The 57,529-nt window shown below is 55.9% G+C and carries 44 protein-coding genes and 1 pseudogene; 10 read left to right on the top strand and 35 right to left on the bottom strand.

Annotated features, from left to right (window positions below):
- Window positions 1–66: 66 nt before the first annotated feature.
- Window positions 67–1,095 (bottom strand): alpha/beta hydrolase family protein, encoded by a 1,029-nt coding sequence (locus tag PKO02S_RS15245; protein ID WP_127584287.1) that lies wholly within the window; start codon window positions 1,093–1,095, stop codon window positions 67–69.
- Between the two features lie 28 nt (window positions 1,096–1,123).
- Window positions 1,124–2,098 (bottom strand): aldo/keto reductase, encoded by a 975-nt coding sequence (locus PKO02S_RS15240; RefSeq protein WP_127584284.1) that lies wholly within the window; start codon window positions 2,096–2,098, stop codon window positions 1,124–1,126.
- A gap of 233 nt (window positions 2,099–2,331) precedes the next feature.
- Between PKO02S_RS15240 and PKO02S_RS15235 the strand changes: the two genes are divergently transcribed.
- A complete protein-coding gene (locus PKO02S_RS15235) occupies window positions 2,332–3,153 on the top strand; it encodes a M15 family metallopeptidase (RefSeq protein ID WP_127584282.1) in 822 nt (273 codons plus the stop codon).
- Here the strand turns inward: PKO02S_RS15235 and PKO02S_RS15230 are convergent.
- On the bottom strand, window positions 3,143–3,646 hold the full coding sequence (locus PKO02S_RS15230) for an SRPBCC family protein (RefSeq protein WP_127584280.1): 504 nt from the start codon (window positions 3,644–3,646) through the stop codon (window positions 3,143–3,145). The genes PKO02S_RS15235 and PKO02S_RS15230 overlap by 11 nt on opposite strands.
- 100 nt (window positions 3,647–3,746) lie before the next feature.
- Here PKO02S_RS15230 and PKO02S_RS15225 point away from each other — a divergent pair, with 100 nt between their 5' ends.
- Window positions 3,747–4,052 carry a Rieske (2Fe-2S) protein gene (locus tag PKO02S_RS15225; RefSeq protein WP_127584278.1) on the top strand — a complete coding sequence of 102 codons (306 nt, stop codon included), beginning with the start codon at window positions 3,747–3,749 and terminating at the stop codon, window positions 4,050–4,052.
- 386 nt (window positions 4,053–4,438) lie between these two features.
- Complete coding sequence (locus tag PKO02S_RS15220) at window positions 4,439–6,577, top strand: AMP-binding protein (protein WP_127584291.1); 2,139 nt, start codon at window positions 4,439–4,441, stop codon at window positions 6,575–6,577.
- On the opposite strand, the gene PKO02S_RS15215 is transcribed toward PKO02S_RS15220, so the two are convergent.
- From PKO02S_RS15215 to PKO02S_RS15195, 5 genes are all read right to left on the bottom strand, one after another.
- Window positions 6,572–7,759, bottom strand: coding sequence for an MFS transporter (locus PKO02S_RS15215; RefSeq protein ID WP_164821474.1), 1,188 nt, complete (start codon window positions 7,757–7,759; stop codon window positions 6,572–6,574). The two genes, PKO02S_RS15220 and PKO02S_RS15215, sit on opposite strands and share 6 nt — an antisense overlap.
- 101 nt (window positions 7,760–7,860) lie before the next feature.
- Window positions 7,861–8,976, bottom strand: a complete 1,116-nt coding sequence (locus PKO02S_RS15210; protein ID WP_127584274.1) for an aminotransferase class V-fold PLP-dependent enzyme — start codon at window positions 8,974–8,976, stop codon at window positions 7,861–7,863.
- 18 nt (window positions 8,977–8,994) lie between these two features.
- A complete protein-coding gene (locus tag PKO02S_RS15205) occupies window positions 8,995–9,780 on the bottom strand; it encodes a PIG-L deacetylase family protein (protein WP_127584272.1) in 786 nt (261 codons plus the stop codon).
- A 169-nt stretch (window positions 9,781–9,949) separates the two neighbouring features.
- Window positions 9,950–12,364, bottom strand: coding sequence for a carbohydrate binding domain-containing protein (locus tag PKO02S_RS15200; RefSeq protein ID WP_164821473.1), 2,415 nt, complete (start codon window positions 12,362–12,364; stop codon window positions 9,950–9,952).
- A 407-nt stretch (window positions 12,365–12,771) separates the two neighbouring features.
- Window positions 12,772–13,506, bottom strand: coding sequence for a phytanoyl-CoA dioxygenase family protein (locus PKO02S_RS15195; RefSeq protein WP_127584268.1), 735 nt, complete (start codon window positions 13,504–13,506; stop codon window positions 12,772–12,774).
- A 193-nt stretch (window positions 13,507–13,699) separates the two neighbouring features.
- Between PKO02S_RS15195 and PKO02S_RS15190 the strand changes: the two genes are divergently transcribed.
- Complete coding sequence (locus tag PKO02S_RS15190) at window positions 13,700–14,179, top strand: CBO0543 family protein (protein ID WP_127584266.1); 480 nt, start codon at window positions 13,700–13,702, stop codon at window positions 14,177–14,179.
- A gap of 51 nt (window positions 14,180–14,230) precedes the next feature.
- Here PKO02S_RS15190 and PKO02S_RS15185 read toward each other — a convergent pair whose 3' ends face one another.
- The 20 genes from PKO02S_RS15185 to PKO02S_RS15090 all read right to left on the bottom strand — a co-directional run bounded on the left by PKO02S_RS15185 (window position 14,231) and on the right by PKO02S_RS15090 (window position 44,805).
- Window positions 14,231–15,718 (bottom strand): sulfatase family protein, encoded by a 1,488-nt coding sequence (locus PKO02S_RS15185; RefSeq protein WP_164821472.1) that lies wholly within the window; start codon window positions 15,716–15,718, stop codon window positions 14,231–14,233.
- A 27-nt stretch (window positions 15,719–15,745) separates the two neighbouring features.
- The gene (locus tag PKO02S_RS15180) at window positions 15,746–18,343 is read right to left on the bottom strand and encodes a beta-mannosidase (protein WP_127584262.1); all 2,598 of its coding nucleotides are present in this window, start codon (window positions 18,341–18,343) and stop codon (window positions 15,746–15,748) included.
- Window positions 18,344–18,373: 30 nt separating this feature from the next.
- A complete protein-coding gene (locus PKO02S_RS15175; RefSeq protein WP_127584260.1) occupies window positions 18,374–19,384 on the bottom strand; it encodes a LacI family DNA-binding transcriptional regulator in 1,011 nt (336 codons plus the stop codon).
- 293 nt (window positions 19,385–19,677) lie between these two features.
- Entirely contained in the window at window positions 19,678–20,673 is a 996-nt protein-coding gene (locus tag PKO02S_RS15170) for a Gfo/Idh/MocA family protein (protein WP_127584258.1), read from the bottom strand.
- Between the two features lie 94 nt (window positions 20,674–20,767).
- A complete protein-coding gene (locus PKO02S_RS15165; RefSeq protein ID WP_127584256.1) occupies window positions 20,768–21,541 on the bottom strand; it encodes a creatininase family protein in 774 nt (257 codons plus the stop codon).
- Window positions 21,538–22,986: a sulfatase family protein gene (locus PKO02S_RS15160; protein ID WP_127584254.1), complete on the bottom strand. Its 1,449-nt coding sequence runs from the start codon at window positions 22,984–22,986 to the stop codon at window positions 21,538–21,540. Before PKO02S_RS15160 ends, PKO02S_RS15165 begins: the two co-directional genes overlap by 4 nt.
- The gene (nagA, locus tag PKO02S_RS15155) at window positions 22,973–24,154 is read right to left on the bottom strand and encodes an N-acetylglucosamine-6-phosphate deacetylase (protein WP_127584252.1); all 1,182 of its coding nucleotides are present in this window, start codon (window positions 24,152–24,154) and stop codon (window positions 22,973–22,975) included. Before nagA ends, PKO02S_RS15160 begins: the two co-directional genes overlap by 14 nt.
- Window positions 24,155–24,172: 18 nt before the next feature.
- Window positions 24,173–25,006, bottom strand: coding sequence for an HpcH/HpaI aldolase family protein (locus PKO02S_RS15150; protein WP_164821471.1), 834 nt, complete (start codon window positions 25,004–25,006; stop codon window positions 24,173–24,175).
- 35 nt (window positions 25,007–25,041) lie between these two features.
- Window positions 25,042–26,181: an exo-alpha-sialidase gene (locus tag PKO02S_RS15145; protein WP_127584247.1), complete on the bottom strand. Its 1,140-nt coding sequence runs from the start codon at window positions 26,179–26,181 to the stop codon at window positions 25,042–25,044.
- A 55-nt stretch (window positions 26,182–26,236) separates the two neighbouring features.
- Entirely contained in the window at window positions 26,237–29,107 is a 2,871-nt protein-coding gene (locus tag PKO02S_RS33665) for a fibronectin type III domain-containing protein (protein ID WP_164821470.1), read from the bottom strand.
- 49 nt (window positions 29,108–29,156) lie between these two features.
- A complete protein-coding gene (locus PKO02S_RS33660; RefSeq protein ID WP_127584243.1) occupies window positions 29,157–32,540 on the bottom strand; it encodes a DUF4838 domain-containing protein in 3,384 nt (1,127 codons plus the stop codon).
- Between the two features lie 40 nt (window positions 32,541–32,580).
- On the bottom strand, window positions 32,581–33,492 hold the full coding sequence (locus PKO02S_RS15130) for a carbohydrate ABC transporter permease (RefSeq protein WP_127584241.1): 912 nt from the start codon (window positions 33,490–33,492) through the stop codon (window positions 32,581–32,583).
- A gap of 2 nt (window positions 33,493–33,494) precedes the next feature.
- The gene (locus PKO02S_RS15125; protein ID WP_246067036.1) at window positions 33,495–34,370 is read right to left on the bottom strand and encodes an ABC transporter permease; all 876 of its coding nucleotides are present in this window, start codon (window positions 34,368–34,370) and stop codon (window positions 33,495–33,497) included.
- 79 nt (window positions 34,371–34,449) lie between these two features.
- Window positions 34,450–36,168: a type 2 periplasmic-binding domain-containing protein gene (locus PKO02S_RS15120; RefSeq protein ID WP_127584237.1), complete on the bottom strand. Its 1,719-nt coding sequence runs from the start codon at window positions 36,166–36,168 to the stop codon at window positions 34,450–34,452.
- 132 nt (window positions 36,169–36,300) lie between these two features.
- Window positions 36,301–39,066, bottom strand: a complete 2,766-nt coding sequence (locus tag PKO02S_RS15115; protein ID WP_127584235.1) for a cache domain-containing sensor histidine kinase — start codon at window positions 39,064–39,066, stop codon at window positions 36,301–36,303.
- Entirely contained in the window at window positions 39,041–40,666 is a 1,626-nt protein-coding gene (locus PKO02S_RS15110; protein WP_127584233.1) for a response regulator, read from the bottom strand. The genes PKO02S_RS15115 and PKO02S_RS15110 overlap by 26 nt, the downstream gene beginning before the upstream one ends.
- A gap of 6 nt (window positions 40,667–40,672) precedes the next feature.
- Window positions 40,673–41,914 carry an MGH1-like glycoside hydrolase domain-containing protein gene (locus PKO02S_RS15105; RefSeq protein ID WP_164821469.1) on the bottom strand — a complete coding sequence of 414 codons (1,242 nt, stop codon included), beginning with the start codon at window positions 41,912–41,914 and terminating at the stop codon, window positions 40,673–40,675.
- Window positions 41,915–42,006: 92 nt separating this feature from the next.
- Entirely contained in the window at window positions 42,007–42,771 is a 765-nt protein-coding gene (locus PKO02S_RS15100; protein ID WP_246067035.1) for an IclR family transcriptional regulator, read from the bottom strand.
- Between the two features lie 66 nt (window positions 42,772–42,837).
- Entirely contained in the window at window positions 42,838–43,590 is a 753-nt protein-coding gene (locus tag PKO02S_RS15095; protein WP_127584227.1) for an SDR family NAD(P)-dependent oxidoreductase, read from the bottom strand.
- 18 nt (window positions 43,591–43,608) lie between these two features.
- Window positions 43,609–44,805: a hypothetical protein gene (locus PKO02S_RS15090; RefSeq protein ID WP_127584225.1), complete on the bottom strand. Its 1,197-nt coding sequence runs from the start codon at window positions 44,803–44,805 to the stop codon at window positions 43,609–43,611.
- Window positions 44,806–45,019: 214 nt separating this feature from the next.
- Between PKO02S_RS15090 and PKO02S_RS15085 the strand changes: the two genes are divergently transcribed.
- The 4 genes from PKO02S_RS15085 to PKO02S_RS15070 all read left to right on the top strand — a co-directional run bounded on the left by PKO02S_RS15085 (window position 45,020) and on the right by PKO02S_RS15070 (window position 48,975).
- Window positions 45,020–46,105 carry a threonine synthase gene (locus PKO02S_RS15085; protein WP_127584223.1) on the top strand — a complete coding sequence of 362 codons (1,086 nt, stop codon included), beginning with the start codon at window positions 45,020–45,022 and terminating at the stop codon, window positions 46,103–46,105.
- A gap of 69 nt (window positions 46,106–46,174) precedes the next feature.
- Window positions 46,175–47,179 (top strand): Gfo/Idh/MocA family protein, encoded by a 1,005-nt coding sequence (locus tag PKO02S_RS15080; RefSeq protein WP_127584221.1) that lies wholly within the window; start codon window positions 46,175–46,177, stop codon window positions 47,177–47,179.
- Window positions 47,134–47,907 carry an MBL fold metallo-hydrolase gene (locus PKO02S_RS15075; protein ID WP_164821468.1) on the top strand — a complete coding sequence of 258 codons (774 nt, stop codon included), beginning with the start codon at window positions 47,134–47,136 and terminating at the stop codon, window positions 47,905–47,907. The genes PKO02S_RS15080 and PKO02S_RS15075 overlap by 46 nt, the downstream gene beginning before the upstream one ends.
- Before the next feature lie 36 nt (window positions 47,908–47,943).
- A complete protein-coding gene (locus PKO02S_RS15070) occupies window positions 47,944–48,975 on the top strand; it encodes a succinylglutamate desuccinylase/aspartoacylase family protein (RefSeq protein WP_127584217.1) in 1,032 nt (343 codons plus the stop codon).
- Between the two features lie 484 nt (window positions 48,976–49,459).
- Here PKO02S_RS15070 and PKO02S_RS15065 read toward each other — a convergent pair whose 3' ends face one another.
- A complete protein-coding gene (locus tag PKO02S_RS15065) occupies window positions 49,460–49,750 on the bottom strand; it encodes a hypothetical protein (RefSeq protein ID WP_127584215.1) in 291 nt (96 codons plus the stop codon).
- A gap of 17 nt (window positions 49,751–49,767) precedes the next feature.
- The gene (locus PKO02S_RS15060; protein ID WP_127584289.1) at window positions 49,768–51,009 is read right to left on the bottom strand and encodes an MFS transporter; all 1,242 of its coding nucleotides are present in this window, start codon (window positions 51,007–51,009) and stop codon (window positions 49,768–49,770) included.
- A 185-nt stretch (window positions 51,010–51,194) separates the two neighbouring features.
- Here PKO02S_RS15060 and PKO02S_RS15055 point away from each other — a divergent pair, with 185 nt between their 5' ends.
- On the top strand, window positions 51,195–51,812 hold the full coding sequence (locus tag PKO02S_RS15055; RefSeq protein WP_127584213.1) for a transmembrane-type terpene cyclase: 618 nt from the start codon (window positions 51,195–51,197) through the stop codon (window positions 51,810–51,812).
- 73 nt (window positions 51,813–51,885) lie between these two features.
- Here PKO02S_RS15055 and PKO02S_RS32400 read toward each other — a convergent pair whose 3' ends face one another.
- Complete coding sequence (locus tag PKO02S_RS32400) at window positions 51,886–52,026, bottom strand: hypothetical protein (RefSeq protein WP_164821467.1); 141 nt, start codon at window positions 52,024–52,026, stop codon at window positions 51,886–51,888.
- 232 nt (window positions 52,027–52,258) lie between these two features.
- On the opposite strand from PKO02S_RS32400, the gene PKO02S_RS15050 reads away from it, so the two are divergent.
- Complete coding sequence (locus tag PKO02S_RS15050) at window positions 52,259–53,866, top strand: ribonuclease J (RefSeq protein ID WP_246067038.1); 1,608 nt, start codon at window positions 52,259–52,261, stop codon at window positions 53,864–53,866.
- 58 nt (window positions 53,867–53,924) lie between these two features.
- Here the strand turns inward: PKO02S_RS15050 and PKO02S_RS15045 are convergent, their stop codons facing one another.
- From PKO02S_RS15045 to PKO02S_RS33890, 4 genes and pseudogenes are all read right to left on the bottom strand, one after another.
- Window positions 53,925–54,404 (bottom strand): SRPBCC family protein, encoded by a 480-nt coding sequence (locus PKO02S_RS15045; RefSeq protein ID WP_127584209.1) that lies wholly within the window; start codon window positions 54,402–54,404, stop codon window positions 53,925–53,927.
- Window positions 54,405–54,406: 2 nt separating this feature from the next.
- Window positions 54,407–54,748, bottom strand: coding sequence for an ArsR/SmtB family transcription factor (locus PKO02S_RS15040; protein ID WP_127584207.1), 342 nt, complete (start codon window positions 54,746–54,748; stop codon window positions 54,407–54,409).
- 121 nt (window positions 54,749–54,869) lie between these two features.
- Window positions 54,870–55,646 carry a GerAB/ArcD/ProY family transporter gene (locus PKO02S_RS15035; protein WP_164821466.1) on the bottom strand — a complete coding sequence of 259 codons (777 nt, stop codon included), beginning with the start codon at window positions 55,644–55,646 and terminating at the stop codon, window positions 54,870–54,872.
- Window positions 55,643–57,206: pseudogene (locus tag PKO02S_RS33890) on the bottom strand (spore germination protein). The gene PKO02S_RS15035 and the pseudogene PKO02S_RS33890 overlap by 4 nt, the downstream one beginning before the upstream one ends.
- Window positions 57,207–57,529: the final 323 nt, after the last annotated feature.

The raw sequence follows: 57,529 nt of genomic DNA, 5'->3' as shown, positions 1-57,529 counted from the left end.
TCCCACTCTCCAACCGAACACCTTCGCCAGAGGAACGTCCGCCAGGATGGTTTTTCTTAAAAAGTGTTAGCCAAGCTTTTCAATCAGCCATTCATAGGCACGAACCCCGTGGATCACATGCGGCCCGTCGAATCGGTCGAGCTCCACGGCTTCCGCGACTCCCAGCAGCCGGTAAACCTCGCGAATGCGACCGTATGCTTCCACAGTCGCATGGATCGGGAAAATGTTGTCGCGTTCACCCGACTCGATCAGGAGCGGACGCGGTGCGATCAAGGCGATCAGATCCGGCAGCTCGGCGAGTCGGCCGATGCCTGGAATGTAGTTATCTATACAGTGGTGAATGGCAAGAATACTGTCTTGAAACGTGTTCACGTACCCGCTTACGACGGCAGCCTGCACCCGATCGTCAAGCGCCGCGGTGAATGCGGCGACAAGGCCTCCACCGGAGATGCCCATGATGCCGATCCTTGCGGGGTCGACATCCGGCCTCGTCTGCAAGTAATCGATTGCCCGTATGACCTCGTACACACGGTGACCGGCCATCGTATGACCCATATGCAGCAGCGTTGTCGACAGTGTATGGCAGGAGTTGGAGGCGTTCCCCGCGGCATCGGCAGCCGTCTTCCGATCGCCGAATCCTAGCAGCTCCGGCACGATAACGAGGAAACCCCGCTTCACCAGCTCAATCGCGAAATTGTTATGATAGTCCGGCGCTTCGGTTGGCGTTCGACCGTCCGCTTGCAAGCCGACAACCGCTTTGCCGCCATAACCGTGGCCATGGCAAGCGATTATAGCTGGATGTGCTTCATTTTGTCGGGAAGCGCCGGATGGGATCAATACATAAGCCGGCATCACGAGGCCGGACCAGGTCGTCATCTCCACGCGTTGGCGCACATAGCCGTCGCAAGGCACTTCCTCGAGTAGGACAGGCTGTAAGTCCGCCGAAATTTCCGGGAACTGACCAAGCTGCGCTGCGAATTTTCCCCTTAACGTGTCTCGCCATTCTCGCCATTGCCCTTCACTTTCCGCTTGAAACCGGTATCGGGGAGTTGTGTCTTGGTACAGCTTGGTCAAATAAGAATCGGGATGCCACATCAGATTTATTCCTCCAATTCCGGATTGGTTACTTTCGACGAGGGGCGCTGCCGAACGGGCGATTGTAGATGAACGCTTCACTTGCTTCGTCCAGCGCGCGCAGTAAGTCCTCGCTCAGTTTGAGGTCGACCGCCTTCAAGTTGTCGTCGATCTGCGACTCTCGCGTCGCTCCTGCGATGACGGTGCTGACGGCCGGCTGGTGCATCAGCCAGGCGAGCGAAAGCGCCGTAGCGGTTGTGCCGATCTCGGCCGCGAGCTTCAACACCTTGTCGCCGACTTCCATGCGCATCGCATCCATCCGCGTCGCGAACGTCGGATGTTTCTCAAGCTGTGAGCCGTTCGGGACCGCTCCGCCGGCATATTTGCCGGTCAAGATGCCGCCGGCAAGCGGGAAATACGGGATCAGCCCAATGCCCTGGTCAAGGCAGAACGGCACAAGTTCCCGCTCCACGCCGCGATCTACCAAGGAATAGCCGGGTTGGACGGAGACGTACTTCATCAGCCGCTGGCTCTCGCTGATGCTGAGCGCCTTCATCATCTGCCAGGCGCTATAGTTCGATGCGCCGATGTACCGCACCTTGCCCGATGTGACAAGATCGTCCAACGCGCGCAAGGTCTCCTCAAGCGGCGTATTCGGATCGAACGCATGAATCTGGTACAAGTCAATATAGTCCGTCTGCAGCCGGGTTAAGCTGCCTTCCAGCTCTTTGAAAATATGTTGCCTCGAAGAGCCTTTGGAATTCGGACCCTCTCCGCGTTTCATTCCTGCTTTGGTTGCGAGCAGCACTTCCTGCCGCCGGCCGCGGAACGCCTCGCCGATATATTCCTCCGATTTCGTTCCCGCATATATGTTGGCTGTATCCAGGAAGGTGATGCCGCTCGCCACAGCGTGATGCAGCACTCGAATCGAAGCCTCTTTGTCCACACGCCAGCCGAATGCATTCGTCCCTAGCCCCAAAATCGACACTTCCAGACCGCTTTTGCCTAATCTACGAAATTCCACTCGAATCCCTCCCAGTTTCAATCCTTGCTTCATTATATCATGGAATTGCTAGATTCTTTGTCCGGGTTGTTATGCAGAATCGTGCATCTCTTTACCCTGATTGGATCGTTGAGTTGCAAGCTCGCCGGTGGCGGCAACCTTTGATTCGAACGTATGGAAAATGGTAAGATGGAACTCTGGGAAAAGCCGCAATCTATGCATTGCGCTACCACTAGCCAGGAGGTCTTCCATTCATGAACAAGCTGCTCAAGACGGCTGCAATCTTGCTTGCCGCTGCTGCTATCGGCACAGGCTGCGGCACCAGGTCGAGCCCGACTACACCAACACCCACGCCCACTCCTTCGCCGTCCTCGACGTCGCCTGCGCCAAGCGCGAGCCCTTCGGTGACGCCGACCGCTACCGCTACACCTAGCCCGACGCCGGCGAAAACTCCGGCCGGCACCAAAACCGGGGATGCCATCCAGGTCGTCGCCGCGCCGGAGAGCATAACCGCTTTGGTCAACAAGCAGTTCAAGCTGCCGGACTCGTATGCGCCGAAGGACTTGGTGTATCCGGAAGTGGCGTTCATCTTCAGCGAGAAAATCGAGAAGCGCAAGCTGCGCCAAGAAGCGGCGACCGCCCTGGAGCAGCTGTTCGCCGGAGCGAAGAAGGACAACATCTCGCTAGCCGGAGTGTCCGCTTATCGCTCGCATGCGACACAGAAGTCGCTGTTCGAGAGCTACGTCAAGCGCGACGGCGAAGCCAAAGCCAAGACGTACAGCGCGGTCCCGGGCCATAGCGAGCATGAGACCGGACTCGCGATCGACGTCTCCGGCAGCTCCGGCAAATGTGCCGCGGAGGACTGCTTCGCCGGCACGCCGGAAGCGAAGTGGCTGGAGGCGCATGTGCACGAATACGGGTTTATCATCCGTTACCCGAAGGGTAAGGAGTCCATCACCGGGTATCAGTATGAGCCGTGGCACATTCGCTTCGTAGGCAAGCAAGTGGCCAAGGACATCGCATCCCGCGGCATCACGATGGAAGAGTACTACAACGCTTTGCCGGTCAGTCAGTAGGCTTGTGGTTTGAAGTCGAGTCGCTTGTCGCCTGGGAGGAGACGAGCTGCTCGGCTTTTTGTTTGATGCAGGCGTTCCGACGGTAGAGAAGCCTTTCCATGTACGCCTGTAGGAACAGCTTGTCCGCTAGTCTGCCGATAAGTCCTAGTGGTGACGTATAGTCGAAAACGTCGCTCATCCGGGTCTCTCCATCGCGGGATTCAAATCGATGCTCGTGATAAAATCGGCTGAATGCCCCGCTTACCATCTCGTCTACGAATCGATAAGGCGGCTCGAAAGCGGTTATTCTCGACGTGAGCCGCTGTCGGATTCCGAAATGAATCGCCTCCCATGTAACGGTCTCCCCCAGCTCGATCAACCCGCTCGTCCTCCCGGCGACAGCGCGCTCTTGCGTCTGCGAGGTCGACTCCATATGCAGCTCAATGCTCCTGGACAGATCGAAGCACACTTGGATTGGCGCTTGAATAATCCACTCGGATCGGATAATCGGCATAAAAATCGTACACTCCTTCTTGAAACGTAGTGCTATGCTCTATATGATAAAGCTAAATCCAACGGTTGCATACGATCCATTCCAAAGGAGACTCGCGCGCATGAAGGAACTTGAAATTGGGCCAAAGACGGCCTTTACTCGTTTTCCGGCGGAAGTGGTGCTGGAGCGGGACTATTATTTTCTGTTCGAAGAGGACGGCGCATTCAAGCTGATCTCCCGCACTTGTCCGCACGCGGGCTACACCGTCGAGCTTGAGGACGGCGACCTGGTCTGTCCCCTGCATGGCTGGACGTTCGAGTCGTACACAGGCCGCTGTCACAATGTGCCAGGGGCGAGGCTCGATATGTATGCGGTTGTGGAAAGGGACGGCGTGTTGATCGCGCAGTTGACTTATCCCACCAGGTAACCATTCCCCACGTCGCCCACTCGACGAGCGTATGCTATAAACCTATTTTCCGTCACCAGCGTGTAGCGAGGCGTTGGAGGTTTTCGGAGCCGGGGTGTGAAAAATGGTTCATCAGGAGCGAAGCTTAGTTTATACCGTCGTGACTTCCGACGAAAGTGTTCAGCTGGCGCATAGTTACTGGCCGAGCAAGAGAAGGTTGTGCACCACACGCAGGGGACGAGGAAATGTACGATTCGTCTCTTTTTGACTCCGTTCTCCAGTGACCAAGCTTTACTTGGCCGCCTGTCCCCCACACTCGCCGCCTGAGTTCCTTCCCTCCCCCGCTTGCATATGATAAACCAACAAAGGAACGCACGGGGATCGCCCGTAGGGGAGTGAAATCGACTATGGAGAAGGCGCTTGCGCTATTGTTCCGCCTTATGTTGGAACCGTTTCTAAAACGGGTGCTCCGTCATCTGTTCAGGCTGAAGGTGGAAGGCATCGAGCGGATCGATCGGAGCAAGCCGTTCCTGGTTATGCCAAACCATGTTTCCCTATGGGAAGCGATTCTGCTCGGCATGGTGCTACCCAAGGAAGTTCATTTCGTCGTGAACACGCACATCGCCAGACGGTTTCACTGGATCGTCAGCCAGCGAAATCACATCACGGTCGACCCGCGAAACCCGCTCAGCGTCCGCAAAATGGTGCAAACCGTCAAAAGCGGCAAGCCGCTCGTCATTTTCCCTGAAGGGCGGATTACGGTAACCGGCGGGCTGATGAAAATATACGACGGCTCCGGCTATATCGCCTTGAAAACCGGCGTGCCCGTCTACCCGGTCGCCATCAACGGGCTGGAGCGCTCCAAGCTGAGCTACATCAACCATTTGCACAAAACAACCTGGTTCCCCCGCGTCAGTCTCCATGTAGGAGAACCATTTACCGTAAAAGTGAACGACCGGCTGCCGATGAAAGAAAAGAAACGCGAAGCGTCCTACATGATCCTGCGAAAGCTCCAGGATCTGATCGTGCAGTCCCGCCTCGAACAGGACGTCAATCTGTTCAACCGGCTGCTGCTCGCCGCAAAAAGCAACGGAAGTAAGACCGTCGTAGCCGAAGACTTGAACGGCAAGCTTACTTACAAGCAGCTAGTGCTCGGCAGCCATGTCCTCGGCAACGCCCTTCATAAATCGATCCCCGACCAAGAGCGGGTCGCCATCTTCCTGCCCAATGCCAACGGCTTGCTGGTCACGCTCTTTTCCTTGTTCAAAATTGGCAAAACACCGGCCATGCTTAATTTCTCGGCAGGCCTACCCACGCTCCTCGATGCGATCCAAACTGCAGGCACCCGGACGCTGCTCACTTCCCGTCTATTCGTCGAAAAGGGCAAATTCCACCAGCTGATGCAATCACTAAACGAACACGCAACGATCCTCTACCTGGAAGACTTACGCGCCTCAATCGCCGTCCTGGATAAAATAAAAGGCCTCATCGCCTATAAATACAACCGGCAAACCGCCACAGCATCCCATAGCGAGCTCGTCCTGTTCACCTCCGGCAGCGAAAGCAAACCCAAGGGTGTCGTACTGACACACGCGAACCTGTTCGCCAACATCCAGCAGGTGCGGGCGATGATCGATTTTACGCAACGGGACTACTTTTTCAACGCACTTCCAATGTTTCACAGCTTCGGCCTGACAGTCGGCACTTTGCTGCCGGTGCTCACGGGGGCCAAGGTGTTCCTGTATCCCAGCCCGCTCCACTATAAGGAAATTCCAGAGATGTCCTATGAGAAAAAAGTGACGGCGATATTCGGCACATCGACTTTCCTAAGCCACTATGGCAAACACGCGCATCCGTATGATTTCTTCAATGTCAGGTATGCGGCCGCCGGCGCGGAGAAGCTGCGAGAAGAGGTGCGCGAGCTGTGGCAGAACAAGTTCGGCATCCGAATCATCGAAGGATATGGCATCACGGAGACGTCCCCCGTGCTGGCCCTGAACTCGCCACTGATGTACCGCAAAGGAACGGTCGGCCAATTCGTGCCGGGCATCCGATGGAAAGTGGAGCCTGTCGAGGGGATCGAGCGCGGAGGGAATTTGCTCGTGCAAGGCCCGAATGTGATGAAGGGGTACCTGATCCACCGGAAAGGATTCGTGCCCGCCGAAGCTTGGTATGACACGGGAGACATCGTTGACGTGAGCCCGGACGGCTACGTGACGATCCAAGCGAGACGCAAAATGTTCGCCAAAATCGCAGGCGAGATGGTGTCGCTGATCGATGTAGAGCAACTGGCCGAGCAATGCTTCGGCAATGCGCAATTCGCCGCCATCCAGCTACCCGATGCGAGAAAAGGCGAGAAAATCGTGCTCGTCACCTCGAACAAAGGGATCCAAAAAGAGAAGCTTCGCGAGTTTCTAAGCCTGAACGGCCATTCCTCGCTGAAGCTTCCCTCCGATCTCGTCGAAATCGATGCCATCCCGCTGCTGGGGAGCGGCAAAATGAATTACCCCGCCATCCGCAACATGGTTCAAGAACAGTCCCTATAGAGAAACGGTCTCTTGCCTCTGCCTTTTCATGGCCGGCTCCCGAAACAGCACGGAACGGCGCACCACATACCAGAAACAGAGCGCGGCAGCCAAGCTCACGCCCGAATAAATAACGAACGTCATCTGGAGCCCAAGATGCGACGCTAACGTCCCGCCTGCAAAGCTGCCGACGATTGTAGCGAGCCCTTGCATGACGATCGCGTTCATCATCTGCCCGCTGGCGCGCAGCTCCGGCAGTACAGTGGCGTTCACGTATTCCATCAGGGAAAGGGAAATCATGATGATCGTCCCTCCATGCAGTATCCACAGGAACAGGATCGAAGCCGGGCTGTTGAAATAGGCGAACAACACCATTCGAACCGCTTGGACCAATCCGGCGAACAGCAGGATATTCGTTATGCCGAACTTTTTGTACAGCTTGTCGAACCAAATCATGAAGGGGAATTGGCTGAGCGAGCCGATCATCAGTCCTAAGCCAATCATACCCGTGCTGATGCCGACCTCCGTGCTGTAGATCGCTTGGAACGAGAAATAGAAGCTAATGGTCGCTTGGATGAACATGGCATAGATGAAAATGTAAATCAGCCGCTTGTTCTTGAACACTTCCTTCAGGTTCAGTTTTTTCCCGCCATGCTGATGGCCTTTCACTTTGGGTACGGTTACATTCAAAATGACGGTGAGCAGCATGAGCGACGAATACAACACGAATATATAGATCAGATCCAGCTTGATCATCCAACCGGCCAACACCGACATCAGAGCGAAGCCTACCGAACCCATCGTCCGTACGCTCGAAAACTTGAAGCCGCTGCGGCCCGCGATTTCCAAGGTGACCGTTGTGCTCATCGGAAAAATCGGACATTGGAATATGGTTATGAACAAGGTGGCCACGATCAACAGACCGTAACGATCCCCCGCAAAGGGAACTAGCCAGATGCTTATCGTCGTGACGAACGTGCAGAGAAGGAGCACATTGTTCTTGTACTTGGCGCGATCGGCGAGCAAGCCCCAGTAAGGCTGGACGAGAATGGCCATTACGGCGGCCAGTGTGCTCAGCGTCCCGATCTGGGCTGTGCCGTAGCCGATGTCGGAATAATACAACCCGATGTAAGAACTATATGCGCCGGCGCCCATGAAGATCAACGCATAATAGACGGCAATCTTTACAAAGTTGCGATTCATTCCGATCCCCCCTCCTGAAACCACAAGTTGTCGCCATAATACCATACGATGTCAAAAATGGACACCCATTTATAGGTGTCCATTTATTTAATGCCATTAAATTATCCGCGACCGACAGCCAACATATCCTTAATCGATTGCAGCAAAATCGGCACTTCCTCTTCGGACAAACATTGCGGATTGATGACTGCTTCTTCCCCGGATACACCAATGTAGACCGAAGGATCCGCCTTAGCCAATCGCTCTTGAATGCCAACCGATGTCACTCCTGCCGCCTGGAAATAAACACGCGGAATGATCACCGGCTGCACGCCTGGTTCCGTCGGGAACCCTCTCCTGACTTGGAAACCCGCCACTGCTGACAGCTCGGTGATCATCAAGCTAACCATCCGCTCCCAGACAGCCATCTGTCCCTCGTAATCCTTTTCCACGAACAGCTCGACCGCTCGGACAAAGCCCGCGATCGTCTCCTTGTCCAGCTTCATGCTTCGTCCGATGCTGTAGTTCGGATAGTTGTTGGCGTCGCAGTAGGAGACGAACTGCTTACTGCCAAGAATGACGCCTGACGATTGCGGACCTCGGAACTCTTTGCCCCCGCTGAAGATGACAAGCTCCGCCCCATCGTCCAAATACTTATACAGATTCGATACAGGAGGCAGCTCGGCGGCCGCATCGACGACGATCGGGATGTTATGCTTCTTGAGCACCGGCGCAAGCTCCGCCAGCGGAATCGAGCCGCGAGTCCGCTCCGATTCCACCACATAGAAGAACAAGGCCGTTTTCTCGCTGATAGCCGCTTCGACCTGAGCCAAGCTCGCGAACGAGGTCACGCCGATCTCCTTGACCCGTGCTCCGGCCAAGCCTAACGCTTGATCGTACAGGATCCGATGCGCTTTGAGCATGAGCACCTCGTTCGCGACACCGGCCGTATCCGGCAGCTGCAGCACGACGGAGGCGTTGCCCCGCGAGATGCAGGCAGCGGCTGCGATCGCGATTCCGGCGGACGCGCCGGATGTGATGCTGGCCGCTTCCACCTCCAGCAGCTCGGCCACGCGCGCGCCGGCCTTCCGGTGCAGCGTCCGAATGTCCACATAGTGGCGGGAAGCTTCCTGCATCGCAGCCAGTACCTCCGGATCCATCAGCGATCCGCCGATCACCGTGACCGTTCCTACCCCGTTGATGATTTTTTTAATGCCCAGACGATCGTAGAAATCCATTCTTTAGCCTCCTCTCCCTCAATATTCCGAAGGACCGATATAGTGAAACTTCTCGTTGTATTTCAACCCTTCCAGGGGTGTAGAGAATTCCTCGATAAAAATCGTCTCCATGAATTGCTCTACGGTCTTGAATCGTCCCGTGCCGTTCGGATGTTTCTCCAGGTACACCTTCCACATATTGTCGATCGGAGTAGCATGGATGGCGACCGCTTGACGTTTGATGTCCAGCACCGGCGTAATGTCCACAACCCGATTCGTAAGCTGCGGACCACGCGCCACATAATATTTTTCCGTGACGAAGTGAGGCGTGATGTTCATATCTCTCAGCTCAGGCAAGTCCGATTGCCGCCCCGACATCCAGCAAGCCGCTTCCACCGCTTTCCCCGTCAAGTAATGCTCCGGATTTTCCTCATAATGGCCCCAAGGATCGAACGACAACACCGTATCGACCTTCAGGAAGCGGAACAGCACCATCAATCGGTGCCGAATTTCGGTCAGCTGCGTATAGTCCATGTAGTGGTTTTTGTAGTTGAGGTCGTACACTTTCTTGATCCCGAACAGCTCGGCCAGCTGCTGCGTCTCTCTCTCGATGCGGAATATCGTCTCCCCGATGGACAGATCGTAGGAATCGGCCTCGTCGTTCGTCATGCGGATGAAGTATCCGGTATAGCCTTCTCTAATCATCTTCAGAATCGTACCGCCTGCGAAAAACGTAAAATCGTCGGAATGCGGAAAAACGGCCGCGAACACTTTGCCTTCATGGGGACGGGATTCATCCCACGGCTCAATCGTAATCGGATTCATAAGTCAGCTCCCTTACAGCCCAAATCGAATGACATCATTATACAGGCTCAAGCTCTCACGGATAAGCCATTATCGGTACAAGGAGGGCCAGATTAGAGCTTTCGGCCGACAAAAAAACGATCCGTCCCCCAATTCTGGAGAACGGACCGGTCCATTTGTTCCGATCGTCTTACTTCTTGATCAAGCTATAGTCGTCTACATGCAGATCGGCCTTGGAATTATCGGTTTGGACATAAAGGATCGCGGACGTTATAGCTCCGGTCCAGGTGACATTGGCGCTATGCGACAGCTTGGTGAAGCCGCTAGTGTTGATCGTGGTTCCTGCCGGATTGTACCAATGGCTGCCGGCTCCATCGTCAATCTTGAGAATCACGAACGCGGTGTCCGAACCCGAGGCGAGCTTCGCCCAAGCGCTGAAGTCATAGGTTCCTTTCCCGTACCTATCGAGCAATCCCTTGACGTTGATCGCGACGGACGACCACACTTGGGTCCGGCTCGAGGCTGTCATGCCGTAGCTCCCGCCATGCACATCGGTTTTCTGATGCGTCAAGGTCGCGCCGTTGCCATACCATTGAAGCTCCTCCATCCCCGGGTTGCTGATGAGATTAGGGCCGCCTCCCTTCGTCAAGGAGTAATCGTCGGTGTAGATATCGTTCAGGGAAGAATCCGTCTGCACATAGAGCTGGGCCTTGATCAGCGGCGCGGTCCAGGTAACGTTGGCGGACCCGGTCAATTGCGTGAAGCTTGACGTTCCTACTGAAGTCGAAGAGGCGTTGTACCAGTGCGTGCCTGCGCCGTCTTGCACCCACAAGATAACGAAGGCGGTGCTGCTGCTGCCGGCGAATTTAGCCCAAGCGCTGTAGTTGTATGTGCCCTGACCGTTAGCCAGCAGCTGATCCGTTACGATCTGGGTTGCGGCGCTGAACAGCTGCGTTCTGGAGGACGCCTTCATGCCGCGCTCCCCGCTGTTCTTGTCGGTCGTGACTTGCGTGATCGTAGCTGCACTAGGCGTCCATTGCGGCTTCTCGAAGTCCGGGTTGAACAGCAGGTCGGTACCCGGTCCGTTGTAGGCGCCGCGGTTCGGTGCGGTCGAGCCTGACACCGGGTTGCCCCAATAATCGGAGCCGCTGGCGATCGCGACGCCGGAGCCGAGTGCCGGCGAACCGGTTTTCAGCTTGTAGCCGTCTACCGTATTGCGTCCGATGCCGCCGGTACCCGGCGCGAGGAAGAGCGGATCGGCGGTCGATTTGTGCGCATCGCTCGGCTCGCTCGCCGGATGATTGCCGTAGAAGACATTGTAGTCGAACGTATGTCCCGTTCCAGGCAGCACATACCCGCCGGAGCCCAGATTGTAAATGATGTTGTTCTTGAACGTCCAGGCCGCGCTTGGATTCGTATAGGAGGCCGCGTAGCTCGTGATGACGTTCGTGGACCCTACGGACGAGCCTAAATAGAACGTATTGTTGTAAACATGGAGGTTGGTCGCTTTGGAGTAGCCGGAGAAGGCGAGCGGTCCGTGGCCCAGGTCGTTCTGGGAAATGTTGTAGCGGACCGTGACATTGTCCGTCATGATCGTCTCTCCAGGCACCGCTCCGGCGCAAATGAGATACCCGCCGCCCGTATTATCATGGCTGTAGTTGAATTGCACAACCGCGTTGTTCACGCTTAGGTCGACATCGAACCCTTCTGAATCCCCTGCAGCCGGAATCGGCATCTGCATGCTGTAGTATTCGTTGTACTCGATCACCACATTGTCCGAGCGGGTCACCCAAAAGCCGCCGATCCAGGCCTCCGTCAGTTGGCCGCCATAGCTGCCCGTATTGTGGTCGATCGAGCCGCCATCCACCCCGAACAAAAGAATGCTGTCGGCGCCGGCTCGGGTAACCGTGTTCTGAGTAACCGTCACATCCGTGCTCTTCTGCCCTGCCGTTTGCCAATTCTGATCAATGACAATGATGCCGTCCCGATCCACATCCGTAACCGTGTTGCCGCTGATCAATACGCCATTATACTTGTCGCCTGCGCCCGTAGAGGCATGAACGACGATTCCTCCGGTGCCGCGTCCGTTCGAGCCGTCGACATTGTGAATATTGTTGTTCAGAATCCGGATGTAGTTCAACGTTCCGCCGCCGTTGTTGAGCACCTTAATCCCCGACCGATTCGCTACGGTACCGGATATATTGGTCACTTCCAAATTTTGAATAATCCAGTATTGCTGATTGAACAAGTAGATCGTAGCGGTGACGCCGGCGCCATTGATGATCGGAGCGGCGCCGCTGCCGTACGAATCGATCGTGATCGGACTTCCGCTGCTTCCCGACCCTTGCGGAGCGAGCTGGCCGGTGCAGGATGTTCCCTTTTTCAGCAAGATTTGGTCGCCCGGTTGGAACGCGGCATGACTGTTGACGCTGGACAGCGTGTTCCACGGGCTGCCGATCGTGCCGCTGCCGTTGCTGCCGGCGGAGCAATCCACATAATAATTCGTATTGTTCGCGCTAGCCATTGGCGCGATGCTAAGCGAGGTACCTATCAACATCAGCATAAGCCAGCTTAAAAACCATTTATTGCGTTTGCTCGATCTCATTTTCCCCATCGACTCCTTCATCTCCCTTTGTATAGTCGAATCCTCGAACCGTACCGCTTGAAAGATTAGTTGCTTCACCTCCCAAGGATAGGGAATCGCGCGCATTCATCTATTAACTCAAAGCCATTAATGAAGCGCTTTCATTTCGCTCGCTATTCAACCTCCTTTCCAACCATTCCCTATCGGATTGTGTTCAATGGAACTATATCATGGAAGGAAATCCCTCATGTGTCCAATTTTAATGAGTTTAGTGTGGCCTTTTGTCACATCTCGAACTGCTCCATAGGAGTGAAGGATTTCCTCCCACGCTCGTAATAAATTCCGTCCGTTACTTTGTCAGCTTGATTAATCGGTAAACGCTCGAAATCGAGCGCCAAAACCGATCGGGCTTTTTCATTTAGCAAACCTTAGGCATTGGCGTACACGTTGCCGGCCATGTCGACGCCGCGAGCGAGCCATATCTTGAAGTCGGGTTTCTTCTCGTGGAACACGCGCGTCTCCGTCGACATGTAGCGCATTGTGTAGCCGCAGCGGCGGTAGGGACTCGTATTCGCCTCCGCGCCGTGGATAATGCGCGCGTCGTGCAAGGAGCATTCCCCTTGCTCCAGCTCGAAGTAGACAGCTTTGCTCATGTCCACGTTTCTGATCGCAGACTGGAACGTGTTCTTCGTCGCATCCATATCCTCATATTCGGAGAACCCGAACGTCAGGTGCGTTTCCGGGATAACGCGCATGCAGCCGTTCTCTCGGGTGCTGCGGTCGAGCGCGAGCCAGATCGTCACGATTTTGTCGATGCGGCTGACTCGCGGCTTCCAGTAATGCGAGTCTTCATGCCAAGGCGTGGCGCGGCCGACGAACGGGTCCTTGCAGATGAAGTGGCTCGACCAGAGTGCGATGTTCGGCCCGATCAGCGGCTCGACCGCGTCCAGCGCTACCTTGCTGAGCAGAAACTCCAGCAGCCTTTCGTCGCGGAAATGCGGCGTATCCAGCTCGTCGGACAGCTTTGCTCCTTTATCCGCCAAGTGCTCCTCGAAAATGCTCGTCAACCGGCTCAATTTCTCAGGCGAGAACAGTTGCTTCTTGTGCAAAAGGTACCCTTTTTCTTCATATTGCTTCACTGCGTCCGCGGTAAATACGCTCATTTTGTACCCTCCAGGTCCTTGTCTTCGCTACATATCTAAAGTAGCACGGACCGGCCGCGCATGACTTCTCCTATCCTCCGAACGGGTTTGCATATTTTCAGATTTTGCGCCGCTTCTGCCATGTTTGAGCTAGAACAAGCTCGGCGAGAATAGAACTATGAATGCCCGAGGATGAAGGTGAAGCGGAACTCCAATGAAAGATCATATTATTTCCAGCTCTTGTATTTTGCTATCTGCTCTTCTCGTGTTGGTATTCACCCCGCGCGACCGCATCCGGGATGCGAATGTCGTGTTTCTGTTCAAGCAGGTGATCACTTGGCTATTCGGCCTGATGGTGGTACAATTTCGCCTCATTGAATACCCGATACGTGAATTTCCATATGCCACCAAAGCCAGCTTCGCGTTCGAGTACTTCATCTTTCCATCCATGTGCGTGATCTTCGTGCTTCGGTTTCCGGAAAGGAAAAGCCGGTTGCATAAGCTCGGATGGTACTTGTTCTGGCCCACATGGCTCACGATCGTCGAACAAATCATACGCTTGCACACGAACCTGGTTCAGTACTTGCACTGGAATTGGTTCTTGACCTGGATTACGTTGCTGGCCTCTTTCTTCATCTCGCATCTGTATTACAAATGGTTCGTGCGAAAGGGTGTCCCCAGCAGAAGCTTGTAGGCATCCAGTAAAACAGCCCTCTCGATCGTTTCGAGAGAGCTGTATCCACACTTACATCCCGAAGTCGCGAATCCCCTTTGACTCCTCGAACTGCATGATGCGGATCAACGGGCGCGCCTCAAACTCCAATACCTTCAAGTCGTCCCCATCCAACGCTTGTCGCATCCCAGTGTGAGCCGCAATCTCATTATACGCCACCCGCCTCAACCGCGAGGCAACCTTCGGATGCCGGCCCAGCAGCTGCTCCAGCTCATTCGGATCATCCCCCACATGGAACAATTGCTCACGGCCGCCGTTGGCCATAAAAATATACTTCCACTCGCCAGAGCGAACCATCACTTTGAACTGGCGCGTCCCCGGAACGCCGTAATAGCCGAACAAGTGCTCACGCGGCTCCGCCCGATCGGCCAGTACGCCCAGCACATCGATCCCGTCGCGCACGTCCCCGACTCCCGCCGCATGAGTAGCGATGCTGAACAGATCGGTTAGCCCGACCAGCTCCCGCCGCACTTCACCATCCTGCGACAATTGAGCCGGCCAACTGAGCAGGAAAGGAATGCGGCACGAAGCCTCGAAGAAGCTTTCCTTTTGCCAAGCATGATGGTCCCCCAGATGATCGCCGTGATCGCTGAAGAAACAAATCAAGGTGTTGTCCCCATCGCCTCGCGCTTCCACTTCATCCAGAATGCGGCCGAGACACTGATCGATGTAAGTTAGCTCCCCATAATAGCGCGACTTGATCTTGCGAGCCAACGAATCGTTGATGTCCTCCGCCCATACGGCATAGTTCATCCACGCAATTTGCTCATCCATCAAATCGATCTCCCGCTCCCCTCGAACCGGGTTCGACATCTGGTCCGGATTGTACATGCGGTTGTACGGAATCGGCGGCGCACATGGAGGATGCGGGCCAATAAACGACACGAATCCAAAGTACGGCCGCTCATCTTCCACTCGAAGCTGCTCGATCGCTCGATCCGCCACCCAGGACTCTACGGTCAGCTCGGCGGGCAAAGGACTCATCTGCGGAATGTAGTACATATCCGTCCGTTCGCCATGCAGCTGCTCCAAATACTCGAACGCCGGGTACCGCTCCGCCAAAAAACGGGCATAAGCATCATGGCTCCGCTGATACGGATTCTCGAACAGCTCTTCCGTGTGCAGCTGAACCTCATACCCGATCTCTTCGTTCCAAGGAGAAGTATGGAATTTGCCGATGCCGAAGGTGCGATAACCCGCGTCCGCTAAAGTACGTGCCAAGTAGGGACCGCAACGCTCCTCCATGCCCGCCGGCAGCCCCTCCGGAATCTCAAACGGACCATTCTGAAAAATACCCGTCGTATGCGGCTCCCGCCCCGTCCGAATGATGTATCGCGCCGGCGTGCACACCGGGCAGGACGAATAGGCGTTCGTGAATGCAACACCGCGTTGTGCAAGTCGATCAAGATTCGGCGAATGTACCGTAGAGTTGCCTAATGCCGCAATGGCATCTGCACGAAGCTGGTCGCACATGACGAACAAGAGATTGGGCTGTTTCATTAATGTAGGTCCTCCTTCACGCATCATTTATCTACACTTCACTACTGGCTCTCCGAGCTCGGTCGCCCCGCTCACAACTACCGTCACCACAGCTTTCTCCCCTGCGAACATTGGGAAATGATTGTCCGAATATGTGACGTTCGCCGGGTCCGCTGCCGGAAGGTCGATCTCCACATTACGGATAAACGTCTGAGCTTCGACGGTGATTGTCATTTGACCTTGCACCGTTTGATTCGTCGTGACCAGCGCTTCGCTTTTCGGAAAAGAGTACCGGATAATATCGTCCAAATAGTGCAAGTTCTGCGAAACGATCGACCCTTCGTTGGTCATCCGAGCTCGTAGTACATAGCTATGTTTATCGTAAGGCGCCAAATCGGTTAGCATAATTTCGTTTACAAGAGTTGCGCAGTCCGCTGTGACAGTCGCTTCTTGACTCAAGATCAACACGGCATCCCCAGTCTGATTATGGATCGCCTCCACCGACACAATCCCTTGCACCGGACGCAGCTCGTCGTTGATCACCCACACCTCGAAGCGGTCCTCCGCGTATTTCAGCGAGAGCAGGACAGGCGAGGAAGCGCGTTTCGTATAGTAAAAGCTGATCTTATTCGTCAAATGATAGTCAACCAACGTCATGCATCCGCACGGCCAGGCATCGGTATATTTCCAAATCGCGAATCCGCCGCAATCGTACTTGCGTGAGCGGAAATGCTCGACAAACGCTTTATAACCGTTGCCCTGCGCATACTGGCTGAGCCAGATGTACTCCTCCAGCGTCTCCGGCTTGCCAAAATATTGGCTTATGTAGGAGTCCATCAGCGATTCGAATGCTCGATACGTTCCCGGCACATTGCCCAAATGGTAATACCAGGACTCCGAGCCCATAACCGGCCATCTCTCCCCTTCCGGAATCGACGCCTCGATCGACCTCATGCTAGGCAGCGAATACGAGCCCCCTTCACTGATGAACACACCTTCGTCGCTGCGGATATGCTCATAAAAGTTGTGGGGGTAAAAAGCGCCCCAGTTCCTTTTATCCCCTGCCCAAGGTGCACGCGGATAACCGCCGCCGGATGGACTGCTCGGATGGTAATAGCGGGTCGAGTCGTATTGATGCACCAAGCTCGGAATCAGTTGATGCGTGATTCGGTTCGAAGCGATCGGGTCGTTGCCGCGGTCGAAGTTGGCCATGTCCCCTTCATTGTCGCCGCACCAGATGATGAGGCTCGTACGGTTACGCAGCCTTTTGATGACCGCGATCGTCTCCGCCTCCACTTCGTTCACGAACCAATCGTCCTGAGGGTACAGCGCACAGGCGAAGAAGAAGTCTTGCCAGACGAAGATGCCCAACCGGTCGCACAAATCAAAGAACCGATCATCCTCCGGCACGCCGCCGCCCCATATCCGCACCAGATTCAAATTCGCCTCGCGGACCCTTCGAAGGAGAATTTCGTACTTCTGACCGCTGACATTGGGGAGAAAATTGTCCGCCGGCTGCCAGTTGACCCCTTTGATGAAAATCGGCTGCCCGTTGATCTCGAGGCGGAATGGATGGACGTCGACCTCTTGCGGCGGGTCCAGCGGCACTTTGCCCCATGCCCGGATGAAGCCGCCGTCCATGCCAACCGGACGATTGTCGACGGTGCCGATGCGATAATCGACAATTCGCTTCGTCGCGGGCTCCGTGACCACCCGTACGGAACGAATGCCGTAGGACAGCTGACGCTCATCCAGTACGCGATCGCCATCCCGCAACGTAACCTTCACTTGATGCAGGTGCGGCTTGCCCAGTTGAAAAGGCCACCACAATTTCGCCTCGGCAATGTGGGCTTCCATTCGGAAAACGCCATCGGCATCGGGTGTCAGGTTGGCTTCAGCAACAAGCTTGCCGTCTTCTTCTACCATGTGGAAGTGGGCGGTTAGATGGCTTGCGGTTGCAGCAGGCACATCCGCTTTGAATGAAACGCTAACCGTAGCGTCCCTCTCTTCCACGCGGCTCACCAGATGCAAGTCCTCGATTTTAGCGGCTGCATAAGACCACAGCTGCACCGGACGGAAAATCCCCGTCGTCACCATTCGAGGCACATTGTCCCAGCCGTAGCTCATTTGCATTTTGCGAGAGTACAGGCGCCAAGGCATGTTGAATGTAACTGGAACACGGGAAACATCGATCGGGAGATGCGGGAACTGCACCCCCCGTTTGACGAAGCTGATCGGCCCGGACAATCGGACGGTAATCGTATTGCTGGCGCCGGCTTGCAGGTGTTCGCCGATTTCGAACTCGTACGGGATAAACATGTTGCGCGTTTGCGCTACTTCCGAGCCGTTGACCCAGATCGTTGCGAACGTATCCAGCCCTTCGAACTTCAGCAGCATGCGGGTGTCGACGAAGTCTTCCGGCAAATGGAATGTTTTGCGATACCAGAAGTCGGACTTCTCCATCCATTCGCATTTGAAAAAGTTGGTGCCGAAATAAGGATCCGGGATTACGCCGGCGCGATACAAATCCAAGTGCACCTCACCCGGTACTTGCGCCGGATACCAAGCTGCCGATTCCACCTGGGGTTGAGCTTCCGGCTCTGTCCAAGTCAGCTCCCATTCCCCGTTTAACTCCAAACATTTCATCGATTTTTCCTCCCTATTATTTGTGGATGCTTACTGGGATCGAATATTTCTCGTAGAGCTCCGGATCATCAGTTTCGTTGAGGGAAGCACCTTGTCTGTGTATGCAGCATCCTCTTGTTTCTCAATCATGCGAATGAGCGTCCGGCAAGCTTCTTTGCCGACTTCGTAGACGGGGTGCTGGATCGTGGTGAGCGGCGGCGATGTGTTGGCCGCAAAGTACAAGTCGTCGAAGCCTACTACGGACACATCCTCGGGCACACGCAAACCGATCGTTTGCAACAGCCGCATGATGCGGATCGCTTCTTGATCCATGCCGGCGAAAATCGCGGTCGGCCTCGGCTCCTGTCCCATCACACGCTCTAGGTGCAACTGCAAATCCATATCGCTCATCGCCATCGTGTGGTTCAAGCTGCCCGGGTGTTTGACCAAACCTGATTCTCGGAGCGCTTGTTCGCCGCCTTGAAGCCGCATCTGGTGGTCGTGGTATTTCTGGCTGGGCAGCAGGAGCAAAATCTGCGCGTGTCCATACTCGACCAGATGCCGTACCGCCTGGTAGCCCCCGCCTAAATTGTCCGCCTCCACGTGCCCGATCGGGAACGCGTCGAAAGGCCGGGAGATCGACACCATCGGCAGCTTGTGAGCCAGCTTCGCCATGTAGCTGTCCTCCATCGTCAGCAGGAGGAAAATGCCGCCGTCTATTTTTCTTTGCTGGCAAAACTTCAGAAGCTCCTGCTCCTTGCGCGGAATCCGGTTCGTGGACACTAGAGTGATCGTGTAGTCTTCATCGAAGGCTACCTCTCCAATCCCGGAGAGAACCGATGAGTAATACGGCGTGGACATCGGATGGCTCTCTCCCATCGGAGCGAAAACCGCGATATTTTTGAGCGAAGTGACCGACACCTTGGGTTTGAAGTTGTTGTCCTGGATGATTTTCAACACCTTCTCCCGCGTTGCCTGTCCTACGTCCTGCTTGCCGTTGATCACCTTCGAGACGGTGGCGATCGATACATTCGCTTGTTTGGCGATTTCGTATATGTTCATCTATCGGCTTGCCTCCTTAAGTTTACGAAAGTCTTTCGTTAATGAGAAAAGTATACCAGCAGCGGCTGGCGGCGACAATCGTTATTTTGCGGGGAGCGTCGGTTCCGGCGAGAGCTTTTTTCAACACACTCTCATTCCTCTTAGGTCCTCCTGCGCGTATACATGGTCGCCACCGGTTACCTATCGCCGTTTTGCCGCCCGCTGTTCCATATGAAACGAGCCGCCCCAAACGGCAAACAGGGCAATGCGGCGCCCGTCATCCGGATTGCCGCACTGCCCTGCCGATTGTCCCGCTATTTCCGATCGTTCTCGTACGTCAAGTTCCACTGCTTGCGGATCGCGTCGAGCGTCTGCATGATTGCCTGCGATTCGTCCAGCGGTATCGCCGGGCTTTCCTTGCGCCCTTCGCGCAGCGCGTTCATCGTTTCGATCTGCTGGAAAACGAAACCTCGCGTATCGCGGCTGTCGACGAACGTTTCCGGCTCCGCATCCTTCGCGTACAACGTCGCTTCACGCGACCAGAGAAACTCCTTGATGTGGATTTTCCCTTGCGTGCCGTAGATCCAGGCGTCATTGTTCATCCCGAGCCGCACCGCGCCTTGCAGCGAAGCGATGCTGCCGCCTGCGTATTCGAACAGCAGGGAGAACTGTTCGTCGACGCCAGTTTCGCCGATGACCACCGAGCTTTCGATTCGCGCCGGCTGTTCGCCGCCGAATACCATCGAAGCGAGCGAAACCGGATAAATGCCGGCATCGAGCAGCGCGCCGCCGCCTTTGGCCGGATCGAGCAGCCGTCCGGTCGGGTTCCAGCCCGCGTCGAAGCCGAACTCCGCCTTGAGCAGCTTCGTTTCGCCGATGCGCCCTTCGCGCAGCCACTCGCGCACCTTGGCGATGACCGGCAGGTGGCGGGTCCACATGCCTTCCATCAGGAACAACCCTTTGCGTCGCGCCAGCTCGATCATTTGCGCCGATTCCGCCGCGTTTATCGTCAGCGGTTTTTCGCACAGCACCGCTTTGCCCGCATTCAGCAGCGTCAGCGCGTTTTCGCAGTGGACCGTGTGCAGCGTGCCTATATAAACGATTTGCACATCCGGATCGTTCGCCAGCTCCTCGCAGCTGCCGTATGATCGAGGTACGTTGTATTTGGCGGCAAACTCATCCGCCTTTTCCTTCGACCTGCCGGCTACCGCGACCAGCTCCGCCCCCGGTGCGTGCACCAGCTCGTTCGCAAAATCGCCGGATATACTCCCAGGCCCCATAATGCCCCATTTTATCGTGGATACCGTCATCGTTACTCTCCTTCCGTCATGCCTCTATTGTACCAGACGGGAGGCGCTCCGCGAAAGTACGCGCGTACATTAACTGATCTTGTTGGTTCGGTCCTCAGGTTTCAGCTTCCATGGTGCCGCATACGGCGACGATCCAGTCGGCAACACGATCCACGATCAACTGCAAATATACGGCTCCTCGTTCTGCCGTCGCCTTGGCGGAAGCATCGGTAAACCCGTCCCGACCCGTCAGCCGATCGTGTTTGCCGAGGAACACGCCGGGACCTCCGCTCCCGATCCATGGAACGACCGGATGCTCCGCGGGAATTCGGGACCTGTCGACTAGCTCGGGACGAATCGCCAGCATCAGCGACGTTTCGAACTGTCCGGCGTGGCCGGGAACGATGCCGTCCGCATCGGCTCCGGCCTGATGCAGCGCACCGCCCGCAATGGCCCAATAAGAGGCCGCCGCCACCCACAGCTCGTGACCAACTGCCAGATCGGTCGCCGCCTGCCGCATAATCGCCTCATTGCCGCCGTGGCCGTTCAGAAACAGCAGCCTGCGAAAGCCGTCCGCCGCCAAACTCTCGCCGATTTCTTGCAGCATGCGCAAATAAGTGCCGGATGACCAGGACAACGTGCCTCCATATTGCAGATGATGCTCGGAGCAGCCGATCGCCAGCAGCGGCGCGATCAGGAGCGGGAACGGGCAGTTCGCCTGTCGAACCGCCCTCTCGACAATGTACTCCGTTATCAAGCTGTCGACAGCAACGGGGAGATGGGGTCCGTGCTGCTCCGTTGCCGCCAGCGGCACTACAACCATCGCCCCTTCTTTCGCCAGCCTCGTCAACTGCTCTCGCGTATGCTCACTGTAATATATCGATCTCATTTCAGAAATCCTCCATCGATCGACCGCAAATACTGCGGGTATTCCCACTGAAAATCGTTGCTGGGCCGCAGTTTGTTCGCTTGATAGTATTCCGCGCAAACCGCATCCGCTTCATCCATAAATCCGCCCAGTTTACGCGCATCGGAAGCAAAATCTCCGGTTGCCGCCATCCATTGCTTGAGTGCCGCGCGAAGACAATGCTCCTCATCGGCATAGTCCGGATGCCCGGCCATATTGTGCAGTTCGTTCCCGTCGCGCTCCAGGTCGTAGAGCTCGTATAGCGGCGGCGTCGCCCAGACGCCGAAGGCCGCTTCCGTTTCCGCCGGAAGCTGCGCCGGAATCGGCGGCAGCGTTGGCAAACTTCGATAATAGTCGTAAGTTGGATTGGAGCGATCCTGCATTGGGCTCCAGATCAACTTGCAGCGCCGGTTGCGCACGGCCCGCTGCGGATACGTGATCGGCGGGTGGCTGGAATTCCATTCTGCAAAAATCAGCCGATCGGCATCGCGCGGCTCCTTCGCGACGCGCAACAGCGATCTTCCGGGGAGATCCGCATGCTCCAGACCCGCCGCATCTAGCACGGTGGGCATCATATCGATACCGGAAGCCGGCATGTCGATCACAACCCCTTCCGGCATCCGTCCGGGCCACCGGAGCAGCAGGGGGATGCGCAAACCCGGCTCGTAAAGCGTCGTTTTGCCGCGCGGAAACTGCATGCCGTGATCGGAGGTGAATACGACCAACGTATTGTCGCTCAAACCGCGGCGTTCCAGCAGCCTCATGAGTTCCCCAACGGCCTTGTCTGCCCGGCGTATGCAATTATAGTAATCGGCGACGCATTCCCGCAGATCGGCGCTGTCCACGCCGATCGCCTCCAGCGGACCGATATCGCGGCCGTTTGTCGGATCGTGCGGCTCGCCGCAGTTCTGGCGCATATGCGGCAAGTGGGCATCCGGCAGATTGTACATGAGCCAGAATGGATCTTCACCCGCCTCGTCGATGAACCGTTCGATCACGGAGAGCGCTTCTCCATAGTCGCGCCGCTGGTTCGGCCCGAATCCGAATTGCTGCAGATCGTTCCATTGACAGTCGAATACAAACTGTTCTTCCGGCTCGATGTGCAGCTTGCCTACGATACCGGTGCGATACCCCGCTTTTTTCATACGCTCGGGAAGGTTGACGATTCCGTCAAACAAGCGGAATCGATGCATGGTCAGTCCGATCTGCCCATGTTCGTGAGGATACAGTCCGGTAAGCAGCGAAGCGCGAGCCGGACTGCAGACAGATTGCGTGCACCAGACAGTCGAAAATCGGCAACCCTGGGATGCCAGCTTGTCGATTTCCGGCGTTTGCAGGTCAACAGCGCCATAACAACCCAGCTGCGGCCCCATGTCCTCCGCGACAATCCATACAATATGAGGAAGTTTTACATTACATGCGTCCACCCAGTCGCGCCTCCTCCGATTCGTATACGACCGCACCGGCGGAAATCGTCCGTACAACGGTTAAAGAGCAGTCCTCGTTCCAGTCATACACAATGAAATCGGCAGGCGAACCTGCGCCAAGCTGCCCCACTCCCTGATGTGCCAGCCCGAACAACTCGGCCGGGTGCAAGGAAGCCATATTGATCGCTTCGCCCAAGGAGCAAATGCCGCTTGCCGCGACACGCTGCAGGCCGATATGCAGCGGCGTCGCCGATCCGGCCATAATGTCCGGCTGCTGTGCCAGATGCAGCAACCCGTTCGGCTCCAGGACAACTTCGCCGTTCATGTGGGAGGTATACCGGCCGGGCGGCATCCCGGCCAGATGCACGGCATCGCTTGTCAGAATCGCTTTGCGTCCTTTCACGCGAATCATGGCTTTAAGCGTCGCTACCGGCAGATGATGGCCATCCGCAATGAGCCCCGCCCACAGGCTATCCTCCGCCAGCTGCGACCAGATATAGTTCGGGTGGCGCTTGATATACGGGTGAGCTCCGTTCCCCAGATGGGTGCTCATGCTGGCGCCCGCCTTCACGGCTTGCCGGATGTCTTCCTCCTGCGCGCCCGTATGCCCGATCGCGGCGATGATGCCAAGCTGGCGCAGCCGCCGGATCATCTCGATCGCCCCGGGCCGTTCCGGAGCCAGGGTGACTTTCCGGACTCTCCCCCCGGACGCTTCGAGCCATTGCTCCAGCTCTTCCCAATCGGGATCTCTTACCCAGTCGCGGTTATGCGCGCCGCGCGGTCCGTCCTCCGGGGAAATAAACGGCCCCTCGACATGTATTCCCATAACGGTATAGCGAATTAACGGATCCTGATCGCACGCCGCCGCAATGACCCGAATCGTATGAAGCATCCGTTCTCGCGTACCTGTCACGACGGTAGGGCAGAACCGGGTCACCCCGCCCTTGTGCAGCACCCGAACGATTTGCTTCACCGTGTCGACTGTCACACTCCGGTCATTCAAGTCGAATCCGCCGATGCCGTTCAGTTGAACGTCAATCAGCCCGGGAGCGATCCAATAGTACGGCGCGTGCTCCGCTTCCCTCACGGAAACGATCGTTCCGTCCGCAGTAACCAGGCGGGTCGGCTCGCCGGTAAGCCAATGTTTTCCTGTCCATTCCGCTCGCATCTCGCCGGTTCTCACTTTCTAGTACACGATGGTTTTCCCTTGTTCAGCCGTTTCGCCCGGAAGCTGATACCGGTCGCCGTATTTGTCCCGGAGCTGCTTGAAATCGCCTTTCAGCGTATGGATCATTTTCACCGTATCCGCCTGATTCAGCATAAAATTCATGCCCGCATCGAAGAACGGCTTGCAGCGATCATGCGTCAAATCCATATGAATGCCGACCCCCTTGTTCATTGCCCGGCAGCGCTTCACCACATCGACGATCACAGCGATAAAATCGGGATGGTCGTATTCTTCCGGAATGCCCATGGAGCACGTAATGTCGTGGGGCCCGAGGAAAACCCCATCCACGCCGTCGACCGAAAGAAGCGCCTCCAGGTTGGCGATCGCTTCCTCGCTTTCGATCCCCACGATCACGTACAAGTCCTGATTGAACCGCTCCATGTAGCGGGCCAGCTTGTCGCCCGGCTGGCGCGCTCCGCTTAACAAATCTTGCAGAAACTTGCCTTTGATCGGCCGGTATTTCACTGCGCCGACCAGATCCCGGACTTGCTCGACCGTTTCGACGTAAGGCGCAACGATGCCCTCCGCGCCGCCTTCGATCGCCATGTTCGCCCAGTATTTGTCCGGATATGGAATGCGTACCATCGGCGATATGCCGCGGCTGGCATAAAGCTGGCACATGGCCGCTACTTCGGTCCGGTCGATCGGAATATGCTCGGTACAGATGAACACGAAATCCAATTCAAGATCGGCCGTCCAGCCTGCGGACAATGGATTTCCCAAGCTCACCATATGCGTGCCGTAAATTCTGTCGCCGCGCACCAGGCTTTCTTTAACCTGTTTTCCCTTCATGGCTACCATCCCTTTTCGTCAAATAGTGAGTGCTGTCAAATATCGTTCGGGCGGTCCCAAATAATACGAGCCGCAAACGTGCTGTTGTCACTCCCGTATTGCTCGCAGCCGGCTTTCTGCATCCATTCGCACACGGTTATCCATGTTTCCTCCTCGTTCACATTCACGACGCCGAAATTGCATAGTCTGGCCCCGCGCTCCGGAACGAGAATTTTCTCCGTCGCCCGAATCAGGCACATCCGGTTCGGGTCGACTTCCGCCATGAAGAGCGGAGCGCGATGCCGAAACACATGGCCGTTATTGTCAGCCTTGCGGGTGTAGACCAGAAATAACCCGTTGCTGTGCGTGACCCAATGCTGTTGGGTATTGTAAGTAGGAACCATGCTGCCGTCATCCCAGCTCCACATCTGCGGCTCCGTGAAGTGTTGCCCGTCCTTGCTGCGTGCCACCGCCCCGTGATCGTCGGCGCGCAGCGTAAGGAAATAATCGGAGCCGTATTTCGTCAGGGAAGGCTCGTAATAGCCGCGGCCCCGGGCGATGGTCAGCTCCGGGCCGTGCTCGACGTACCGCAGCTCTTTCCCGTCGAAGGAACACTTCATAATCGTGCTGCAGAAATAAGGACTCGTGCTTTTGAGGCAATAAACGGGCAGCAGTACGTGACCGTCCTGGAGATCCACTCGCTGCGTGCAGCCGGCGGCGGCAACGATGAATTCGGAAGGCGCGTCCATCACCGCCCACTCCGCCCATTGCTGCGTGTCTGCGTCATACGCGGAATAGGCGATCTGATATGGCAAGGGATGATGCTCCTCTCCCTTGTACGCCTTGGCGATGCCGATGCCAAGCAGTTTGCCCGACGCTTCATGCCAAGCCGGAGTGAAGTCACATACCCCGGTCCGCACATCCTCCCGCGTAGACCTGAGCCCAAGGGCGGCCCGTTCGGTCGGACCGGCCCAGCTTCTTCCCAGGTCGGAGGTGCTCATCTCGTGCAAAGAGCCGAATATGTCCATGCCGCTCAGCAGCAGCTCCTGCATGGTCACAATTATCTTCGGCACTTTGCCGGGAACGACCCCCACTCTGGAATGAACCCAGCAGTGCGGCTGTGTAGGAACAAACCCGGAACGAATCGTGTCCAGTTGAATGGTGTAGTCGGTTACGCCGGTTGCGATGGGAGGCAATTCGTACACTTCCTTTGTGTTTGATGGCAGTATGTTGGATGGCGGTACAATTCCATTAATGCCGCACCTGAACGTCATCGAGGTAGGCGCCGGTATCTTTCAAATAAAACCCGAACTTGCCCGCTTCCAGGCCGGTATCGGTTGCCGTTAATTGTTCGATTCCGTCGATGGAAAAGCTGAGTTCGCTCCCGTTCAGAGCCACCCGGAATGTATACCAGTTACCCGTAGCCAGCGTGAACGATTTCTGTGCCAGCACGGTCGTGGCTGCCCCGATTCGTTTCTGAATATATAAATTCCCTAATTTGTTATTGTATTGAAATAAATAATAGTTGTTGTTGTTTTGATACCTGGCCAACAAGCGCAACGATCCGTCGCCTGCGAAGCTGAGCGGTTGAATGCGCACCTCCATCGTATAGTCCGTCCAAGCGCCGTTGCCGGCATATGTCTCCGCATAACTGCCAACGACGCCTGCATCATCAAGCGCTTCATACACCCGATTGCCGTTAACCGTCACCACCGACCAAGTCCCGTGCGGCGCACTCCAACCATCGGCAGAACCATCCTCGAAATCGTCAGCGAACAGCACGAATGCGAGTGTCGTCACAAGGGCCGCATTGCTGGCCGCCGACATATTCCCCGCCGCATCGAAGGCTTTTACGGTGTAGCTGTATGCCGTTGCGGCCGCAAGGCCGCGATCGTGATAGGAAGCGGCAGTCACTGTCGCCACTTCCATGCCATCCCGATACAGCTTGTAACCGGCCACGCCGATATTATCCGTTGATGCCGTCCAACTCAGCTCGGCCTCACTGTCCGATACCGCCACGGCTGTCAAAGCGGTCGGCGCGGACGGCGCTTCCAGATCGAACTGGGTCACGAACACATTGTCGATCTGAACGTCGACGCCTTTCACGTACAAGCCTGTTCTCCCCGCTGCCAGACTGCTGTCGGAAGCAGTCAGTTCGAGCGTTCCGTTCACGTAGAAGCTGAGCCCGCCTCCGTATGTGACCGCTTTGACCGTATAAGGCGTGCCCGCAGACAGCGCAAACGACTTCTGCGCGAGCGCTGTCGCCGTGCCGCCGACCCGCCTGACAATCGACAGCTGGTGCAGCTTGTTGTTGTATTGGAACAAATAATGATTGTTGCTGTTCTGGTAGTCGGCATACAGCCTGATCGCCCCGTCTCCCCTGAACGCAAGCGGGCGAATTTCGGCTTCTACCGCATAATCGGTCCAATCGCTGTCGCCGACCAGCGTCTCGGCGAACGGAATGCCGGCGAGCGGGTCTTCAACGGATTCATATACGTTGCCGGCGCCTGCCGCAGTCACCGTCCAGGCGCCTCGCGTTTCCGTCCATCCATCGGCGCTCCCGTCCTCGAAATCGTCGTGAAACAGCACCCCGGAAGCGAGCGTTGTCACCTCGACGATAGCGCTTGCCGCCGACATATTCCCTGCCGGGTCGCGAGCCTTTATCGTGTACGCATAGGCTGTCAAGGGCGTCAGCTGCGCGTCGCTATAAGTGGTGCCCGAAGTCGCTCCTACCTCAGCTCCATCCCGATAAATCCGGTAGGAGGCCACACGATTGTCATCCGTCGCAGCTGTCCAGACAAGATGTATTTGGCTGGCGGAAACGGCCGTCGCCTTCACATTGCCCGGAACCGTCGGGTTGACCGTATCGGGTGTCGGGCTGCATGGGCCGGAACCGTCCGACGCAGGCGGAACGCCGCCGTAGTTGGTGATGTTGTTGCAATGCACATAATTGGAGCTGGCGCCATCGGCGGAAATGACCGTGACCGGGCCGTATTGCGTCAGACTCGGACTTTCCAGCCGGGCGAACACGTTATCGCGCACCTCCACATCGGTGGAGCCGATCAACTGAACGGCTACGCCGGAGTGAACGCCGGGAAGGGAGCCGCCAACCCGCTGGGAATTCCCGATCACCTCGATACCGTCGATATTATGGAACACCAACGCACCGTGGGGGCTGCCGAAGCCGCCGGTCCCTGTGTTGTAGTTGAATTTGAAATTGCTGCGGCGAGCCTCCGCTATGCCGACCAACGCATTGATGTCGGTTCCCGTCACCTCGTTGTAGCTGATCTCCACATCCGAGATATTGCCGCCGGCCCCCTTGTTGGCGAAGAAGGTGAGCCTATGGGGGCCGATGTCATTATGTGTTACTTTGATATGGTGGATTTCCTGATAAGCAAGCGCCGGTTCCAGATCGATCATGGACCTCCCGGCATTGTAAATGTAATTGCCGCTGACCGTTACATATTGCCCGTAAGTGATCGCAATCCCCATACGGCCGCTTCTGTCGAAATGGTTGCCCTGCACGACGACATTTTTGGCGTTGCCGCCAACGTATACGAAATCGCCGTATACGTCCGACACCGTTGTATTCTCCACCGTCGCGCCGTTGACGCCGTCCAGCTCGAAGCCCGGCTGCTGCTCGAGAGCCGCTACGTAACCGATATGAGCGCCTGCATTGGGATTGGCGCCAATCACGGTCATGTTGCGAAAGGTCAGGCTCGAGCCACCGTCCACAAGCCAATGCGCCCGATTGCGGGGCCACAGATGAGCATATGCCGGCGCAGGCGCGGCGACGCCGCTGCCGTCCGTCAGAGCCTGAAACGTGGCGCCATTGCCGTCGAACACCAGATTGTGGCGATTGCGGATGTAGAGCGAGCCTTCGACCTGATAACAGGCATCGGGGCCGAACTGAAGCGTCGAACCGTCGGGCACGGCGTTAATCCAATCGAGCAGCTCCATTGTCACGTCTGCCGAACAATCGTCAGCAATTGTGGCCGGTACGAGATAGGGAGAACTTTCTTCCGCGTATACGGAAGGCTCGAGCATCGGCGCCAGCGCTAGGACCATCAGCAGCGCGGTGGCGCCAAGCGCCGTTGCAAGCGCGCGAAGAACTATTTTCACGGATGAAGCACATCCTTTCATCGCGTTGATCACAATCGTCCGCCTGCGGTTATTGCGCAACCCGGACATCATCAATATGCACGCCGGTGTCCTTCAGGTAGAAACCGATTTTCCCCGCAGCCAGACTGGTATCGGTCGTTGTCAACTCCTTGACTCCGTCAATATAGAAGTCCAATGTGCTCCCGTTCATGACCAGGCGGAACGTGTAAACCGTACCCGCAGACAAGGTGTAAGCTTTCTGCGCCAGCACGGTCGTCGTGCTGCCGATTCGCTTCTGAATGTATAGCTTGCTCTGCGAATGGTTGTATTGGAACATATAGTAGTTGGTGCTGTTCTGGTATCTGCCGAAGATCCGGAGCGAGCCGTCGCCTGCGAAGCTGAGCGGCTTGATCCGGGCTTCGAGCTCATAATCCGTCCACGCGACGTTGCCCGTGTAAGCTTCCGTGTAACTATTTGCCGCAGGGGCGTCGAGCGCTTCATAAACCAGGCTGCCGCTGTCCGCCACCACCGACCAGGTGCCGTGCGGCATCGTCCAGCCGTTGGCAATCCCGTCCTCGAAATCGTCGAAGAACAACGTTCCCGGGGAATAAGTCGTCGCACCTGCCGCAGCGCTGGCCGCAGACAGATTGCCTGCCGCATCGAACGCCTTGACGGTATAGCTGTAGGTCGTCGATGCCGTCAGGCCGATATCGCTGTAGGTCGTCGTTGTCACTGTCGCCGCTTCGACTCCGTCGCGATATACTTTGTAGCCCGTTGCCCCGACATTGTCCGTTGAAGCCGTCCAACTCAAATCGATTTGGCTGCCCGATACCGGTGTTACGCTCAAGCCGGAAGGGGCACTAGGGGCCAGCGTATCGATCATGGCATTGACCGTATTGCTGCTTGCCGACAAATTCCCCACGGCGTCGAACGCCTTCACCGTATAGCTGTAGGCCGTGTTCGCCGTCGCACCGGCATCGGTGTAGGTCACACCCGTTACGGTTCCGATCATAACTCCATTCCGGTAAACATGGTAGCCTGCGACACCGATATTGTCCGTCGATGCCGTCCAGCTCAAGTCAATTTGGCTGCCCGCCGTCGCGCTCAAACCGGTCGGAGCTGTTGGCGCCGCCATATCCGTCGACGTTACCTCTTCCCAGAGCATGACCGGCCCCATGATGCCTCCCGTGCCCAATTCATCGAGAATTTCGTTCGTTACGTCGACAACGATCACATTCGTTTGGCCGAACAGAATCGCGTCCGTCGCATCGAACTCCCATGGAACGCCCAGCTTTCCTTTGGTCACCAATGGAAGCGCCTGTCCATTCATCCAGACTCGCGCCGATTCGTCGATATTGCTGAACCACAGCTTAATCGGATGGCCTTCATCGTAAGCGTCCGATACGAGGATGGACGTTCGGTACCAAGCATTCCCCTTATAATAGCGGAGCCCCTGATCGGACCATGTTTCCGAATACGTTTTCAGCGGCATCCACGATTGCGTCCCCAGTTCCGGCTTCCACAAGCCGATTTTATCCCCGGCATTGTTAGGAAACAACATGACGCTCCATTCGTCCGGCAGCTCGGCTACGATGCGATTGCCGTTCAAAATGCGCTGGTAGCCTTGTTGCGCCTGGTCCTTCCAGAAACGCCCCAGGTAACTGTACCCGATCGGAGACAAAATGATAGGCGAATGCGCCAGTGCCTCGAGATATAGATTATCGGCATTGTCATAGTGCTGCTTGGCGGCGGCAAAATCAAACTCGTTGATTGCGCTCATCATGGCGAGAAATTCGTCCGCGAAGTCGTAAGCTACGCGGATCATGTTCACCCGTGCGGCGTAGTCCGAGCCGAGCGGCGCCAGACCTTCGGCGTCTTCGAGCGCCGCACCCAGATTCGCCATGACGGCAGGCGTCAATATATGCGGAAAGTCGTACACATTGCCCGTGAAATGATCGACGCCGGTGAACGCCGCTTGCAGCAAATCGAAATATTCCTCCATCGCCGCCCCCGACGGCCCGAAAAATTTCGTGTAGTAATCGTCCAGCGTCGCATCGACGTCCAGCTCCGGATTCCACATCAGCTTGGTGGCCAAATACAGCATCGGTCCTTGCTGCGCCCAGGCCGGCAGCGTTTCGATCCGCAAATATTCGATGTTTTGCTGCTTGTAGTACGGGATTTCATTCCTTACGTGATCCAGCATCGAAAACGGCAGGCCGGGATCGGCCAAATTATACAAATATCCGCGGTACATCGTTTTGACGCCCAGGTCCTTCCAACCAGCGATAAGATCCTTCAGGTAGTTCCGTTCCCACGATATCGGGTCACCGATGCTATGCAGCCGGTCGAACGTGATCGGGGCGAAGATGGGCAGCAGCTTGGAGTTCGGCTCCCAGCGCACCGGCGGCTGCGTGTAGATGCTGTACACGTAGAAAGCAACGCCCACATCGGGGTAACCGGCGCTGGCCAGCCGTTCCTGAACGAGATTGTAAAAGCGAACGTAGCGATCGCTAAGCGACAGCAAGCCGGTAAATGCATCGATGTCGTCCCCGTCCCAGTCCGGGTTCCACGTATAGAACTTCGGATGCCCGTCCTTGGGGCCCATGCTGATGTACTTGAGCGACGGGTTCGCGCTCAGTTTGGCAAGCGAGCCGTTCACGACGCATTCGAGCACGTCGGGCTTCGTTACATCCAAATGACTGGTAGGCGTCCCATCCTCCCTGGCCAGGAACAGATCAGGACGAGTTGCCTGGGTATAACTGGTGCATGGGAATCCGTGTACGCCATAATCCGTCCCGCCAAGACGCAGATGAGACACCCAAGGCTCGCCTTCACGCCTGTCTATCGTGGACGGGGTGTCCGGATTCGTCGGATAGAAGGATACCCCTTGAAGCAGCCGCGTAGCGAAGCCGGGATGTTGAATCGTATCCTGCTCGTCGACGTTGACCGTTGCCGCGGATGGAATCACAGTGCCGATATCGCCGGGCATGAACCAGCGCATCCCGATCTGCTCCAGCAGCTCGTAGGCGGCGTACAGTGTGCCTTGATCGGAGAGGCCCACCAGCTGCAGAACGCCGCTGTTGATCAGCAGCCGAAACGATGCCGGGTCATCGCCGCCCAAGGTAATGGCGGTCTGGCTTGTTGCCGCATCCGGCGCGGCTTGACCGATGTAGATGATAGTGCCGGACACGCCTCCGGCATTCGTCACGATCGGAACGGTGGCGCCTGTGATTTGCTGCAATCCCGTCTGAAGTTCGGTCGCCGCCTTAGATTCGTTCGCAGTTGCTAAGGTTGATTTCACAATGGTCGCTTGCGCCACTCCGCTCTGAACAAGCGTCACTTGCGCAGCGCTTGCATTAGACGTCGGGTACAAGCAAGCGAACAATAGCGACACGACGAGCAGGCCGCATAATCGCACACCCAACTTGAACCAATCTGCTTTTCCTACTTTCATCCACTAGTCACACCCTTCACATGTCAATTTGGTTTTTCCATCAGCCTTTCAGAGAGCCTAACGTAATTCCTTTGACAAAGTATTTCTGGATGTACGGATAGACGAGTACGATCGGTCCAATCGAGAGGAGCACGACCGCTGCCCGAACATTGGTGAGCGAAAGCTGGTAATGAGTCTGACCGCTATATTCCATCACATCGTTGGCTCGCTCGTTGACGGCTGTCAGCATCTCGCGCAGCACAACCTGAATGACCAGCTTGTTCCGGTCGGTGATGTAAATCATCGCATCGAACCAGGCGTTCCAATGCGCCACCGCATCCCACAAAGCAATCGTCACCAGGACGGGCAACGATATCGGCAGCAGGATGCGAATGAGCAAGGTGGTATAGCTGGCACCGTCCATGAAAGCCGATTCTTCGTATGTCTTGTCGATCGTCATAAAATAGTTGCGCATGATCACGACGTTGAAGATGCTGACTGCCGGCGGAATAAGCAGCACGAGAAAATTGTTTTGCAGCCCGATGCTCTTGATCAGCAAATACGTGGGAATCAACCCGCCGCCGAAAAACATCGGTATCAGGAAGTAGATCGTGATCATATTGCGATAGGGCAGCTCGCGCTTCGCCAGCGGATAGGCGGCAATGATAGTAAAGGCCACGCCAATGGCCGTTCCGGCAACGGTTCTGATCACCGTATTGATATAAGGGCCGATAATGTCATCGTAAGTAAACAGAAATTTGTAAGCCTCCAGGCTCCACTCCTGCGACCACAAGTGAAAGCCCAATGTCGTCGCCTCGTCCGAGCCGGTAAAGGAAAGAACGATCGTTTGCCAGAACGGGTACAGAATCGAAACGGTCAGGCCAAGCATCAGCAAGTAGTTGCAGCCGGCAAACAGCCGATCGGACATTGTGCTTCTGCGTATGCTTCTTTTGTTTGCGTATACGGCTTTCATGGTCACCACACCCCGTGCTCGCTGTGCCTACGCACAATTTGATTGGTCACAACCAGCAAGATCACCCCGACTACGTTTTTGAACAATCCGACTGCGGCCGAATAATCGAACTTGAATTGCACGAGGCCAACGCGGTACACATAGGTGTCGATAATATCGCCCACCTCGTACACAAGCGGATTGTACAAATTGAGGACCTGATCGAAACCGCCATTGAGAATATGGCTGATGCGCAAAATAAACATAATGATGATGACGGGCATAATGGAAGGGATCGTAATATACCACGCCTTTTGAAACCGATTCGCGCCGTCCATTTCTCCCGCCTCGTAGAGGTCGGGAGAAATGGATACGATGGATGCGATATAAATGATAGAAGCCCATCCGACTTCCTTCCAAATATCACTGATAATAATTAGCGGTATGAAGTACAGCTTGCTTGCCAGGAAGTGCACCGGATCGCCGCCGAACAGCGTGATGATATAATTCACCACGCCGCGCTCCGGGGAGACGACTTCAATCAGCATGCTGGCGACGACGACCCACGACATGAAATGCGGCAGGAACGAAACGCTTTGCGTCAGCTTCTTGAACCGCAGCCATTTCATTTCATTCAACAACAAAGCGAACAGGATCGGCGCCGGGAACCCGAACAGCAATTTCAACCCGGAAATGATCAACGTATTTCGCAAGGCGCGAATGAATATAAAGTCGTTGAACAGCGTTACGAAATGCTCAAACCGATTCCACGGACTTCCCCAGATCCCCTGGGCGATATTGAAATCCTTGAAAGCGATGATGACGCCGTACATCGGAATGTATTGGAAGATGAACAGATGAATCACCGGAAGCAGCAGCATCGCATACAGCAACTTCATTTGTTTGATTTTCCGCCAGTTCTGACTTCCCCGATTCACGCTTCTCTCATCTGACAACATGTTTATCCCCGATCCCTTGTTATTTGTTGCGGCTTAAAATATCGGACACCTTGGGCGCTTTCTCCAGTTCCGCCATCAGCTCGTTTCCGCCGTTGCTTCTCCATTTCTCCACATAGCTGTTCCAGGTGCTATCGATGTTAATTTCGCCCGTGATCGCCTGCAGCGTGTATTCGGAACGTACGGTCTCGAGCTTCGCCCCGTTTTTCGTGTTCAAATCGCCGTATTTGGTCTCCTTGAACAAATCGAACTTGTAAGGACGGAGCAGCAGCTTCATTCCCTTGTCCTTATTGAAGAAATAATCATTGACCAGCTTCATGACATCCTGCGGCGTCGTATACGTCATGATGTCGATCGTATTCAGCTGATGATTGTAATAGCCAAGTCCGGCTTGCTCCGGGTTTTTCGCCGCTTCGTTGATCGGCGTGATCGCCGACTTGTACGGCGTTCCTTCCCACTGGAAGTCCGTTCCTTCCTTGCCGTAGCGGCTCATCACCAAACCTTCCTTGTCGAAATTGATGTAATCGAATATTTGCAAAATGCGGATCAGTTTTTCATCGGAAACATCCTTTTTGATCACCAGATACGAGCTCGTGTAATCCGAAGCCGGCGTGTAGGCCGCCGCCCCCTGTTGGCCGTTCGGACCGATCGGCGGAGGCGTGAGCAATATTTTCACATTCGGATCTTTCGTGATCAGATTGCCCGGCGGACGCTGCATCGTCGCTCCCGGCTTAAGCCCGGCTTCGGCATATTGCGACAGCGCGCTGCCGATTTTACCGGTCGCGAACTTCTCATAGCCCTTGTTGCGATCCAGCGTCGGGAACTCGGGGTCAATATATCCTTTTTTGTACCAATCCGCCATTTGCTTCAGGAACGCCTTGTACTTCTCGGAAATGTTATATTCCACCAGCTTGCCGTTCTCTTCCAAATTGTTCCCGCTGCCGAGACCGAATGCCCCCAAATAGTTGGCAGCCCACCATAACAGCGAACCGTTGTTGGGACTGAAGGCGTACGTATCCTTTTTGCCGTTGCCGTCGGGATCGCGGTTGACCATCGCCGCAAACAGCTGCTCCTCTTCCTCGAGTGTAAACGCTTCCGTCGTGAAGAAAACGCGCTCGCGGCCGTCGGAAGTGCCAATCGCCACCGGGTTCCCCTTCGGCTTGATCCCGAGCTTCTCCATCCAGTCCAGTCGGTACACCTGCCCCCATAACAACCCGGAAGCGGTAAGCCCGATTCCGTTCAATGCCAGGTACTCGTCCGTCTTGCCGCTAGCCAGCGACAATTTCCATCCCGGCGGATTGTCGTCCAGCATCTTGGCGTAATTCGGCGCATACTTCTGAATCATCGCCTTCGGAATGGTGCGCGTCATGCCGTTCACATGCAATTTGTTGATATCCTGGCTGATCATATACGCCACATCTGTAAGCCCGCCGGATGCCAGCATCAGGTTGACCTGCTCCGTGTTGTTGACATCGATCTGCTTGTTGGTCAGCTTGACGTTAAACTTGCTCTCCAACTGCTTCTGAACGAAGTTGTTGTTCTCGATCTTGCCCCGCGCAAGCGCCCCTACCCAACTGATATTCAGCGATGTCGCCATGCTGTCGGCCGTTGCTGTCGCGGTCGGCTTGACCGTTGGACTTGCCGTCGTCTCTCCCTGCTGCTTACTCGAACATCCCGCCACACCGGCCGTCAGCGCCAAGACCGACAACCATATAACGGGCACCTTCATTTGCTTCTTCAAAGTTTCATCCCCCCGGCAATATAAAGTGCTTGTTTCGCACTCATTATAGAAAAGAACGATCACGCTTAATAGGACGATTTCTAGCGTTCCTAACACGATCTTTTGAACTTGCCGGATTCGCGCACGAACGCGCTACAAACGTTTTTTTTGGGGAAGCGTAATGGTTACGGTCGTCCCTTCGTTGACAACGCTGTCCATGTGCAAGCCATAATCGTTGCCGAAGTGGAGCTTAATTCGCGTATTGACATTGAACATGCCGCCCTTCGTCAGCGTGTTGCCGGCCAGCTGCCGATTCAAGTCCGCAAGTTGCGAAGGCGACACTCCCGGCCCGTCGTCCCGTACAAGGAATTGAATGACGTCGGCTAACACGATGCACTCGATCCGAATCGTAACGACATCCTTTTTTTTGCGGACGCCGTGCTGAATCGCATTTTCGATGACGGGCTGCAAAATCAGCTTGATTACCATGTATGCGAAAGCTTCTTCTTCAATCGTCCATACGCATCTCATGTCTTCCTTGTAGCGGTTGGTCATGATCCGGGTATACGCCTGCGCATACATGATTTCTTCTTCGATGCTGACGACGGCCTGCCCCTGACTGATGCTGTAACGGAACAAGCGGCTTAGCGACTGGATCATGTCCACTGCGTTATCCTTCTCGCCCGATTCGACAAGATAAACCAGGTTCTCCAGCGTGTTGTAAAGAAAATGCGGATTGATCTGGGCTTGCAGGGCAATGATTTGCGTCTCGCGCTTCTCGTATTCCAGGCGGATTCGTTTGCCGCTGGCAATCAGGGATTCCTCCACGAGAGACTCGATCCGTTCGAGCATGCGATTGAAAGTGCGGTTTAGTTGCTCCACTTCGTCGATCCCGTATGCAGGCGCATGTTCCGGACGATGCAGGTCCGCCAAATGTTCTTCTACAAACAGGAAGCTGAGTTTCTGAAGCGGCTTGACCAGATAGTGCGACATCAAGTAGGAAAAGACGAAGGCGAGGAGGAAAATAATGAGCAGTATATAAATGTCGTCGTAAATCAAGTCCAGCGTCTGTTTTTTGACTGCCGTATAATCGAATCGGGAAATGAAGTACCAGGGCAACGACGCCATTCGGCTCGCGAAAATAAACCGCTCTTCGTCGGAGCGGTTGTTGTATGCGGCGGATGTTGCGCCAATCAGCGTGCTGTCGGGGTGAGAGAGAATCACATTGCTGTCGTCCAGCAGGAATGCTTCGATCTGATCGTCCTTGAAGTCGTCGTACAAGCCCGACAGCTCCTTGCTGTCCATTTCCAGTATCATGTACCCGATTTTCTCCTGATTGCCGAACGCATAGCCGAAGTTATAAATCGGAATGCCCAGTTGAATGGTGGAAGGTCCCGTCTTGTTCGTGTCCAGGTGATAAAGGAGATACTGCCCGGAGGACAGCATTTGGGTGTACAACGTTTCATCCAAACCCGTCGATTTTTTGTTCCGGTTCGAAAACAGCTGCTTGTTGCGCGTATCGTAAATGCTGACGGTATCGTTATACAAGCCCAAATATTCGCTGTCGCGCATCAGCTGATGCAGCTCCTCGTTCGTATGCGCTTGCTGATTCAGCACATAGTCTCTGGTCAGCGCGTCATAGGACAAGGTAGCGAGCGCGGTCAGCTTCTGGTTCAGGAACAACTCGATCCGATGGGCGGTTTGATTGAACACGACGGCATAAGCCGCCCTCATCTCGCTCCCGACAATGCGTATGGACTGAAAATAGAACACGACGACATAAATAAGCAACGGCAACAGGAGGGTCATGAGGAAATAAACGAAAAAACGGTCGCGCAAGGTCATTCGACGCGTTTTTCCCGCTTTCCCGCGGATCACCGCCAGCCGATCGCCGAAGAGGCCGTAGTTTTCCATTTGTCTGACCAGCCTGTGCAGCGGTCTCAGCACTTGTCCGGTGACGGCGCGCGAGAAGATGTAAGAAAGCAACGCGCAGCCGATAAAAACGCCGGCCGTCAGCGTGGTAATGAGGCGCAGCTGCTTCCTGCCGATATCGAGATGCTCCACAACGATCAGCTTGAAATTGTTAAAGGCGATATCCTTCACCCAGATTCGCTTATTGCCGGGCATCGATTGCGAGTAGGACGACCGCCCGTCCGCGTTCGCCTTGCGCAGCAAATTTTCCGCTTCATCGGCCGCGAGCTCGTGCCCGTTATATACGAAGTCCCCGTCCCGGTCGACGATGGCGATATCGTTGGAATAAGGAATTTTCTGTGTAAAATAGTCCGGATTGAGCAGCATGAACACAATGCCGTACGCGTCGCCTTGCTGATCGGTCAGCGAACCGGCAAAAAACATCCGCCGATTCAACTGGTCCAGTACGCCCCGCAGCCCGGGAACGGTTAACTCGTCCCGATTCAGCGAAAAGAACGTATAGGCGTCCCCGGCCGACACCAGACTGATCCGGTCCCCCATATTTTTCTGCAGCATCGTTCCTGTCGGCAGTTCGCCGGTATACATGTAGCTGTCGTCGGAGCTGTATTCCGTTCGATCCGTCTGCACGATAATCGTTTGGATGAAACCATTATCTTTTTTGGCGTTGAACAGGAGTCTTTTCAATTGCACGGATAAATAATATTTGCTGACGGAATTGCCCGGCTCGGATTCCAGTCCGTGAACATAGCGCAGCAATCTTTCGTTGTTGCGGAGGCTTTCCAGCATATTATAGGCATCATCGAAGCTTGCCACGATATCGGATGAAATCTGGCTTAATTTGATGCCGTTGATGAACTCCATTTTCTGCTCGATAAAACCTTTGGTTTTCAGATAAAAAATGCCGCTGATCACCAGCAGTAACAACAGCACGACAGCAAGCGAAAACGCCATCAGAAAGTTTTTAAACTTCATCTTCGGCGTCTTCATGAACTTCCTCCCGGCGTTCCCAATGGTGCTCGGGCAATCCTTGCGCCCGGTACATCAACGGGGTGACACCCGTCTTTTTTTTGAATATTTTGTTGAAATACGAGAAATTGTCGAATCCGACCATCATGGAGATCTCGCTGATTTTATGGTCGGTTTGATAGATGAACTGCGCCGCTTTGGCGATTCGTACCCCGTTGACATAGTCGATAAAATTTTCCCCGGTCGCTTTTTTGAAGATGGAGCTGAAATAGGACGGATTGATGTGCAGCTGCTCCGCTATTTCTTCCAAACGGACCTTATTCGGATAATGCTTCTCGACATAATCCTTGGCCGCCAGGATGTAGCGGTTCCCTTCAACGGGCTTGTACTCCTCTCTGCCCCTCGAGAAGGCCGCAAGCTCCTGCCGGTACCATAACTTCAATTCGTGCAGGGTGCCGAAGCCTTGAATCGTTTCCAGCGCCTCCTGCTTCTTCGGCGCTGCCAAACCGATTTTCTTTTCCTTGGCCTTCAACAACAGCAGCAAGTACGCTTCGCTGCTTTTCATCCGGATGTCCTGGATGCTGTATAAGGCCGACTGCTCCATTTCCGCAAAAAAGGCTGTATGCGCTTTCACGACTTCGTGCTCCGATCTGGTCAACACGCTGTCGACAAGTTCATCGATCAAGCCGTTCAACCGATCGTCATCCGCCTTTCGCACGCCGTCGAATGAGCCGGCCAGATCCTGCTTGAAAATGACAGCGTCTTTTCCCCTGAAAAATTGAAAGCTGCCGGCATAAATCGCTTCGTTGTAAGACTTGGCGATGTGCTCAATCCCGTCGTATGCATTGCCGACGCCAATCGTAATGCCGCCGGCAGCCAAACCGGCAGCCGTCAGGTCGTCGTGCAGCCGCTCCTTGAAGCGGTGCAACTGGTCCTTGATGTCCTGCTTGGAAATGGGCCGCGTATCGTGGAGGAAAACGACCAGGTGATTGCCGTAAAACAGGACGGGAGCAAACAAACGCTTCCAGAACTCCTGCGACTTCCTCATGATCGCTTGTTGCCAAAGCGAGCTCGGTTCCGTCCCGGCCAACTGCTCGACGGCGCAAATCACAATACGTATGTAACGGGCCGGGCCGAATAACGCCGTAGCTTGCCGTTGCCATTCGCCTTCGTCCCTCCCGCTTCCCTTCAACAGTCGAATGAGCAGCGCTTCCTGTCGATTGAGCTGCCCTTCGTCGCGGTTATCCCGATCCAGCTCATCGGCCATCCGGCGGAATACTTCGATGAACTCTCCTTTCACCAGCGGCTTCAGCAAATAGCCCTTTACCCCGTAGCGTATCGCATCCTGTGCATATTTGAAATCGTCATACGCGCTCAAAATCACTACTTTGATGCGAGGGTGCTGTTCATGAATATGCTTCGCCAGCTCCAGGCCGTTCACGTCCGGCATCATAATATCGGTGCACACCAGATCGGGCGTACCGGCGCGCAGCAGCTTCAGCGCCTCGCCGCCGTTCTCCACGCTGCCGGTCACTTCGAACCCGAGCTCTCCCCATGGAAATGTCTGCATCATCCGATCCCGCACATGCTTCTCGTCATCAACAATCAGCACCTTATACACCGCGGCTCAATCCCTTCGAAATGCTAAAATTCCTTCCTCCAGCTGCCGTTTTGCCGTTTCCCACAAGCGCGCCATCGCCAACAACGGATTGTGACCGATATAGTCGCGGCAAGGAGTATTGAACTCCGTATATGGCTTGCGGGCCACTTCCGTTTGCTCGCCGCCATGCGGGTGATAGAACTCCCAGATCGTTCCGGTTCTGTCGAACTGCGCTGCCGTTGCATCCAGCGCCTTTTCCAGCAATCGTTTAGCCGCATCGTGCCGCCGATACAACATGCAGCCGCGCGCCGCCCAGTACGTCATGCTATTCCAGGCGGGGCCGCGCCACATGCGCAGCTCATATTTCCCATCTCCCGGCACGACCGTTGCCAGCGGATGGGCTGAATAGAACTTGTCCGGCGCGAGCAAGTTCTCCTCGATCACTCGTTCGGCCTGCGCAACCGTCGCCGCGCCAACAACGAGCGGCCACATGCCTTCGAAGCTTAAATGCCTCACCTCCGGATGACCGACCGCCCAGCTATCGTGAAAAAATCCGGTCTCTTCGTCGAATAAACGTTGCTGAATGAAGCCGGCCAGCGCTTCCGCCTTCTTGTTGAATGTCTCGCCATCCTGGACTCTGCCAAGGATGGTTGCCCATTGTGCTGCACAAGCATATAGCGCATAAACATGGGAGGTCGCGTCCATGCAAGCAAGCAATCCGACCGTCGCATTGTCGAAGCGCACGCCATCGTCCACGCCGCTTTCCCAGCGTCTGGTTGAAATATCCTTGTAGTAGAACCCGCCGTTGTCTGCCGCTCGCTCCCTTTCGAACCAAGAAATTTGTCGAAGCAGCGGTTCATAGCAGGTTGCGATCAGCTCGTTGTCGCCGTGAGCGGCGCAGAAGTCGGATACGGCAAACGGCCAGACGGGCGGATGCCCGATCGTCATACTGAATCGGACCTGCTCACCCGACATCCAGATGACCCCGGGGACGAGACCGTTCGCGCCTTGCAGCCGAATCAAGTTGAGCAGTTGGTGGCGTGCGTGCTCCGGTTCGACGGGGATCGCGTCCAGGGTCGAATGAACGATATCCCAATGCCCGAAGGCGGGACCGTAACAATAACCGGTGCCGATTCCTTCCCAAGGGTATTCAAACGGACCTGCCGGAGGCATGGTGCTGCGCTCATGCAGCTCTGCAGTATAGTGCAGCATGGGCGCCCATTCCGGTTTGCCCAGTTGGCGGGCTTCTTGCTTCATTCGGTCAAACAATCGAATTCCTCCTAAGTAATCGATTACTACTAAAGCAATCCAGCCGGCTAGCCGTTGTTCGCTGCAGCGGCAAGCCGGCTCGGCGGCCCAAGCTATGGGAACAGCTTGTGGCTCATTTCCTCGCAGGCTTGCTTGATGACGATATGCACTCGTTGCCATAATTCGTCGGTAATACGCGCGGCGGGAATCGAGATGCTGATCGAAGCGATTGCCTTGTTGTCCGCATTGACGATCTTCCCCGCCATGCAATGAACGCCTTCCACCGTTTCGCCGAGATTGTAGCCATAACCGGTTTGCCGCACCTTCTCCAGCTCCTGCAGCAGTTCGCTGCGCTTGGCAATCGTCTTGTCGGTGATCCGCTCCAGCTCCTCCTGCGGATACAGTGCGGACAGCTCCTTCCCGGACAAGTCGGCCAGCAATATTTTTCCCGAAGCCGTCGCGTGCAGCGGGAATGCTTCGCCGGGTGCAGGCGTATAGCGCAGCGCCTGGCTGCTCACCTTTTCGCCGAGGTACAGCAGCCTGTTGCCGTTCCGCACGGCGATGGATATGGTTTCGTTCAATTCCTCCGCCATTTTGCCGGCTATATGAAAAAACTCGCCCATCAGGCTCGTATTCTGCATGTAGCGGCTGCGAATCGTAAACAGCTTGTAGCCGATGCGAAACTGTTTGCCGGACTTGTCGACTTCCAGATATCCGCGATCAAGCATATTTTGCAACAGCAAATACGTGCTGCTTGGAGGCATGTTCAAGCTTTTCGCAATTTCGGATAAGTTGTAGGTGTCCTCCCCGCCGGCGAACAGTTCGAATATATCCAGCACGCGATCCGCCGATTTCACTTTATGCCCTTTTGCTTCCACCAGATGATGCTCCTTTCATGAAACCATTCCATTCAAACGCCTTCGGATTCGGCCAACCGGAACCCCCTACAGCTGAAAGCCGCCGTCAATCGGAATGAGTGATCCGGTCATGTACGAAGAGGCATCGGACAACAAGAAGGCAGCCAATTCGCAAATCTCTTCCGGCACCGCAGAGCGGCCGAGCCAAATCTTTTTCTTCAGTTCCTCCGCCTTGGCTGCGGATACGGGTGCAGGCAGTTTGATGTCGCCGGGCACGATGACGTTGGCGCGAATGCCGTACGAGGCATTCTCCGCCGCGATGACCTGCGTCAGGAAATTGATACCCGCTTTGGCAGTGCCGTATCCGCCTTCTCCCGCTCGCGGTTTGACGCCGAGCACCGAGGACGTATTGACGATCGAGCCGCCGCCCGACTCGCGCAGCAGCGGAATGGCGTGCTTGCATACAAGGAAGGCGGAGCCGAGCGTGCCGTGGATAAGCCGGTTCCATTCTTCCAACGAGTATTGGTCGACCGGCTTGCGGTTCTGGAGATAGGCGTTATGGAACGTGCCGTCCAGCCTGCCAAACCGCCGGCTGATCGCCGCGAACAGAGCGGCAACGTGCGCTTCGTCTCCCGCGTTGCCCTGTACGAACAACAGCCGGTCTTCGCCGTAACGCCGCAGCAGCTCCGTCATGCCTTCGTGTCCGGCGGCCTCCGTCCAATCGTTGGCCGCCACGATGGCGCCGCGCTCAAGAAACAAACGAACGGCGGCATACCCGACTTTGCCGAGCGCGCCGGTGACGATAATCACTTTCTGATGCAACGCAAGCAACGTATTCATGCCGTTTCTCCTACCCTTTCAGTGAAGCGGTTGTTCGTCCGCCGGAACGTATGCGACACCCAGCTCGGGGACGGCGATCGGACGCTTGGCATACAACGACTCCATCGCCGCATTGATCATATGCGTCGTTAATAACTGGCGTTCGGTAGCACACGGCGGCTTGCCTTTGGTGACCATCTCTTCGATCAGGCAGACAAGCGTTTCAAAATGGCGATACGGCCTTTCCGTATCGGTATCGCAATACGCCGCCGTTGCCGTGCCGTCCGCCGCACGAACGGCATATGACCAGCGCGTGGCAACGCCGTCAAGCTGCGCGACATAACCCCTCGTGCCGTCCTTGTACGCCACGACGAACAGCGCCGGATCGGCGCACAGGCCGCGCGGGTGCCCGTCCGGCACTTCGGGAAGCGCCGCAAGCGCCTGGAGCATGAGCGCTTCCGGCCATTCGCCCCGTTCCATCGCTTCCCACACGGCTTCCCCTTCCAGCGCCGTTACGGAGGCAACTCCGGTTTCCGCTCCCGTTCGCCGCTCGGCCAGAGACTGCATCACTTCCATCGCGTGGAAGCCGTACGACTCGTGCCCGCCGTGGCTGACGACAAACAAGTCGCGGACGCCGCGGAGCACCGCCGGGTCATACGCAGGAACGGAAGGCGCGTACGGAATCGAAGAGCCGGCCATCAGCGCAATGCCGCGCCGCTTCACCTCATCGTAGATCCAGCGCGCCGCTCCGTCGTCGCAGGAAAAATGCTTGTCGAGAAAGATCGGCACCCGAAGGCCGAATTTGTCCAGTGCCGCCAGCGTTTCCTGCATAAACCGCAGGCGGGGATACAAGTGCTGCCGCTTCTCGTTCCACGGATACTCTCCGTGCTCGCCGATAACGACAATGCCGTCGATCGGCTGCTCCGGGTTTCCGAACGAAACCGCTTGCTCAATGGTGTCGCAAATGGCGAAACCATGCCGGGCCGCCAGCTCGCGGCTCAGGTCGTTGTCCGGCACCTGATCGGTATACAGGGAGACAAGCTTCACTTGCGGATAGTGCCCCAGTTCACCGATCAGCCGGCTTACGATGACGTCCGCATGGGCGTTCGGCCGGTAAACGGTAACAATCGCCGCTACTCGCTTCTTCGTGCTCATGGCGCAGCAAGCGAGGATATTCCATCGCGGGTCAACTGGCGAAGCAGGAACGTATTCATTCGACTTCCCCCTGTCGTTCAAAGTTTACCCTCATTATAAAAAAGGAACTTTATTCACGTCAATAAAATTTATTCACATGTATAAAAAATCGTTGACCGCGCTTCATTTTTCGTTTAGTTTTTTTGGTAAGACCCTATTATGAGTGAGATTGAGGTGATTGTATGAACCCGCTCCAACCAGTCACTCGCATGACCAAGAGGCCACGATCGATCGTGATGTGGCGGAGATTTGACCGATGAGCGCACAAACTCGCGGAACGGGCATCTGGTCGTACGCGGAGCGGCTGCCCCGCATCGCCGAGCAGCATCGCATCACGCTCGGCGAAGGGAACGCGCCGCTCGTGCGCAGCTGCCGCATTGGGCAGACGATCGGCATCCCGAATCTTTATTTCAAGCTGGAATCGCTAAACCCGACCGGCTCGTACAAGGACCGCATCGCCGCCCTGATGCTGTCGCTTGCGCGCGAGCACGGCAAAGCCGCATGCATCGGCACCACGTCCGGTAATGCCGGCGCCTCGATTGCCGCCTATGCGGCCCGGGCCGGCATTCCGTATCATGTTTATGTGCAGGAAAATATCGTGCCGTCCAAGCTGGAGCAAATTCTCGTTCACCGCGCCGAGGTGTACCGCGTGAAAGGGATGGGGTTCGACCCGCACATCGGCACGCAAGTGTTTGAAACCGTGTTGGCCCAAGCAAAAGCGAACAACTGGGAGCCTGCAGTCACCGCTTTTGCCTATGCCCCACTAGCCATGGAGGCGGTCAAAACGATTTCCTTCGAAATTCACGAGCAGCTCGGCGCACCTGATGCGGTGTTCGTGCCGGTCGGCGGCGGCGGCCTGTTCGCCGGGATCCATAAAGGCTTCGCCGAGCTGCAGACCGATGGCGCGCTCGACCGGATGCCGCGTATGGCAGCTTGCCAGTCGGCCGGCTGCGCCAATCTCGCGAACGCCTGGATGCAGGGGCTGGATAAGCCGCTACCGGGCGGCTCCACGTCGCTGATTTCGGGCATCCAGGTGCCCAGTCCGCCCGACGCCGATCTCGTTTTTGCCGCGCTCAAGGAAAGCCGCGGCAACGCCTACGCGCTGCAGGACGAAGACACCTGGCACTGGCAGGAACGGCTGGCCGCGGACGAAGGCATCTTCTGCGAACCGGCCGGCGCCATCGGCCTGGCCGGGGCGGCCCAAGCCGCGCGCGACGGCATGATCGGCCAAGAGGACAACGTCGTGATCGTCATCTCCGGCGCCGGCTTCAAGGATGTGCAGCGAATCCAGAAGATGACCGCGAGCGTCCAGGTGCCTTTTATCGAAGCGAACGGCATGTAGCCGACGAGGAAAACGAAGGCTGTCCGGAGGACCGGCTGCTTTTCCAACGAAAAAAGGAGGCCACTCGGCATGAAGGAAGTTCGACTGGGCATCGTCGGTCTCGGACGGTTCGCTCAATTGCATCTGCAATGTTACCGGCAAATTCCCGGCGCATGCGTCACGGCCGTCTGCGATATCCGCGAAGAGACGGCACGGCACATCGCCGCCGACTTCGGCTGCCAAGCTTATACGGATCCCGGTCTCATGCTGCAAAATGAAACGCTCGACGCGCTTGTCGTATTGACCCCGGAAACGCTCCATACCGAGACGGTAATGGCCGGGATCGCCGCCGGATGCGCCGTATTCGTCGAGAAGCCGCTTGCGACGGTGCCTGCAGAAGCGCGGCGCATGGTCGACGCGGCAGCCGAACGCGGCACGCTGCTGATAGTCGGACACGTCACCCGCTTCGACCCGCGCTACCTGCAGATGAAAACGGCGATCGCTAACGGCACGATCGGCCGCGTTCGCTCCATCTATGCGCGGCGCAGCGACGGTCGTCAATATTTTCACATTTATAAACGGACTCCCGCGATCTATACGCTTGGCATCCACGACATCGATCAGGTGCTCTGGTACATGGGCGAAATGCCGGTGGAGGTTTACGCCAAAGCGTCGTCTTCCGCCGAAGGCGAAGATCTCGTCTGGACGATGCTGACGTTTGCGGATGGAGCGACTGCCGTAATCGACAGCAACTGGATGACGCCAAACGGCTGGCCGGCTCACCAGGACCAGTTGACGCATGTCGTAGGCGACGGCGGCGTGATTTCGTTCGGCCATCCCGACGGGTCGCTGCGCGTGTGCACCGAAACCCGTGACGAAGTGCCTTACCTGTACGGATTGCGCGACATATACGGCAAGCTGGAAGGGCCGCTTTATTCCGAATTGGCGCACTTCATCGAATGCGTGCAGGAAGGCCGCCGGACGTCGCCGATCTTGCCTGCGGAAGACGCCCTGCGTGTTGTCCTCGTCACCGATGCGGTCTTGCGTTCGTGCGCGGAAGGGCTGCCGGTGCGGCTTGCGCCGGAGACGCCATGAAGCTGCGCGACCGCATCCATATGCTGGGCAGCGGTCTGCTCGGCATGAATGCAAGCCATGAGCTCGACTGCAACGTGTATTTGCTTGACGGCGGGGAAGCGCAAGCCATCGTCGACTGCGGCACCGGCTACGGCGTCCCGGCGCTGCTTGCAGAGCTGGAACGAACCGGCTTCTCCCCCGCCGGCGTGCGGACGGTGCTGCTGACGCACGCGCACCAGGACCATGCCGGCGGCGCTTCGCGCCTGCGCGCCGCAACCGGCGCCGCCGTCGTGGCCTCGCCGCTGACGGCCGCCATTGTAGAAGCCGGCGACGAAGAAGCGAACGGGCTGGCGGAGGCGCGGATCGCCGGTGTTTATCCGCCGGATTGCCGGCTCGACTCCTGCCCGGTGCTTCCGATCGAACCCGGCGAATGCTTGCGAATCGGCGATCTGTCGCTGGAAACGATCGCCACGCCGGGTCACAGCGCGGACATGCTGAGTTACTATTGCCCCGAGCTGAAGGCGCTCTTCTGCGGTGATACCGTGTTCGCAGGCGGTCATATCGCGGCGCTGCGGTCGCCGGATTTTTCGATGGCGGCGCTGGAGCGTTCCATCCGGCTGCTGGCGGAATACGACGTCGACGTCCTGCTGCCCGGCCATCTGCATCCGGTATTGCGCGGCGGCGGAATCGCATTAACGCAGGCGCTGGCCGCCTTCGGGCTGCCCGGCGGTCCGCCTAGCATCGTGTAGTATAAGGCTATTTCATGAAACGGAGGTGATGTCGTTATGGCATCGATGGATATTGCGGCATTCGAGCTCGGCACGCTGCCGCCAGGCTCCAAAACGAGTGTCACGCTGACATTCGGCGACGATAACGGCTTGCATACGACACTGCCCGTGCATGTAGTCCGCAGCGCTTCCCCGGGGCCTACCCTGCTCGTCATCGCGGCGGTGCACGGCGACGAGTACGAAGGCGTGCATACGGCGATCCGGCTGATCCGCGATTTGCACCCGGCGCATATTCGCGGCACGGTTGTCGTCGTCCCCGTCGTCAACATGCTTGCTTACGACGGCATCATGCGTTCGACGCCGGAAGACGGCTGCAACCTCGCCCGCGTTTTCCCCGGCGATCCGAACGGCACGATCACGCAGCGGCTTGCCTATCATCTTCGCGAGCGGTTCATCCGCCACGCCGATTTCCTGCTCGACCTGCACAGTGGCGGCACGAACTACGCCGTTCCCGAGCTCGTCGGCTACTACCATAACGACGGCTCGGAGGTCGGTCGGCGCAGCCGGACGGCGGCGGAAGCGTTCGGAATGGAGGTGCTATGGGCCCATCCGGAGGTCAATCCCGGTCGCACGTTGACATCGGCGACGGAGCTCGGCGTGCCGTGGATGTACACGGAAGGTTTCGGCGGGCGGCGCATCCGCGAAGAGGAAGAACTGCATTACCGCGAAGGGGTTTACCGGCTGATGCGGCATCTCGGCATTTTGCCGGAAGGAGATGCGGCGGGCGCCGTTCCGGACGATTTGCGCGAAGCGCTGTCCCGTCCTCCTCGGCCGGTGAAGTGGCGCATCGCCGGCGACGGGAATTTCGATTTTTCCGTCGAATCGGAGGTTGAAGGCTTCTTCATCCCGGAAGCGAAGCTGCTGGACACCGTGGCGGAAGGCGAACGGATCGGCGCCATCTACGATTGGGATGGCACCGAGAAGCAAGCGGTCATCGCGTGCGTCGACGGCGTCGTCATCATGCTGACGGGTACGCCGCGCGTCGGCAAAAACCATTTTCTCTACATGCTGACGCGAGCGGAGGCGTAACTCATGCAAACGAATTAACTGCAGGTTATAAATGGGTCTACTTGGCGGAAGCGACGGATTGCGGTGGGCATGAAGGGTATAAATGGGTCTACTTGGTAGATGAGGCGGTCGGAGGCGGGCTATGTAGAGCTCTGGCAGTTGAGGAATGCCGGGTCGCCAGGTTTAGCGGACAGGAGATTCGTTATTGTGCTTCTTTCAGCGTGTTTTGAACATTTAGCGGACACACGAGCCCTTATTCGAGTTCCAAAGTGAATAAATCGCCACTTTACGGATAAATAAGCTCATCTGTGTCCGCCAAACTCACGAAACCGCTACTTTTGTAACAAACAAGGTCATCTGTGTCCGAGAAAAAGTCTTGATGGTTGCCTCCCTGTCTATTTCATCCATTCATCCGATCGTGACAATTTGCACGAGTTGAACAAAATTCCTCAGAGGACGAGCAGAGACCTAAGTAGTAACGATAGCGTCAGCTTATTTTTCCCAGTCACTTTCTGATGTTAACCATTGCGGTTACGGTGCCGGTTTGCAGGTCTACTGTCAGCCAATCGATCGTGGCAGTCCCACCAGCACCCGGATTAAAGACCTGAAACATCACTTTCCCTGTAGTTGTCTCGCTCGAAAAGTTCACGAATGTTATACCGTCCAAGTACCCCAGCATCCCAAACTCCTGTTTGGTGTATGCTTTCGCCAGTTCCATCGCTTTTTTCTGGTCGAAGCCGCAGCCAAGCAGCAAACTCCTGCTCAACCACGGCCAATTAACCCACCTTAACAACATCCCAACCCTACTCCACTCTACGCTCCAAGCTCACGCCTCGCTGCCGGCTTCTCCGCCAGAAGCGGCAAGAGCAGCAGCGCGCCAATCACCAGCAACGCTCCGCTCATCACATAAACCGGGAATAACGTCAACCAGTCCTTCAAGAACCCGCCAGCCAACATCCCCAGCACCATCATCCCCATAAAAATCGGCGTGATCGCGCCGGAGACACGGCCGATGTAGGCCCCCTCGGTGTTTCGGAAAAGCAAGGTCTGGATGCCCACCTGGATACAGGGATAGAACAACCCGCTGATCACCTGCAACGTGAGCGAGAGCCAGATCCAGGACGAAGCCCCTACTGCGACGGTACACCCGGCACTCACCAGTAGACCGATCGCCAATAGATGCTGCGGCCTTACTTTTTTCGCGATGCCCATGATCAGACCGCCGCCTACTAACATCGCCGCCCCGTTCACCATGAGTACCCACTGTACAAAAGGTTTGTCCATCCCCAGCTTCTCCATTACGATGAAGATGAGCAGCGGCTGGATCAGTCCGGCCGCCAGACCGGCCGCAGCGAAGGTAGAGCTCAGTGTGCGAAGCGCCCGGTTGCCCGCAATGTACCGCATCCCCGCCTTCATTTCCTCCCAAAAGCTCACCTGCGCCGCACCTCCTCCTCCCCCAGCACCAGCCCAACCAGCCCCTGCAACATCACGCATCTCATCGCGAGGAAGCATAGTCAGCACCACAGCGGAACCAAAGAACAGTACGGCTGTCGCCACAAGCGATGCGTCAATCCCAAACCTCATATAGACGAATGCTCCGACAACTGGACCCAACACCGTAAAAAACGCAACCATCGACTGGGACATAGCCATCACCGCTTGCAATTGCTCCTCCGGCACATGGCGCTTATACAATTTCATCGCGGACGGCTGGGACAGCTGCGACAAGCTCGCGGAGACGAAGGAACCCACCAATAAAGGAATCCATCCTCCGTCGCGCAGCGCGATAAGTACCGCCATCACTGACAGCATGGATAGCACGTCGGTCCACACCATCGTCCGCTTCGGCCGCCAACGGTCGGCAAGCGTCCCTCCGATCAACGCGAACAGAAAGATCGGGGCGAACTCCGCCACGGAAATCAGCGATACCGAAACCGGATCGTCGTTCGTCCACTCGGTCACATAAAGCAGAATCGCAAAGTTGCGAATCCAGATGCCAAGCTGCAGCAAAACACGCGACAGCAGGATCGTCCGCACATAACGATTTTTCCACAACATCACTTTTCACCTCAATTTTTCATTTACTAATTTACTAGTTTACTAAACTACTGATTTATCATACTCGCATTCCCCAGATCCGTCAATCAGCCGAAGATAGCAACAGAATCGGAGTCCGCTACTCATATCCACGGCCCGTCCCTCATATCGTCTAGTAATCCTGTGTACAAGGGTGTGAAATAATGCCGGACATCGATTCCCCGTTTCAGTTTCTGTTGTTAGTGGGCATTTTTGTATTCTGGTCTCTCGCTTATGTGCTGATTATCTGGAAAGGCTTTCGCGATCGCACCTGCGGTATACCCTTCGCCGCCTTATGCGCCAACCTCATGTGGGAGTTCATCTATTTGTTCGTGTTCCCCCACGGCTGGCTGCGCGATCTCGGTACCGCAATCTGGCTCGCGCTCGACCTCGTCATCCTTTATTTGTTTCTGCGTTACACCAAGAACGGGCTATGGGCGTCGAACCGCTTCAAAGCGATCGTACTGTCCTTCTCCCTGCTGCTAGCCTTCCTTCTGCAGGTCGGGTTTTCGCTGGATTTCGACGATGCGGCGGGCATCTACACCGGCTTCGGCATCAACCTGATGATGTCGCTCCTGTTCGTTCGCATGGTGCTGACGCAAAGTACAACCGGACAGTCGGTCCTGATCGGCTACGCCAAAATGTTAGGCACGTTCTGCGCCTCGCTCGTCTACTATCGCTTGAACCCGGACGACTTTTTACTCAATGTGCTGTATGTCTCGATTCTGCTGCTTGATCTCATTTACATTTATTTGCTTAGCAAACGCTCGCACACAACCTAATCGGAACGCAAAAAAAACACCTCAACCCGCGGAAGCCCACTGCGTTCCACGAGCCGAGGTGATTTGGAGAAAATTAATTATGCCGCGGCATATCGTCGCCTTCGCGAGGATTGTTCTGAGCAGGATGCGCTTCGCGATTTTTGATGACTTGTGCCGCATAATTCGGATTTGTATTGTACTTGTTGCCTTCGTTGTTTTTTCTTCCTTTGGGCATGCCGGTTCACCTCCAACAGGTTTCGAACTCCTCCTTACGATCTCCCTGATCGGCTCTCCGTATGCGCTGCAAGCGACTGACACGATATTCTAGCTTCCTCTTTTGCATATAGGAATCGGCGGGCGGGAAAACCAAAGCTGGATAAACTGGCCGAGCCCGGGAGGAAGCGAAAGTGTCGAATGAGCGTCTGTCCATCTTTGCCTTAGGCGGGATAAGTGAAATTGGCAAAAACATGTATGTAATTCAATACGGCGACGACTTGGTCGTAATCGATTGCGGCTCCAAGTTTCCCGACGAGAACCTGCTCGGCATCGATCTAATTGTGCCTGATATCAGCTACTTGATCGAACACGCGGACAAAATTCGCGCGATGGTTGTGACGCACGGACACGAAGACCATATCGGCGGCATCCCTTATATTCTCAAGCAGCTGAACATGCCGCTCTACGCCACTCGCCTGACGGTCGGACTTATCGAAGCCAAGCTTACCGAACACGGTCTGCTGCGAAAGACAGAGCTGTATGAGATTGATTCCAAAACGCGCCTTACATTGGGACAGCTAAAGCTGCGCTTTTTCGCTACCAATCACAGCATTCCGGATTGCCTGGGCATCGTCATCGATACGCCGGAAGGGACCGTCGTGCACACCGGCGACTTCAAGTTCGACCTCACCCCGGTGAACGAGCAATATTCGGATATTCATAAAATGGCCGACATCGGACTCAACGGCGTCCTGGCGCTGCTGTCGGAGAGCACGAACGCCGAACGTCCCGGCTTTACGCCGTCCGAGCGGCTCGTAGGCGAGCATCTCGAGGAAGCGTTCCGCCGTGCGACGGGCAAGCTGTTCATCTCGACCTTCGCCTCGAACGTCCATCGGCTCCAGCAGGTGATCGACGCCGCCTTCAAGACGAACCGGAGGCTGGCGCTAGTCGGCCGAAGCATGGTAAACGTGGTAACGATCGCCTTGAATCTCGGCTACCTGCGCATGCCGGACGAGATGCTGATCGACCCGAGCGAGGTCGATCATTACGCTCCCGAGCAAGTGGCCATTCTATGCACCGGCAGCCAAGGAGAGCCGATGGCCGCATTGGCACGGATCTCGAGCAACAACCACCGGCAGATCGGAATATTGCCCGGCGATACGGTCATTATCGCGGCTACGCCGATCCCGGGCAATGAGCGCAATGTCGCCCGGATCGTGGACAATCTGTTCCAGCTGCGCGCGAAAGTCGTCTACGGCTCGGGCAGCATGACCGGCATGCACGTCTCCGGCCATGCGAGCCAGGAGGAGCTGAAGCTGATGCTGACGCTTATGCGGCCGAAATATTTCATCCCCATCCACGGAGAATATCGGATGCTGCATCAGCACTCCTGGCTCGCCCAATCGGTTGGAGTGGCGACGGAGAACATATTCGTCCTGAGCAATGGCGATGTCGTCGACATTCAGAACGGCATGGCCAGCCAAAGCCGCAAGGTTCCGACCGGAAACACGTTGGTCGACGGGCTTGGTATCGGCGACATAGGCAATATCGTGCTGCGGGACCGCAAGCTACTGTCGGAGGACGGTATCCTGATTGTGATCGTGACGCTCAGCAAAAACGACAACCAGCTGCTGTCCGGGCCGGATGTGATTTCCAGGGGATTCGTCTATGTACGCGAGTCTGAGAAGCTGATGGAGGAAGTGAACCGCCTCACCCTCAAGACCGTAAATCATTGGTTGGAGTCAAACACGAACCAGAGCGGACTATACAAGCAGACGCTGAAGGACGTATTGGGCAAATATCTCTACATGCAGACGAAACGAAGACCGATGATCGTACCGATCATGATTCAAGTTTAAAACAAAAACCGTCCGGCTCCCCAAAGGGCCAGGACGGTTTTTTTTGCATACCACCCGCTTATTTGCCTTGCTTCTTGGCAAGCAATGCCGCCAAACGATCCATCAACTCGCGCGCGCCTGCTTCCATGCCGGAATTCACGACGGCGTCGCGTACTTCTACGGAAGGGAACAGCGACACTTCCGTAAGCTTCGTCATGCCGCCAGGCGCATCCTCGAAGGTGATGGTGACGAGCCCGATGGAATCCGGGGCTCCTTCGTATTCAAACGTATGCACAAGAAGCTCAGAAGCTCTGCAAGTGTGATACACCCCATTGAAGCAATGTTCCCCGCCGCTCGGATCGCGCTGGATGTACCGGAAGACGCCGCCTTTCTTCACTTCCATCTGGTCGACGACTGTCGTCAAGTAAGCAGGGCCATACCAGTCGGGAACCGTCGTTGGATCGGTGTAGACGGAGTAGACGAGATCGCGAGGGGCGTCGAAGACGCGGCTCGTTAAGATTTCTTGAGTTCCCGGTTCGGCTGTAATAGTAGTGGACATGTTCATTCTCCTTTTTGTTCGTTTAGTTTTTGTTGTTTTACTTTTTGTAGTAGTGCGTCGAATCGGTCGTACTGTTCTTCCTTCACCTGGATGAACGATTTCGCCCAATGGTCCAGCTCGATGAAAGGCTCCTGCCGCAGCTGGAATATACGCCGATTGGCATCGGCTTGCACTTGTACGATGCCGGCATCCGCCAGCACACGCATGTGCTTTGACGATTGCGGCAGGCGCAGCCCGAGACGTCCGGCGATTTCCCCCAGCGTCAGCGCCCCTACGTTGCGAAGCAGTTCGATGATGTTAATCCGATTGGGCTCCGCAATGGCGAGTAACGTTGCAGCGTCCATGACAGCCTCCTTTCTAAGCCGACAGTGGTTGAATCCCGATTGCTTGAACTCAATATACCATATAAGGAATATTCCTTCAAGTGAAATTTCTTTATCAGGAAATTTCTTTATACAGAAACTTCTATCTTTCCTTGTCCTTCAGCTTCCGAATCGCGGCTACGAGCCAAATCAACAACGGAAACCCCAGAGCGTAAGGAATCGAATAGGCAAAATCGATCTTGGAAGCAAACTTCATGAAGTACGCGACATCAGGATAAACGACGATCGAGAGCACGATTAAGAGAATGCCGAACGGCAAGTTCAACGAACGGGTATCCTTCAGGCCGAACACTTCTGCGAACGACATAACCCCGGCATAGTAACTGATCGTCAGCTTGAAATAAATCGTAATGAACCAGATGCCGGCCATCACGACCTCCACCCGTTCCAAAAAGTTGCCAATGCTTATTTTTTTCGCCAAACTATAGCTCGGGTACATCTGGGTAGCGGTCAAGTCGACGCCTAACACCAGAATGGACAGTACCGAGATGATTGCGATTAACACCCCTCCAATGCAGGTCCCGATCCAGAACGCCTTGCGCGCTTTGGCCACACTTGAGACGAACGGCAGGAACATGAGCATCACGATTAATTCCATATACGGAGTGCTCCACAGAGGGATCGCCGCTTCGACTATCGGTGCTACTCCTTGACTGAACACCGGTCTCAAGAAGTTGAAATGGAACTCGGGCGGCAACAGCACAACCATGATCAGGAAGAACATCATCGCCCATGGGAAAAAAATTTCAGCCGTCCGCGTGAATGTCTCCAACCCGCTGCGCACCCCCATAATCACGACCAGCAAAAAGATGACATGGATGAAGTGAATCGGGGTGTTCGTCAGCACCTGGGTCGTCAAAAAATCGCCTTTTTCTTGCTGATATATTTGGGCCTAGAGAACAAACTCCATAGCGGAAAGCGGAAAATCGTATCCTTCTGATCTTCCACTACGAACGGAGCGACCGGTGACATGTAAGGCACTCCGAAGGAGCGCAGGCTGACCATATGCTGCACAATCGCCAGTAATCCTACTGTTACGCCGAACAAGCCGAATGTCGCAGCGAAAATCATGAGGATGAATCTCAATATTCGAATCGAAATCCCCATACTGAACGAGGGAATGACGAAATTGGAGATCGCCGTAATGGCCACAACGATGACCATCGCCGGCGAGACGAGCCCGGCATCTACCGCCGCCTGCCCGATTACAAGCGCCCCCACGATGGATACGGCTTGCCCGACAGTCTTGGGCAATCGAACGCCGGCTTCTCGCAAAATCTCGAACGTTATCTCCATGATGACCGCTTCGATGAACGCCGGGAACGGGATCCCCTCGCGTTGAGCCGCCAAGCTGAACAGGAGCGAGCTCGGCAGCAGCTCTTGGTGGAACGTCGTGATGGCGATATAGAGCGCCGGAGCCAGCAGCGAGATGAACAGACACACGTATCGCAGGATCCGGATCAAACTCGCGAATTCGGCCCGCTGGTAATAGTCTTCAGCGGACTGCATGAACTGGACGAACAGCGCGGGGACCAGGAGTACGAACGGTGTGCCGTCGACAACGATGGCAATCCGGCCTTCCAGCAGCCCGGCTGCGATTACATCGGGGCCGCTCGCTGTTGTACATGGTCGGGAACGGAGTGAACGTCTCGTCCTGGATCAGCTCCTCGATATTGCCGCTCTCCAGAATGCCGTCGATGTCGATGCGCGATAGCCGGAGGCGGACTTCCTCGACGATTTTATCGTTGGCTATACCATGGAGATAGAGATAGCCGACTCGCGTCTGCGTCACGACGCCGATGGTAGACGACTCGAGCCACAGGTCATGAGAACGAATGCGTTTGCGGAGCAAGGCGACGTTCATGTCCATCGACTCCGTAAATCCGTCTCTCGGCCCGCGCACGACCGATTGGGTGTTCGGCTCCTCAATGGAGCGACAGTTGTCCCCCGCGGTATCTGCAACCAGACCCATGTCCGCTCCATCGAGCAGCAGGACGGTGTCACCCGCCAGCATACATTTGAAGACATCGGAGAAATCGGCAATTCGCTTCTTGGCGATGACCGCAGGAATTTGGTTGGCAAGCCATTCCATCGGCTGTTTCCGGACCGCTTCCGCCGGTTGATCCAACAGCGTGTTCCAATCTTGCAACAGCGCTTCCTTCACCTTCTCTTGGACGGTGGAGGAATCGGCCATCCCGGAGAGATACATATAGCCTAGTCGAAGCGTAATATTCGGCCGCTCCAGGCGGAGCTCCGCCGCTACCAAATCCGTGCTGTTCCCGAACGACGTCCAGATTGTGTTCAAGTTGGACTCGAGCCGATGGGACAGCCGCTCATGCGGGGGTGTCACAGGCTTATGGTTGTCTGGACCGTCGGTCCGCTTTCGTTTGCGATTGAACAGGTTTTGGAGGATTCCCATTTTTGTCACCTTCACACCAATTCGTTCCAACTAGCATGCCCTCGATCTGAGAGATTATGAGCTTCTAGGGCCGAGTTGGAGGAGGAGCGTTCAGAATCCGCACCCCCGGATCCGGTCCGGCTGTTCAAGCCGATACCGCAAGCATCGTGATGCTTAGTATAAGCCCGGCCCAACCAAAATGGGGTTGTTTTCATGATTTCATGTTCATCCCTTCCTGCTTTTGAGTTGGTTTGGGTCCCAGGAACAGTGTAGACGGACGATGTAGACATGGTTTAGCGAGGTTGTCGCCGATTTGTAAATAAGAAAAACCATCAGGGAAGATC

Source organism: Paenibacillus koleovorans NBRC 103111 (assembly GCF_004000845.1).
Lineage (GTDB): Bacteria > Bacillota > Bacilli > Paenibacillales > NBRC-103111 > Paenibacillus_AA > Paenibacillus_AA koleovorans.
This window is presented reverse-complemented; position numbering and strand designations above follow the sequence as displayed.

Bases quoted from the DNA above. Each gene is read 5' to 3' on its own strand.
- PKO02S_RS15245 (WP_127584287.1), bottom strand. From the start codon at position 1,095: ATGTGGCATCCCGATTCTTATTTGACCAAGCTGTACCAAGACACAACT.
- PKO02S_RS15235 (WP_127584282.1), top strand. From the start codon at position 2,332: ATGAACAAGCTGCTCAAGACGGCTGCAATCTTGCTTGCCGCTGCTGCT.
- PKO02S_RS15230 (WP_127584280.1), bottom strand. From the start codon at position 3,646: ATGCCGATTATCCGATCCGAGTGGATTATTCAAGCGCCAATCCAAGTG.
- PKO02S_RS15225 (WP_127584278.1), top strand. From the start codon at position 3,747: ATGAAGGAACTTGAAATTGGGCCAAAGACGGCCTTTACTCGTTTTCCG.
- PKO02S_RS15220 (WP_127584291.1), top strand. From the start codon at position 4,439: ATGGAGAAGGCGCTTGCGCTATTGTTCCGCCTTATGTTGGAACCGTTT.
- PKO02S_RS15215 (WP_164821474.1), bottom strand. From the start codon at position 7,759: ATGAATCGCAACTTTGTAAAGATTGCCGTCTATTATGCGTTGATCTTC.
- PKO02S_RS15210 (WP_127584274.1), bottom strand. From the start codon at position 8,976: ATGGATTTCTACGATCGTCTGGGCATTAAAAAAATCATCAACGGGGTA.
- PKO02S_RS15205 (WP_127584272.1), bottom strand. From the start codon at position 9,780: ATGAATCCGATTACGATTGAGCCGTGGGATGAATCCCGTCCCCATGAA.
- PKO02S_RS15200 (WP_164821473.1), bottom strand. From the start codon at position 12,364: ATGAGATCGAGCAAACGCAATAAATGGTTTTTAAGCTGGCTTATGCTG.
- PKO02S_RS15195 (WP_127584268.1), bottom strand. From the start codon at position 13,506: ATGAGCGTATTTACCGCGGACGCAGTGAAGCAATATGAAGAAAAAGGG.
- PKO02S_RS15190 (WP_127584266.1), top strand. From the start codon at position 13,700: ATGAAAGATCATATTATTTCCAGCTCTTGTATTTTGCTATCTGCTCTT.
- PKO02S_RS15185 (WP_164821472.1), bottom strand. From the start codon at position 15,718: ATGAAACAGCCCAATCTCTTGTTCGTCATGTGCGACCAGCTTCGTGCA.
- PKO02S_RS15180 (WP_127584262.1), bottom strand. From the start codon at position 18,343: ATGAAATGTTTGGAGTTAAACGGGGAATGGGAGCTGACTTGGACAGAG.
- PKO02S_RS15175 (WP_127584260.1), bottom strand. From the start codon at position 19,384: ATGAACATATACGAAATCGCCAAACAAGCGAATGTATCGATCGCCACC.
- PKO02S_RS15170 (WP_127584258.1), bottom strand. From the start codon at position 20,673: ATGACGGTATCCACGATAAAATGGGGCATTATGGGGCCTGGGAGTATA.
- PKO02S_RS15165 (WP_127584256.1), bottom strand. From the start codon at position 21,541: ATGAGATCGATATATTACAGTGAGCATACGCGAGAGCAGTTGACGAGG.
- nagA (WP_127584252.1), bottom strand. From the start codon at position 24,154: ATGCGAGCGGAATGGACAGGAAAACATTGGCTTACCGGCGAGCCGACC.
- PKO02S_RS15150 (WP_164821471.1), bottom strand. From the start codon at position 25,006: ATGAAGGGAAAACAGGTTAAAGAAAGCCTGGTGCGCGGCGACAGAATT.
- PKO02S_RS33660 (WP_127584243.1), bottom strand. From the start codon at position 32,540: ATGAAAGTAGGAAAAGCAGATTGGTTCAAGTTGGGTGTGCGATTATGC.
- PKO02S_RS15130 (WP_127584241.1), bottom strand. From the start codon at position 33,492: ATGAAAGCCGTATACGCAAACAAAAGAAGCATACGCAGAAGCACAATG.
- PKO02S_RS15125 (WP_246067036.1), bottom strand. From the start codon at position 34,370: ATGAAGTTGCTGTATGCGATGCTGCTGCTTCCGGTGATTCATCTGTTC.
- PKO02S_RS15115 (WP_127584235.1), bottom strand. From the start codon at position 39,066: ATGAAGACGCCGAAGATGAAGTTTAAAAACTTTCTGATGGCGTTTTCG.
- PKO02S_RS15095 (WP_127584227.1), bottom strand. From the start codon at position 43,590: ATGAATACGTTGCTTGCGTTGCATCAGAAAGTGATTATCGTCACCGGC.
- PKO02S_RS15085 (WP_127584223.1), top strand. From the start codon at position 45,020: ATGAGCGCACAAACTCGCGGAACGGGCATCTGGTCGTACGCGGAGCGG.
- PKO02S_RS15080 (WP_127584221.1), top strand. From the start codon at position 46,175: ATGAAGGAAGTTCGACTGGGCATCGTCGGTCTCGGACGGTTCGCTCAA.
- PKO02S_RS15070 (WP_127584217.1), top strand. From the start codon at position 47,944: ATGGCATCGATGGATATTGCGGCATTCGAGCTCGGCACGCTGCCGCCA.
- PKO02S_RS15065 (WP_127584215.1), bottom strand. From the start codon at position 49,750: ATGTTGTTAAGGTGGGTTAATTGGCCGTGGTTGAGCAGGAGTTTGCTG.
- PKO02S_RS15055 (WP_127584213.1), top strand. From the start codon at position 51,195: ATGCCGGACATCGATTCCCCGTTTCAGTTTCTGTTGTTAGTGGGCATT.
- PKO02S_RS32400 (WP_164821467.1), bottom strand. From the start codon at position 52,026: ATGCCCAAAGGAAGAAAAAACAACGAAGGCAACAAGTACAATACAAAT.
- PKO02S_RS15050 (WP_246067038.1), top strand. From the start codon at position 52,259: ATGTATGTAATTCAATACGGCGACGACTTGGTCGTAATCGATTGCGGC.
- PKO02S_RS15045 (WP_127584209.1), bottom strand. From the start codon at position 54,404: ATGTCCACTACTATTACAGCCGAACCGGGAACTCAAGAAATCTTAACG.
- PKO02S_RS15040 (WP_127584207.1), bottom strand. From the start codon at position 54,748: ATGGACGCTGCAACGTTACTCGCCATTGCGGAGCCCAATCGGATTAAC.